Annotated in this window: 53 protein-coding genes (1 of these 53 only partly in view); 26 read left to right on the forward strand and 27 right to left on the reverse strand. The window is 38.7% G+C overall.

Features of this window, described 5'->3' with window-relative positions:
- Positions 1-25: 25 nt before the first annotated feature.
- Both B4Z90_RS00280 and B4Z90_RS00285 read right to left on the reverse strand, forming a co-directional pair.
- On the reverse strand, positions 26-1945 hold the full coding sequence (locus B4Z90_RS00280) for a sensor histidine kinase (RefSeq protein ID WP_070566968.1): 1920 nt from the start codon (positions 1943-1945) through the stop codon (positions 26-28).
- On the reverse strand, positions 1942-2685 hold the full coding sequence (locus tag B4Z90_RS00285; RefSeq protein ID WP_083295993.1) for a LytR/AlgR family response regulator transcription factor: 744 nt from the start codon (positions 2683-2685) through the stop codon (positions 1942-1944). The genes B4Z90_RS00280 and B4Z90_RS00285 overlap by 4 nt, the downstream gene beginning before the upstream one ends.
- Before the next feature lie 187 nt (positions 2686-2872).
- Between B4Z90_RS00285 and B4Z90_RS00290 the strand changes: the two genes are divergently transcribed.
- The 4 genes from B4Z90_RS00290 to B4Z90_RS00305 all read left to right on the forward strand — a co-directional run bounded on the left by B4Z90_RS00290 (position 2873) and on the right by B4Z90_RS00305 (position 5175).
- Complete coding sequence (locus B4Z90_RS00290) at positions 2873-3526, forward strand: Pr6Pr family membrane protein (protein ID WP_070566966.1); 654 nt, start codon at positions 2873-2875, stop codon at positions 3524-3526.
- A 72-nt stretch (positions 3527-3598) separates the two neighbouring features.
- On the forward strand, positions 3599-4120 hold the full coding sequence (locus tag B4Z90_RS00295) for a hypothetical protein (RefSeq protein ID WP_070566963.1): 522 nt from the start codon (positions 3599-3601) through the stop codon (positions 4118-4120).
- Between the two features lie 128 nt (positions 4121-4248).
- On the forward strand, positions 4249-4656 hold the full coding sequence (locus B4Z90_RS00300) for a VOC family protein (protein ID WP_046675059.1): 408 nt from the start codon (positions 4249-4251) through the stop codon (positions 4654-4656).
- Between the two features lie 255 nt (positions 4657-4911).
- On the forward strand, positions 4912-5175 hold the full coding sequence (locus B4Z90_RS00305) for a hypothetical protein (protein WP_070566961.1): 264 nt from the start codon (positions 4912-4914) through the stop codon (positions 5173-5175).
- Positions 5176-5256: 81 nt separating this feature from the next.
- On the opposite strand, the gene B4Z90_RS00310 is transcribed toward B4Z90_RS00305, so the two are convergent.
- A complete protein-coding gene (locus tag B4Z90_RS00310) occupies positions 5257-5880 on the reverse strand; it encodes an HPP family protein (protein WP_070566959.1) in 624 nt (207 codons plus the stop codon).
- A gap of 382 nt (positions 5881-6262) precedes the next feature.
- Here B4Z90_RS00310 and B4Z90_RS00315 point away from each other — a divergent pair, with 382 nt between their 5' ends.
- Complete coding sequence (locus B4Z90_RS00315) at positions 6263-6721, forward strand: VOC family protein (RefSeq protein ID WP_159333218.1); 459 nt, start codon at positions 6263-6265, stop codon at positions 6719-6721.
- A gap of 2 nt (positions 6722-6723) precedes the next feature.
- On the opposite strand, the gene B4Z90_RS00320 is transcribed toward B4Z90_RS00315, so the two are convergent.
- From B4Z90_RS00320 to B4Z90_RS00335, 4 genes are all read right to left on the reverse strand, one after another.
- Positions 6724-7056 carry a winged helix-turn-helix transcriptional regulator gene (locus tag B4Z90_RS00320; protein ID WP_046675064.1) on the reverse strand — a complete coding sequence of 111 codons (333 nt, stop codon included), beginning with the start codon at positions 7054-7056 and terminating at the stop codon, positions 6724-6726.
- Between the two features lie 93 nt (positions 7057-7149).
- Positions 7150-8313, reverse strand: a complete 1164-nt coding sequence (locus B4Z90_RS00325) for a PepSY-associated TM helix domain-containing protein (protein WP_070566953.1) — start codon at positions 8311-8313, stop codon at positions 7150-7152.
- 85 nt (positions 8314-8398) lie between these two features.
- On the reverse strand, positions 8399-8878 hold the full coding sequence (locus B4Z90_RS00330) for a hypothetical protein (RefSeq protein WP_070566950.1): 480 nt from the start codon (positions 8876-8878) through the stop codon (positions 8399-8401).
- Between the two features lie 279 nt (positions 8879-9157).
- The gene (locus tag B4Z90_RS00335; protein WP_236560263.1) at positions 9158-9622 is read right to left on the reverse strand and encodes a GNAT family N-acetyltransferase; all 465 of its coding nucleotides are present in this window, start codon (positions 9620-9622) and stop codon (positions 9158-9160) included.
- A gap of 363 nt (positions 9623-9985) precedes the next feature.
- On the opposite strand from B4Z90_RS00335, the gene B4Z90_RS00340 reads away from it, so the two are divergent.
- Entirely contained in the window at positions 9986-11434 is a 1449-nt protein-coding gene (locus B4Z90_RS00340; RefSeq protein WP_070566948.1) for a DUF2931 family protein, read from the forward strand.
- Between the two features lie 95 nt (positions 11435-11529).
- On the opposite strand, the gene B4Z90_RS00345 is transcribed toward B4Z90_RS00340, so the two are convergent.
- A complete protein-coding gene (locus tag B4Z90_RS00345; RefSeq protein WP_070566947.1) occupies positions 11530-12021 on the reverse strand; it encodes a GNAT family N-acetyltransferase in 492 nt (163 codons plus the stop codon).
- A 278-nt stretch (positions 12022-12299) separates the two neighbouring features.
- On the opposite strand from B4Z90_RS00345, the gene B4Z90_RS00350 reads away from it, so the two are divergent.
- Both B4Z90_RS00350 and B4Z90_RS00355 read left to right on the forward strand, forming a co-directional pair.
- Positions 12300-12905 carry a hypothetical protein gene (locus B4Z90_RS00350; RefSeq protein ID WP_070566945.1) on the forward strand — a complete coding sequence of 202 codons (606 nt, stop codon included), beginning with the start codon at positions 12300-12302 and terminating at the stop codon, positions 12903-12905.
- Positions 12906-12964: 59 nt separating this feature from the next.
- Positions 12965-14020, forward strand: a complete 1056-nt coding sequence (locus B4Z90_RS00355) for a hypothetical protein (RefSeq protein ID WP_286801156.1) — start codon at positions 12965-12967, stop codon at positions 14018-14020.
- A 141-nt stretch (positions 14021-14161) separates the two neighbouring features.
- Here the strand turns inward: B4Z90_RS00355 and B4Z90_RS00360 are convergent, their stop codons facing one another.
- Positions 14162-14845, reverse strand: a complete 684-nt coding sequence (locus tag B4Z90_RS00360; RefSeq protein ID WP_070566941.1) for a YceI family protein — start codon at positions 14843-14845, stop codon at positions 14162-14164.
- 311 nt (positions 14846-15156) lie between these two features.
- Between B4Z90_RS00360 and B4Z90_RS00365 the strand changes: the two genes are divergently transcribed.
- The 3 genes from B4Z90_RS00365 (at position 15157) to B4Z90_RS00375 (ending at position 18912) form a co-directional block, all read left to right on the forward strand.
- Positions 15157-15540, forward strand: a complete 384-nt coding sequence (locus B4Z90_RS00365; RefSeq protein WP_070566939.1) for a winged helix-turn-helix transcriptional regulator — start codon at positions 15157-15159, stop codon at positions 15538-15540.
- A 158-nt stretch (positions 15541-15698) separates the two neighbouring features.
- The gene (gene acpA / locus B4Z90_RS00370; RefSeq protein WP_070566937.1) at positions 15699-17045 is read left to right on the forward strand and encodes an acid phosphatase; all 1347 of its coding nucleotides are present in this window, start codon (positions 15699-15701) and stop codon (positions 17043-17045) included.
- 34 nt (positions 17046-17079) lie between these two features.
- Positions 17080-18912 carry a cytochrome-c peroxidase gene (locus B4Z90_RS00375; protein WP_083295992.1) on the forward strand — a complete coding sequence of 611 codons (1833 nt, stop codon included), beginning with the start codon at positions 17080-17082 and terminating at the stop codon, positions 18910-18912.
- Between the two features lie 105 nt (positions 18913-19017).
- Here the strand turns inward: B4Z90_RS00375 and B4Z90_RS00380 are convergent, their stop codons facing one another.
- Both B4Z90_RS00380 and B4Z90_RS00385 read right to left on the reverse strand, forming a co-directional pair.
- The gene (locus B4Z90_RS00380) at positions 19018-19530 is read right to left on the reverse strand and encodes a GNAT family N-acetyltransferase (protein WP_159333217.1); all 513 of its coding nucleotides are present in this window, start codon (positions 19528-19530) and stop codon (positions 19018-19020) included.
- A gap of 306 nt (positions 19531-19836) precedes the next feature.
- A complete protein-coding gene (locus tag B4Z90_RS00385; protein ID WP_046675074.1) occupies positions 19837-20196 on the reverse strand; it encodes a response regulator in 360 nt (119 codons plus the stop codon).
- Positions 20197-20406: 210 nt separating this feature from the next.
- On the opposite strand from B4Z90_RS00385, the gene B4Z90_RS00390 reads away from it, so the two are divergent.
- The gene (locus B4Z90_RS00390) at positions 20407-21198 is read left to right on the forward strand and encodes an NIPSNAP family protein (RefSeq protein WP_070566935.1); all 792 of its coding nucleotides are present in this window, start codon (positions 20407-20409) and stop codon (positions 21196-21198) included.
- A 13-nt stretch (positions 21199-21211) separates the two neighbouring features.
- Here the strand turns inward: B4Z90_RS00390 and B4Z90_RS00395 are convergent, their stop codons facing one another.
- From B4Z90_RS00395 to B4Z90_RS00410, 4 genes are all read right to left on the reverse strand, one after another.
- Positions 21212-21613, reverse strand: a complete 402-nt coding sequence (locus B4Z90_RS00395; protein ID WP_070566934.1) for a hypothetical protein — start codon at positions 21611-21613, stop codon at positions 21212-21214.
- A 190-nt stretch (positions 21614-21803) separates the two neighbouring features.
- Positions 21804-22670, reverse strand: a complete 867-nt coding sequence (locus tag B4Z90_RS00400) for an AraC family transcriptional regulator (protein ID WP_236560262.1) — start codon at positions 22668-22670, stop codon at positions 21804-21806.
- 8 nt (positions 22671-22678) lie between these two features.
- The gene (locus tag B4Z90_RS00405; protein ID WP_046675076.1) at positions 22679-23236 is read right to left on the reverse strand and encodes a hypothetical protein; all 558 of its coding nucleotides are present in this window, start codon (positions 23234-23236) and stop codon (positions 22679-22681) included.
- A 168-nt stretch (positions 23237-23404) separates the two neighbouring features.
- Positions 23405-24943: an ArnT family glycosyltransferase gene (locus B4Z90_RS00410; protein WP_159333216.1), complete on the reverse strand. Its 1539-nt coding sequence runs from the start codon at positions 24941-24943 to the stop codon at positions 23405-23407.
- A 232-nt stretch (positions 24944-25175) separates the two neighbouring features.
- Here B4Z90_RS00410 and B4Z90_RS00415 point away from each other — a divergent pair, with 232 nt between their 5' ends.
- The 3 genes from B4Z90_RS00415 to B4Z90_RS00425 all read left to right on the forward strand — a co-directional run bounded on the left by B4Z90_RS00415 (position 25176) and on the right by B4Z90_RS00425 (position 29032).
- Positions 25176-26102 carry a 2-hydroxyacid dehydrogenase gene (locus B4Z90_RS00415; protein WP_159333215.1) on the forward strand — a complete coding sequence of 309 codons (927 nt, stop codon included), beginning with the start codon at positions 25176-25178 and terminating at the stop codon, positions 26100-26102.
- Positions 26103-26253: 151 nt separating this feature from the next.
- Positions 26254-28323, forward strand: a complete 2070-nt coding sequence (locus tag B4Z90_RS00420) for a M48 family metalloprotease (RefSeq protein WP_159333214.1) — start codon at positions 26254-26256, stop codon at positions 28321-28323.
- Positions 28324-28441: 118 nt separating this feature from the next.
- Positions 28442-29032 carry a dihydrofolate reductase family protein gene (locus B4Z90_RS00425; protein WP_286801158.1) on the forward strand — a complete coding sequence of 197 codons (591 nt, stop codon included), beginning with the start codon at positions 28442-28444 and terminating at the stop codon, positions 29030-29032.
- 51 nt (positions 29033-29083) lie between these two features.
- Here B4Z90_RS00425 and B4Z90_RS00430 read toward each other — a convergent pair whose 3' ends face one another.
- Positions 29084-29467, reverse strand: a complete 384-nt coding sequence (locus B4Z90_RS00430) for a DinB family protein (RefSeq protein ID WP_201638860.1) — start codon at positions 29465-29467, stop codon at positions 29084-29086.
- Between the two features lie 478 nt (positions 29468-29945).
- Here B4Z90_RS00430 and B4Z90_RS00435 point away from each other — a divergent pair, with 478 nt between their 5' ends.
- Together B4Z90_RS00435 and B4Z90_RS00440 are read left to right on the forward strand one after the other, a co-directional pair.
- Entirely contained in the window at positions 29946-30518 is a 573-nt protein-coding gene (locus B4Z90_RS00435) for a hypothetical protein (RefSeq protein WP_070566921.1), read from the forward strand.
- A 136-nt stretch (positions 30519-30654) separates the two neighbouring features.
- Complete coding sequence (locus B4Z90_RS00440) at positions 30655-36654, forward strand: alpha-2-macroglobulin family protein (RefSeq protein ID WP_159333212.1); 6000 nt, start codon at positions 30655-30657, stop codon at positions 36652-36654.
- Positions 36655-36731: 77 nt separating this feature from the next.
- On the opposite strand, the gene B4Z90_RS00445 is transcribed toward B4Z90_RS00440, so the two are convergent.
- From B4Z90_RS00445 to B4Z90_RS00465, 5 genes are all read right to left on the reverse strand, one after another.
- The gene (locus B4Z90_RS00445; protein WP_115050124.1) at positions 36732-38168 is read right to left on the reverse strand and encodes a TolC family protein; all 1437 of its coding nucleotides are present in this window, start codon (positions 38166-38168) and stop codon (positions 36732-36734) included.
- Positions 38161-41322 carry an efflux RND transporter permease subunit gene (locus tag B4Z90_RS00450; protein WP_115050126.1) on the reverse strand — a complete coding sequence of 1054 codons (3162 nt, stop codon included), beginning with the start codon at positions 41320-41322 and terminating at the stop codon, positions 38161-38163. Before B4Z90_RS00450 ends, B4Z90_RS00445 begins: the two co-directional genes overlap by 8 nt.
- Positions 41323-41338: 16 nt before the next feature.
- Positions 41339-42424, reverse strand: coding sequence for an efflux RND transporter periplasmic adaptor subunit (locus B4Z90_RS00455; protein WP_046675087.1), 1086 nt, complete (start codon positions 42422-42424; stop codon positions 41339-41341).
- A gap of 105 nt (positions 42425-42529) precedes the next feature.
- A complete protein-coding gene (locus B4Z90_RS00460; protein WP_046675088.1) occupies positions 42530-42952 on the reverse strand; it encodes a hypothetical protein in 423 nt (140 codons plus the stop codon).
- Positions 42953-43161: 209 nt separating this feature from the next.
- Positions 43162-43386 (reverse strand): YdeI/OmpD-associated family protein, encoded by a 225-nt coding sequence (locus tag B4Z90_RS00465; RefSeq protein WP_112375855.1) that lies wholly within the window; start codon positions 43384-43386, stop codon positions 43162-43164.
- Positions 43387-43604: 218 nt separating this feature from the next.
- Between B4Z90_RS00465 and B4Z90_RS00470 the strand changes: the two genes are divergently transcribed.
- The 7 genes from B4Z90_RS00470 (at position 43605) to B4Z90_RS00500 (ending at position 49630) form a co-directional block, all read left to right on the forward strand.
- Positions 43605-44630: an NAD(P)-dependent alcohol dehydrogenase gene (locus tag B4Z90_RS00470; protein ID WP_070566904.1), complete on the forward strand. Its 1026-nt coding sequence runs from the start codon at positions 43605-43607 to the stop codon at positions 44628-44630.
- Between the two features lie 226 nt (positions 44631-44856).
- Positions 44857-45708: a universal stress protein gene (locus B4Z90_RS00475; RefSeq protein ID WP_115050128.1), complete on the forward strand. Its 852-nt coding sequence runs from the start codon at positions 44857-44859 to the stop codon at positions 45706-45708.
- 197 nt (positions 45709-45905) lie between these two features.
- On the forward strand, positions 45906-46718 hold the full coding sequence (locus tag B4Z90_RS00480; protein ID WP_112375860.1) for a glycoside hydrolase family 16 protein: 813 nt from the start codon (positions 45906-45908) through the stop codon (positions 46716-46718).
- Positions 46719-46767: 49 nt separating this feature from the next.
- Positions 46768-47502 (forward strand): YoaK family protein, encoded by a 735-nt coding sequence (locus tag B4Z90_RS00485; RefSeq protein WP_070566898.1) that lies wholly within the window; start codon positions 46768-46770, stop codon positions 47500-47502.
- A gap of 32 nt (positions 47503-47534) precedes the next feature.
- Complete coding sequence (locus tag B4Z90_RS00490) at positions 47535-48374, forward strand: helix-turn-helix domain-containing protein (RefSeq protein ID WP_115050130.1); 840 nt, start codon at positions 47535-47537, stop codon at positions 48372-48374.
- Positions 48375-48441: 67 nt separating this feature from the next.
- Positions 48442-49056 carry a DUF417 family protein gene (locus tag B4Z90_RS00495; protein WP_046675093.1) on the forward strand — a complete coding sequence of 205 codons (615 nt, stop codon included), beginning with the start codon at positions 48442-48444 and terminating at the stop codon, positions 49054-49056.
- A 166-nt stretch (positions 49057-49222) separates the two neighbouring features.
- Positions 49223-49630 (forward strand): hypothetical protein, encoded by a 408-nt coding sequence (locus tag B4Z90_RS00500; RefSeq protein ID WP_139145018.1) that lies wholly within the window; start codon positions 49223-49225, stop codon positions 49628-49630.
- Positions 49631-49688: 58 nt separating this feature from the next.
- Here the strand turns inward: B4Z90_RS00500 and B4Z90_RS00505 are convergent, their stop codons facing one another.
- The 5 genes from B4Z90_RS00505 to folE form a co-directional block, all read right to left on the reverse strand.
- Positions 49689-49865: a DUF6496 domain-containing protein gene (locus tag B4Z90_RS00505; RefSeq protein ID WP_167450483.1), complete on the reverse strand. Its 177-nt coding sequence runs from the start codon at positions 49863-49865 to the stop codon at positions 49689-49691.
- A 110-nt stretch (positions 49866-49975) separates the two neighbouring features.
- Positions 49976-51784, reverse strand: coding sequence for a glycoside hydrolase family 2 protein (locus B4Z90_RS00510; RefSeq protein WP_083295991.1), 1809 nt, complete (start codon positions 51782-51784; stop codon positions 49976-49978).
- A gap of 221 nt (positions 51785-52005) precedes the next feature.
- Positions 52006-54045: a M13 family metallopeptidase gene (locus B4Z90_RS00515; protein ID WP_112375862.1), complete on the reverse strand. Its 2040-nt coding sequence runs from the start codon at positions 54043-54045 to the stop codon at positions 52006-52008.
- A gap of 492 nt (positions 54046-54537) precedes the next feature.
- Positions 54538-55545: a CobW family GTP-binding protein gene (locus B4Z90_RS00520; RefSeq protein WP_070566891.1), complete on the reverse strand. Its 1008-nt coding sequence runs from the start codon at positions 55543-55545 to the stop codon at positions 54538-54540.
- Positions 55546-55611: 66 nt separating this feature from the next.
- Positions 55612-56283, reverse strand: coding sequence for a GTP cyclohydrolase I FolE (gene folE, locus B4Z90_RS00525; protein WP_115050134.1), 672 nt, complete (start codon positions 56281-56283; stop codon positions 55612-55614).
- A gap of 161 nt (positions 56284-56444) precedes the next feature.
- Here folE and B4Z90_RS00530 point away from each other — a divergent pair, with 161 nt between their 5' ends.
- Positions 56445-56933 (forward strand): hypothetical protein, encoded by a 489-nt coding sequence (locus B4Z90_RS00530; protein ID WP_112375864.1) that lies wholly within the window; start codon positions 56445-56447, stop codon positions 56931-56933.
- Positions 56934-56940: 7 nt separating this feature from the next.
- Here B4Z90_RS00530 and B4Z90_RS00535 read toward each other — a convergent pair whose 3' ends face one another.
- Positions 56941-57378, reverse strand: a complete 438-nt coding sequence (locus B4Z90_RS00535; RefSeq protein ID WP_070566885.1) for a helix-turn-helix domain-containing protein — start codon at positions 57376-57378, stop codon at positions 56941-56943.
- 75 nt (positions 57379-57453) lie between these two features.
- On the opposite strand from B4Z90_RS00535, the gene B4Z90_RS00540 reads away from it, so the two are divergent.
- Positions 57454-57671 carry the 5' portion of a CPBP family intramembrane glutamic endopeptidase gene (locus B4Z90_RS00540; protein ID WP_112375865.1) on the forward strand. Its footprint extends 475 nt past the window's final position, so the window shows 218 of its 693 coding nt (coding positions 1-218); it begins with the start codon at positions 57454-57456; its stop codon lies beyond the right edge, outside the window.

The following is a 57671-nucleotide window of genomic DNA, read 5'->3' on the forward strand; positions in this document are numbered from 1 at the left end:
ACGTTAAATATTCCTTTGTTTGCCATTAATATGTCACTGGTATATGAAGGATGACTGTGGTACCAGCAGTTGGGTTTTTGGTGATCTGTACACTTGCTTTCTTGCCCAACAGCTGCATGCGTTCACGACTGATGGTCCCAGAGAGTGAACGATGGGTAATTACAGGAATGTCTGGATTTACTTTACCACTATCTTTAATCGTCACCTGTAGGATATCTTCAGATAACGTAAACTGGATGTCGATACTGCCATCGCCCGTTTCGAGGTTTATGCCATGCAGAATTGCATTTTCAACATAGGGTTGTATGAGCATTGGTGGTAGCATGACCGCACTTAAATCTTGATCTTCAGGTTGTGTGATATGGTAATGAAAGGCATCTTCAAAACGCATTTGCTGCAAGATCAAATAGTTTTCTAAGGTTTCCAGTTCCTCATTTAATGGAACAAGGTTTTCACGGCTTAATTCGAGATTGCTGCGTAGTAGTCGACTGAAACGATTTAAATATTTGATGGCATTTTCCTTCTTATCCAGGCGCATGAAGCTCTGTACAGCGGAAAGGGTATTGAAAATAAAGTGCGGTTCCATCTGTGTGCGCAACAACTGCTGCTGCAACAAGACCTTTTCTTTCTCTTGTATGGAACGGCGCTGGCGAAAACTGTAATATAGGAAGAAAAGTATGATGATCAATAAAATAACCGCGAGCGAGGATATGATCAGCCCTAAACGATTTTGTTGTAGCTGGAGTTTATTGATCTTGATATTTTCGTTCAGTATTCGAATAGATTGATCCTTCGCCTGGAGTTGATATAGGGCATTCATTTCTGCGATCGCTTGTGTATTCTCCGATTGGTAAATACCCCTTTGTAATTGCACAAGATGATTCAATACGTCTATTGCGGCTTTATTTTTTCCTTGCAAGCGATAGACGGCTGCTAGACTGTTTTGAAATGTAATTTCGTTGTTGGGAAAGATTAATTTTGGAAACTGCGCTTTAAGTTTGCTGGCTTTTTGGATGAATTTTTCTCCCAAGGCCGGCTTATTTAATGAAACATAGATTGCGGCAACATTACTGTAGTCTACGAATAAATTGTTCATCAATATAGAGGACGCTGTTTGTTGGTGCAAACGTTCATCTATCGCTATTTTTAGCAACTCATAATGTAAAATGGAGTCCGGTTTTTTAGCCGTTTCATAGTATTGGATCTTCGAATCATATAGAAAACTAATGTTGTATTTGTCTGGATTTTTGGCATGTAATTCTTCGAGTTGATGAAGGAAGGGGGCAATATCTTTTGCTGGCCGCTGTAAAGTATTCAGCGTCTGGATCATTTGTACCAATACGCGTTGTCGGTTAATGTGTCCTTCAGGCAGCGAATCAATTAGGGGGAGTACCGAACGATTCATTTTTTCTGCAAGGTTATACTGAAAGGAGCTCAAGTTGTTTTGGGCAGCGGACAGTAATATCGCTGATTTCGCTTCGGTTGACAATCCTGATGCGGTATCCGACAAAACAATCGTGGCGGCTTTGTTGTAATAATAGCCCGCTTCGCGTTGTTTTGCTTCTATGCTGCGGATATTTCCTATGCCATTGTAAATAAGAGCTTTGTATTTAGCGTTTCCGGTGGTGAGTTCAATGAGTTCGAGCGCCTGTTGAACAAAAAAAAGAGCCGAATCTTGGCCACTCATAGCATAGAGTCGTGCTAGATAATATTTTACACGGGCAGCGAGTACCGTGTCTTTTTTTACGGTGGCATGCTGGTCTAACTTTAACCAGGCAAGTTTGATGGAATCCCCATTTGCTGCATTTAATCTTTGGTCCTCCAGCGTTTTAATCTCTGCGGCAATAGCATCATGATCGGGCGACAGTGCGTCATTCTTTCGAGCGCAAGCGATCGAAAACAAAGACAGTAGCAGCCAAGGGAAAATGCGGTTCAATAGGCTCATTTTTCAGGGAACAGCTGATTTAAGATCGAGTTTTTTCTGCGTGATGAAATCGGAATTTCCTCTTTGTTCTTTAAGACAATATACTCGGAACGATTGACACCAGAAATATGTGACCTATTAACAAGATACGATTGATGGGTGCGTAAGAAATAGGGCGGTGGCAATAATTCTTCATAATATTTGAGGGGTTTAGAAATTAACTCCTTTGTACCATCATTTAAAAAGAAAAAAGTATAGGGACCGTCTCCTTTGCAGTACACGATGTTGTGAACGGGGACGATACGTACATGGTGTATGGAAGACAAGGCGATGCTTTCGGGAAGTTCGCTGGCGTGTAAAGCTTCCTGCACCATTGATAAACGCTGCATCCATTGGGGATTGTTTTCGCTTTTACGCCGGTAACGTTCTAATGCCTCGTTTAATTCGGTTTGATCGACCGGTTTCAAAAGATAATCCAAAGCACCATATTTGATGGCTTTGATTGCAAAATGATTGTAGGCCGTAATGAAAATAATATTCTGTGGAATAGCGATTAGCTTTTTTAGGATGTCAAATGCTGTACCATCACGGAGTTGAATATCCATGAGTATAACGTCTGGTTGTTTCTCTTCAATCAATTTTACAGCATTTGTCACCGTATCACTCCAGCCAACAAGTTCAACATCAGTTTCCTGTTGGATTAAATAGCTGATTTCTTTGCGTACCGCGGGTTCATCCTCGATAATGGCTACTCTGATCATTTATCAATACTTTATACCCTATAAAAATAATAATTGTAAGTAAGGAAACTGAATCCATTTACAATTCGTTGCAATTATTTACAATCTGGATTTAAGATTCGAGTAGGGGTGAATTGGATTTGATCATTTAAAATTCCAAATAGCAGTTGAAATTTTTATATTTAGTATTGTATAGACCACTAGAAATATGGAGGCTCAGAAGTCATTAAAATCGGTTTTTGCTGGTAGCATTGGTATAATTACCTTGTTTGCAATTGTTGGACAGTTTATCTTAAGTGCTCATACCTCCAAGCTTGACAGGATCGACTATATTATTCAGTTTTTTAGTTATTTTACAATTCTGAGTAATGTAATGGTTATGTTATGCTGTTTTTTTACTATTTGCTGGTCAAAGAGTCGAATGGGCCTATTTTTTACTAGACCCGAAACAATTACTGCCGTAACATTATATATTCTTATTGTCGGAATTATCTATAATACCATACTTCGCTTTCTGTCGCATCCTCAGGGTTTATCAATGGTGGTTGACGAATTATTGCATGTGCTCGCTCCTGTGAGTTTTTTCCTTTTTTGGTGGCGTTTTTTGGACAAGGGAACAATCCGGTGGAGTCATATTTTTTATTGGTTGATCTTCCCATTAGTCTATCTTTTTTATACGTTGTGGCATGGTTCGTTTTCTGGATTTTATCCCTATCCTTTTGTCAATGTTTCCGAATTGGGGATGGACAGGGTTATTTTGAACAGCTTTGGAGTAACGTTGGTTTTCATCGTCATTGGTACATTGCTCATTGTATTGGGAAAGTGGCAAAACAAACGGCGTTCTCAACGGATTAAAAAATAAGAAAACTCAAAGCTCTTCGATATTGTTATATCACAAAACGGCGTTTATTTTTTACTTTAATTGAATTGAAAAATGGTTATACGATTTTTTATCTGTGTCTCTTTGGTATTATGTGCGATTTGTTGTTTTGGTCAAGTGGATGTTGATAAAATGAGAGCCGAGTACGCGACTGCTGTTCAAAACAAAAAGCTCTGTGAAACGAATCTGAAACTATTGGAAAAAGCTGCCAATTCCGCCACAGAAAAGGGTTATCTCGCGGCTTATGAGATATTATGGGCAAAACATATGGGCAACCCGTTTACAAAATTGGGGCAATTCAAGAAAGGAAAAAAGCTCCTCGAAGAAATGATCATGAAATACCCTGACAATATCGATTTACGTTTTATTCGTTGGAGCGTGCAGACGCACGCACCATCTTTTTTAAGCTATGGTAAAGATAGATTGCGTGATAAAGATTTCTTGGTCAAAAATTTACATAAATTGCCCAATCCAAAGGGCCGAGAAGTAATATATACCTATCTGAAAGAAGCGAATGGTTATCTAAAAGGCGAGCATGTGTTTTCGCAGGCTGAATTGAATGAGCTCTCCAAGTAACGAGCTTTCCAAACAAGATTTAGCTATTCCACCAGTTCATTGATGCTAAATAAAAATCTTCGCATAGGCCAAGTTTTTTTTGGACGGAAATTTTCATCTTTGTTAGATCAGTAGCAATTAAACTTTAAATGATGAAACAGATATTTATAAATCTCGCGGTAGCAGATGTGAATAAGTCAATGGATTTTTATACACAATTGGGCTTTACGAACAATCCTCAGTTTTCGGATGAGCAAGGTAAATGTATGGTTTGGAGTGAGCATATTTTTGTTATGCTTTTATCTCCGGATAAGTTTAAAACATTTACGGAAAAACCGCTTGCAGATACAAAAAAACAGATCGCAGGACTATTTTCACTTGCTGTCTCTGGTCTGGATCGTGTGAACGAAATTGTTGATAAAGGACTGAAAGCTGGCGGTATAGAACCCACGCCAATGAAAGACTATGGTTTTATGCAACAGCGAAGTATTGAAGATTTTGATGGGCATACCTGGGAGATATTTTACATGGATATGAGCAAATTTCCAACCGCATAAAAATCACAACGGAATAATCGGTGGAAGCAAGGTCCCTGCAGTAATGTAAGGGACTTTTTCTTTTGATTTTAACGTAGCGAAGCAAGTGTATGCCGACCATTGCCGCGGGCGATTTTTTATAGGAAGTACGAATATTAAATCAGGGTAAGCGAATTATAGTTATGGCTTGTCAAAAACGGATGTGCACCCTACATTTGACGAAATGCTCGTTCGTGTTAGATAAGCGGATCAGTATTAGATCATAAAACTTGACATATGTTTAAAAATAGAAAGCTCAGCAAAAATCCGCTTCATTATGTTTATGCGATAATATGGATTCTTATATTTGGTTCCATCGCTTATTACGTTTATTCAGGTGCCGCATTTAAACCGGAGAATGGTAAAATCCATTTGGTCGCCATACTTATTGCTTGGGTGGTGGAGTATTTGGGGCTTACAATTACGAGTTTACTATTCCTTCTGTATGGAATTTATCGGGCTATAATAACTGTTTTAGATGACGGAAAGAAGCGATCATAAAAGGATAGCGTTTGGGCGTCTACCCAAAACGCTATCCTTTATTAGTTTTAGATCGTGTTATTCAATAGACCATAAAGACTTTTAATCAAGACTCGATGGGCTCCTGCTTGCTTCAAAACGGGTTTTTAAATGCTGTCTTCTTGAGCGGCGCAAACGTGATTTTTTTACAGGATAATGTCTCTTTTTCGTGATATTGTTAAAGATCAGAGCCACCAGGAATAAAATTATGCAACCCGATAGTACTGGACTTAATACATACCAATATCCCATCGCTGAAATTTTTGTTCCGCTGCTGACGGCAATGAGTGCTGTTGCTCCACCAGGAGGGTGTAGCGTGCGTGTATGCTGCATACAAACAATGGACAAGGCCACGGCGAAGGGAGCGGTCAGCCAGATAATATCGGGAAGGAGCTGTGCAACGGTAACCCCGGCGATTGCAGAAACAACATGCCCACCAATTAAGTTGCGGGGTTGGGCAAGTGGACTTTGTATGGCACCATAAACCAAAACCGAGGAAGCTCCGAAGGAGCCTATCAAAAAGATATTTTCCAGCGAAGGTAAATGAAGAGATTGGATATAAGCGATAATAAATATTCCTACAAAGGCGCCAATAAATGACCAAAAATGTTCCCAAGGATCGACTAACGTCTCTCTATAGATCACATATCTATAGATCCGTAATTGTCGGTGAAGATGCTGTTTCATTTTATTTGCAAATATATATAGACTAAGGGCTTTAAACTTTGCGTATTCTATCTCGATTTTTGAAGAATTTATAACATCCGATTTCTTATGTTGGATGTCACCATACTTTGGACAGTAAAGTCCATCGAAATGATGTCTAATGAATACCTCATATTTATAGACTCATGGTAGTTACAAAGCTTTTATTCCTTGTTCAGATCGAGAAATTTAATGGGCAAAAGTACATTAAAATAATAAAATCTATCTGCTATAATTTAAAATCTCCCTCTAATACTGCTAGTTTTAACGTATACTCTTTTATGGCCACCAGCCCAACTTACAATTTTGTAAGTTGTTCCAGTCTCCAGAAAAACACATTAGTTTTGTTCAAAAAATATACTTTATGGAATTGAAAGATAATATTTTGGGTTTTCACCACCTGTCGATTAAGGCTCAGGATTTTGATAAGACAATTGGATTTTATGAAAATCTCGGTTTTATTATTGTGCATGAATGGTCATTACCCGAGTTTAATTTAGAACGTTGTGCTATGCTTTTTAATGCCTCTATTGGCTATTATTTGGAAATTTGTGATAAGAATGCTACTATTCCAACGCAGGGAATAAGGCGTATAGAAGGGGAGGAATATGTCGAGAATGCGCTACTTCATCTGTGTTTTACGGTAGAAGACGCCGAAGATGCCCGAATACAGGCTATCGCCCATGGTGCTCAAGATTTGAGTGATGGAGTATTTCAACTCATACTCAGCCAAGGTAAAAAAGATGTTTTTGTGCGAAATAGCCTCGTTTACAGTCCGAATGGGGAAGTGATTGAGTTTTTGGAGCGTGTTGATTTTAGTTAAGGTTAGTCGTTGTTAAACCCGGAAAGCGCCGCCAATAGGGGTTTTAGTTTACGACTTTTATCGGTCAGCGAATAGATTGATGCTGTTTTACTTCGGTCTTTTTGAATGAGTCCGTCCAGTTGTAATTCTTTCAATTGTTTTGCGAGTGTACGATCGCTGACTTGGGGCAGGAGAATTTTGAATTCCGAGTAGTTCGTATCCTGCTCCAGGAGTTTGAATAGAATCGAAAGCTTCCATCGGCCACTGAATAATGCCAGCGTCTTGGAGGCGTTACAGAACTGTTGTAATGCTTTTTCATTGATTGCATTCGTCGAATTTTCTTTGCGGTCTTTCATAGCAGCTAATATCGATCATTTCTTCTATTATTATCTAGTCGTGTGTCTGATATAAGAATTCATTTGAATAAGTTTAAAAATAAGGATAATACGCTATGCTATGGTTTGAAGTTGAATTGCTTTCTTCTTTTGGCTTTTTGACGGTTTCTTCTTTCTTCTTTTGTTCAACCATATCCATATTCCTGTGATGGGGAGAGAAGCGGCTAGTGTAACGGCTAAGAATACAATAATCTTAGAAGGTAATCCAAATATCGACCCCATATGAATAGATTTCATCATACGTTGAGCCTGTTGCGCCAAAGGTAATTTTTCTAAAGGGTTATTTTTAAGTAGTTGTCCGGATTTGCTGTCAAAGAAAGCCTGGTTGATCTGTAAAGTTGCATTTGAAAAATTTTCCTTAGTTAGTGCAAAAGCTAAGTCCTTCTTTTCAGGAAACGTGATAATTATATTTCCAGAGCTGGGATATAGGCTGTTTAGCTGCTGATAGATCGTATCCAGCACGAGGTAATCTGAAAAAGCCTGATTGTTGATGTTGCTGATCTTCTCTTTTGTTGATTTTTGCGTTGAACCCAATACTTTATAGAATTGTTTATTGTACCAATCGAAACTCCAGGTCAATCCCGTCAAGGTAAAAATAATTAAAAACAAAGATGCGTAAAAACCGCCCACTGCGTGAAAATCCCAGATTTTTCTTCTGAGAGAGGCTGCCATTTTTATCGTTACACGTTGTTTGAGCATGGATTTATTTTTTGGCCACCACAGGTAAATACCACTTAGGGCAAGAAAGAAAGCCGCTAGAGCTGAGATTCCAGTTAGGGTACTTCCGATTTTTTCGACGAGAAGAAAACGATGGATATCCAAAGTCTTTTGAAAAAAACGGTCACTCTGCCGACCTTTGGATAATAGTGCTCCTGTATAAGGATTTATATATGCATACCAGTATCCGGTCTTTTTTTGTCCATACTGAATACGGAAACTACGGGAAGGATCTGCTGGAATTTCGATGCGAAACAACTTCTTGTCCGGAAAGATAGCTTCGGCTTTTTGGGAAATATGTGCAAGGGAAAGACGATTGCTTTGTACAGTTACCTGCTGTTCTTTCGGCCATAAAAGTGGGGTAAGCTCTTTTTCAAAGCTCAATAACATCCCTGTCACGCAAACAGTAAAAAAGATTATACCAAATAATAAGCCCAAATAAAGATGCAATTTTCTAAGTATATTTTTTAGGCTTTTTTGTTTAGCTCTTTTATGTGTCATAGATGCGCTGTCAATCGGATGAACAGCGCAAAAATATAGTATTATCAGTAATTATTCTAAATAAACGTAAAGTTTAATCGTACCGTTAATCGTCCCAATCCTCATTATCGTCGTAATACTCTTCTGGTCTTCTGTCAAGAGGTACATCTTTGACCACACGAATCGCAGCATTTCCTAAGTTGACATTCACTAGAAAAGAAGGGACATTCACAGAAAAGTTCCATCGGCCATTGGTCATATAGACATATCCGCCCCGATAAGGATCATAGAATGTTTTGTAATCGCTAAAGTACACATGATGTCTCATGTCGTAGTGATGTGCGCTAGCCCATCTTGGACGGCCATGATCATGTTCGTATGCATGTTTCCAGTATTTGCGATCTTGCTTATCGCGTTCGCGCACATATTTGTCGTACTCTTTTTCCCGTTTTCGAATGTATTTTTCACGGTCCTTGTTGCCATGCCAGCCATGGTCGTCATGTCCTCTGTGTTGTGCTTGTGTTAAAGCTGGCGTCACCAGAACTAGGCTTAGACAGCCCACCGCAATTGAAATTAGCTTTTTCATTATTCCCAAATTTTCATAGTTATTTTCTAGAATACAAAATCCTTGCCAATTGATCAGTGGTTATGTCTGATCTAATTGGTGTTGTCTGCCAGAGCTGCTTGGACTTCTTCTCAAAAGATACTGATTAGCGGGATAAGGCCTGAAATGGCGATAAATTAGATAAAAGCCGTATCTAATCAAGTTGAATATACATGTGATAATATTCGCCCCCTACTAAAGGAGTTTTTTTGCCGAGTTTGAAACCAATCCTTTCATAGAGTTTTTGTGCATTGGGATTCTCTAGGTCGACGAGCAAACTTTCTTAAAACCATTTTGCTTGGCATGTGTAATTGCATAATTTAAAAGTTCTGTTCCGATACCTTTGCCCCGTGCCATGGGAGCAACCGCAATTGAATCGATATAAAATTCGTCGCCAGCTGTTTCGGCTTCTGGAATCAAATTATTATTGTACAGTTCCTTCATATGATCCAAAATAGGCTGTCTTAATTCAATAAATCGATCACCATCGTAACCGGTTAATGAGCCTAAAATATGTCCATTGTCGTCAATTGCGACAAACGTATGCTCATAACTATAGAGATTACCTTTTTGCTTGAAGAGCTGCGTTAAGAAATTTACAGCCTCGCTTCGATCTTCTTTTTTGATAAAGCGAAATATAATGTCTTCCATTGCCTGGAGCATAATTTCAGGGACATAATGTGCGTCACTTTCTTGGGCACTTCTAATGTTATGATGTATATCCATTTTTTTGAAGAATAAAAGCGAAGTTAGTAAACTTAAATGATTTTCGTTAAAGGGCTTTTGATCGGATTTTTTTTCGAAGAAATTTTACTATAACGAGCGATATCTCGCTGAGGGGATAAAGTCGACCGTTTATTGAATGTAATATGAAATGGCTCAATGTATCGATCCTGACGAAAACGAATAACAGTTAATTAAATCCTTCTTGTGAAAAAAATATATTGTCCACGTTGGATCGAATAGTTGATCAATGTATTTGAATATTGATCGGCTTATATTCATAAGACATTTCTTGTTATTTTTGAATCGTGTTGTTGTCAGTTATACGGCTTTCGGCAGCTTTTTTTGGATTAAAAACAAATTACAATGATTATAAGAGCGACAGTTTCTGCTTTTTTGGTTGCTATCATCAGCCTAATTGCGACCTTACTTGTACAGAATGCAGATCTAAATATGGTTTATGCTGCATTTTGCTGTTCGCCTTATTTTATTGTTATCGCTTTGATTTATTTCTATTTTAATTTCTTTCGGAAGAAGTTAAAGGTCTTAGAGAAACCAAAATTCGCTTTTGAACTTGGCTATGGTTTTCTTTTTTATTGCTTATTTTCTTTATTGCTTCCGGTACTTCTTTTTTTATCAACCTGGGGTGATGAATACGAGCATCGGCTTTATGCAGATTTAGGGGGAGTGATTAAGGAAATGTTTCCTTTGATTTTAACACTCAGTATCTTCCTGACATTCTTTAGTAGCGTGATTATCACATGGGCAATAAAATCCTGGAAATATTTGGTTCCGACTTTGCTTGGATATCTTATTTTACTACCGATTATATTCGCGTTCTCAACGACAATACGTGAGTTTAATGACCTCAGGGAAGAACGCCTAACACAAGAAGATAATATCAGAGAAGGGCGCTATAAATGGTTCTGTGCGATGAGTAATCCAGCAGCTTATCCCGTCCAGTTATATAGTGGCCGTTTTATCTTTCCGAAAGATGAAGATTATGAATTTACATTTAGTGAAGGCAATATCGTAAACTATAACGCCGTGTGGGGACAAGCTGGAGGCGGTACATATGAGCAGGTGATGTCATTGCCTAAGGCATTAGACGTTACTTGGTATTCCTTTGCTGAAGATGTTTTTTATCGCATGAACGGTCCGATTGATTATAGTAAATTGCGGAGGTTGTTCAGTACACCATACCAAGAAAAAGGAGCGATCAAAACTAATGATGAACATTATAATAAGATTATTTTGGGTTTTGCTCCTGGCGGTGTACTTGTAGTATGGGCCAGTGGGACAGGACGTCGTCAGGTCGAAATCGGTCGTTATCAAGCCGAAAAAGTAGTGATCCATGCTACGGATACATCCAAAGATAATGGAGCGTACGGTAATGTCTTTAATCAGGAATGGCGCGATCAAGTATTGTCCGATTATCGATTATTCCTTCGGATGTTCAACAAGCCATTGCAAATAAATCTATTCCCTATGGCTACTGGGATAAATTACGGCAACGTTATCCTGTACAGCCTAAATTTGTATTGTCTTCTGACAGAAAAGCATTTGATGCGGACTTGGAGTTTTATAATTCCGAACGATTTGTCTTTGATGAGCGTCTTCGGGATATGGACATGGCATCTCGAGGTATTCCCAAAGATGTGTACATTAAATGGTATGATCAACATAATAACCGATGTGCTGCGCGGTTTTTGTTTGATGAAACTGAGACATTTAAGAATTTCGCTTCATTTTTTAATGACAAAAAGGACGTTGGGGCTATGCTGGAGTTCAGTGTTGACACAAAGACTAACATAGCAACAGCGACATTAAGAACCGATAGTGAAAGTAAGCTGCTTTTGAAAACTGAAGTAATCGACTATGGGGAGCATTTCTAAAATTTGGAAGTGAATCTACAGATCTTTTTTCATGTTATAATTTGGTATTTCGACTTCAGTTCTTATTTGTATCTGCTCAGCGATAACTTTAAATCCATTTGCCTCAAAAAAGGGTTTCGCGGTTTTACTTACATCAGCAGTCACGAAAGTTCTTTCTAGTCTTCTTGCTTCATCTTCCAATGTAGTATAAAGTTTTTGAGCAATCCCTTGGCGTTGAAAATCTTTATGGACATACATGACATCGACATAGTTTCCATGATTGAGGGAAGCGAACCCAACCATTTTCTGATTTAGCATAGCTACAATAAAATACTGATCTTCGATTAGCCGATGCCAACGGCCATGATTATTGACGGACGATACCCATGCTGCAATTTGCTCGTTATTATAATTATCTGCGCATACAGTCGCAATAGTTTCAGAAAATAGGATTAACATTTCTTGCAGATCTTGCAATACTCCTTTTCGGAGAATCAATCCCATTGTTTTTGTTTGAATTTTGGTCATCTTTTGGAAAAAGTGTTGAATAAAAGGCTTGATATGCCAAACCTAATGGGTTGCAGTGGTATCAAAAGAAGGCGAAATTTTAATGAAAACGTGTAATTATGTTAAAGTTATAAATATTATATTTATAACCGCAAGTCGGCGATCCGATTTACGAACAATAAGTCAGTATTAACCATTTTCTCGGAGGATTTTGCGTATTAATTTCACAGAATTGTTGAAATTAATTTATCGGTTATGCCAATAGGCAGACAGAGCGTTGAAATTGACCTTTTTCAAGCATGAAGACCATATTTTATTTTTTTGTATTCGTTTCTTTGGTATTGTCAAGCAACTTTAATCATGTATGTGGGCAATCTGTAGTGGAAATAGCTGCAATTAAAAACCCTGTTGTCCAACTGGAGGCTGCTCTTCAGTTGCCTATTAGGTTTGATGGTGATACGATAAAATTGAAAAATGCCTTGGCGCCGTTTTTGGAATTGGCAGACAAAAAAAGAAGTGTTGCTTTAAAATGGGCTTATTATATGCGTATGGCTGACGGTTTCTCAATTGCGTTTGATCGCATAAATTCATCATCTGAGCGCTATTATCGTTTGGCTGAGCAGTTGCTCCGTGTACATCCAGATCCTGAATTAGAAATGTTGGGTTGTGCCCGTGAAGGATATTACAACTTTATCTATAGACGGGTAAAGGAAGCATTTCCGTTCTTTTTACGAGCGAATGATTTAAAATCTAAAGTTACTATCAAAAAAATCCCCATGGTAGTCAAGCATTACCAATTTATGGCGAGTTTCTACAGCTACATTGGTGAACAGGCAAATGCTGTTGCTTATTTAGAGGAAGCGCTACCTTTACCACGCCGGCTGCACGGGAACGTGTCGATCTGATCAATTCCATTGCTGTATATCTAGCAAAGGACTCGCTCGATCACCAAGCTTTTACCTATTTGAATCGCGCAATGGATGAAGCTAAATTGGCGAAAGATTCGGTTTGGATTGGTATCATTTCGGGTAATTTAGCAGATCATGCATGGCGAAAAGGTGAAAAGGAAAAAGCTATTGGGTTAGTTAAGAAAAATATTGAGCTTTCTATGCGTTATAATGAGCGGAAAGATGCGATGCGTGCAAATCTCAATTTAGCCAATTGGTATATCGAATTGAAAGAATGGAAATTGGCTGAGCAATATGTGATGACCTGTGAAAGTTTGATGGAAGATAAGCCCTATTTTTTAAAATATAAAGTAGAATTAGCAAAATCCAAGTCTAACATCATGCGTGGGTTAGGACGTGGAGGGGAGGAGCTTAAGCAATTGCATTTGTATCTGATGTTGAAAGATTCGTTGGAAAAAAGGATGAATGATAAAGAGATACAGAAAATGCTGTGGCAAAGGGAGTCTGAAAAATACAATCGGACTATACAGGCTACTGAAGAAAAACGGATTCGGACAAAACGCATGTATCAGTTTATAGGCATTGTTCTTCTCTTGATTTTTGCCATAATTGTATTGTTGGTCAATAAGTCGAAAATTAAAATTAAGATGCGGAATACTTTACTAGAAAAAGACCAACTTGCGCTTGCCGATGAAAAACAATTGCTAGATCAGGAGCTAATGATTTTACGAAACTCTTTGACTGAATTTACAGCCACCATCCGCCAGAATGATGTCGTTATCCAGCAACTTAGGCAGGAGGTGGCGAAGATCTCCGAATCTGATCCGGCGTACATCACGCAGGTTACGGATAATTTGAATGCGCTTTTGCAGCAACACATTATGACAGATGAGCGGTGGCAAAAATTCAAACATGTTTTTAACAAAGTGTATCCCGCTTATCTGACACAAATGCGGCAAACTTATCCAAAGGTTACCGAGAATGATCTTAAGATATTAGCGCTGCTCAAATTGGATTTAAGTAATGCGAGTATGAGTGAATTGCTGTGTGTTTCGGTGGAAGCCGTTCGTAAGGCAAAACAGCGATTGAAAAAAAAAATTAGAGCACACTGAAAAGTAAGGGAGATTCACATTTGATCCATGTCTTGAATAAAGATGATCTCGTATTCGGAGGTTATTTAAATCAAATAGATTAATCAAGTAGAGTCTACCGGATTAATCTATTTGCTAAGAGCGACGAAGCGCTATCGAAATCTATTTCGCATTTTTTGCAGTGACATTAAGTTCAATGTCAACGTTTTGTGCGATCATCCAGTCTTGAGGGTTACCTTCTGTACCGTATGTAAGACCCCAATCTTGTCTTTGGATCGTAAATTTAGAATAGAATGTTACTTCATCACCATTGAAAGTAATTTTTGCAGGGAAAGTTACATTCACCGTTTTATCTTTGATGGTTAAGTTACCACTAACTGTATTTGTCGCATCAGCAACAACACTTTTTCCTTGCGCTGCATCAAATGGGCCAACTTTGGTGATTTCGAATTTTGCAGTTGGATATTTTGCTACGTCAAAGAAATCAGCACTTTTTAAATGTGCATCCAGATCTGATGATTTTTTGCCACCGGATGTCGCAGGATCTACAGAAGCTGTATCTGTCAGAATAGAATTGACATCGATAGTGAAAGTACCACCAGTAACTGCGTTATTTTCAGCTGAAAGTGTTCCTTCGCTTTTCAAAACACCATATCTTGGGTTTAAACCGCCTTTATGGTAACCAGTCCATTTTAATGAGCTTTTATCTGCTTCAACAGTGTAAGTCTGTCCTTTTTGTTCAGTTACTTCCTGAGCAGTTGTTGTTGTTGCTTTGTCGCCATTTGTATTTTGACAAGAAGCTAACAACAGGATAAGGGCTAAACCCGAGATTAATTGCTTTTTCATTTTTAATCGTTTTATTTTTTATATGTTTTTTACACTTTATATTTTGCCGCATCAACTGTGCCAATTTGCAACTGCTGATGTTGTCGATACAAAGGTAGATGATAGATAGTTTATTTTTGGTATCAGTTTCCTTAAAGAAACTACTTTCCAAAAAGATAGTGGTCTGTAACTTTATAAATGCGTATTTTTGTAAGAATAAAGAAATCATGTCAGTGGCACCAAGCTTTGCTTGTGTGTTCATTTATCGTTGATCGTATCGGGGATAAGGAAGCCTGTGAGGGTAGAGCGTACATGAATAAAAAAATAATGTAATGAAAAAGGAAGCAACTTTAACGTCGTCAGGTGCATGCAAAACACGTGTGTTGGCCATTAACGATACCATGGAGATTTTGGCCGGAAAATGGAAATTTCATATTATAGGTACCTTATTGTTGGTTGAGAAATTACGTTTTATGGAACTGCTGCGCGAAGTTGAGGGGATAGGTGCGAAGATGTTGTCTAAAGAACTGCAGGATTTAGAAATGAACCAGCTGATCAGAAGAACAGTATTAAATACCAAACCTCTGACGGTGGAGTATGAATTGACCGAATGCGGAAAAACTTTGGGCCCAATCATCGATGAGATTACTAAATGGGGTATAACTTACCGAAGTAAGCTTTATAACAAGAATGGGGAACTGGAAGCAACGACCTAGTATGTAAACACGCCTTTACTTTTAGTGATAAGAGGGAGGATGCCTGTAAAGAACCTGATACGTTGGTAGCAAATCCCTTTGATAATAGGTTATGAAAACGATAATAATTGTAAGTTTGTTCTAGAAATTACAGTCTAACCTACTAAAAAGAAGACAGGATGCGGTTACAACACTTACTTTATTTGTCTCTTGGAGTTTTGAGTATCAGCAGTTGCGGAGTTACCAAAAACGCCCGACACCAAGAGATTCCCTTTGATGAAGGTATCAAAAAAATTAACCATGTGGTTGTTATTTATATGGAAAACCATAGTTTTGACAATCTTTATGGCGAATTCAAGGGAGCCAATGGCATAGCGAATGTCAGAAAGGGTGATTTTTTACAGGTAGACGAGAATGGTGAAGCCTACCCATACCTCCCCGAAATTCCACGTAACAATTCCTTTCCAACCAATCTACCCAATCAATTTTTTAATATAGACCAATATGTACCTTCGGATAAGGCGACGCCCGATGTTACACATCGGTTTTATCATAATCAATTGCAGATCAATGGTGGAAAGATGGATAAATTTGCACTCTATAATGATTCCAAAGGTTTAGCGATGGGCTATTACAATACAGAGAAGCTACCTTTGTATCCGTTTGCCAAAGCCTATACATTATGTGATAATTTCTTTCAGAGTGTATTCGGCGGATCCTATTTAAATCATATTTATATGATTTCTGCGGCTATTCCTGTTTGGCCTGATGCACCAAGCTCAATGGTTGCTAAACTCGATGCAAATGGAAAGATGATTAAAGATGGTGTAGTTACGCCAGATGGTTATGCAATCAATCATGTGCTTTCTCGCAACAAACCTTATCCTGCGAAATCTGATACTTCCAAATTATTACCTTCTCAGACTATGCCGACCATTGGCGATCGCTTGACAGCGAAAAATGTAAGTTGGGCTTGGTATTCAGAAGGCTGGGATGACGCTGTTGCCGAACGTAAAAATAATTTTGCCTACAATCATGAGCCTTTTTTATATTTTGCTAATTATGAGGATGGTAAGGAAGGACGACAACACATGAAGGATCAAAACGATTTTATCAAGGCCGCAAAAGAAGGAACGCTTCCTAGTGTATCTTTTGTTAAACCAGGTGGGGGCAATGATGAGCATCCTGGAAGTTCGGCAGTCTATTCATCAGAACAACTTGCTGTTAATTTGATCAATGCTGTATTGGAGGGACCGAATGCAAAAGATGCGTTGGTGATTTTGACCTACGATGAATTTGGTGGCTTTTTTGACCATGTTAACCCACCCGTCGTTGACCGCTGGGGACCTGGTAGCCGAATCCCGGCAATTGTCATTGGACCATTTGCTAAGCGTGGTGTAGTGGATCATACGCCGTATGAGACAGTGAGCATCCTTTCATTTATAGAAAAACGCTGGGGAATAGAGCCTCTTGCTGAAAGGGATAAAAAAGCAAATCCCTTTAGAAATGCGCTCGTTTTCAAATAGTCGGTTTTTATATCGAGAGATAGGAAATTGAACTATGTGTAAAAAGGTTGTCGTTTGTATCTTATTGGTTGCAATAGTATTTACCCTCGGATTTACTACAGGGCAGCCTGTTTATACTAAACAAAAAGAGGGTAATGCCCGTGAGCATCTGATTCAGAAAGAATTACTGGATCAGATGCTTTCTTTTAAGACATATATCAAGGATACCCTGCAGGCCGAAGTACAGAAAGGTACGGTGGATACGCTACGTCTCAGAAGAGCCTTTTTGACGACAAGGCTACTTTTTAAAAAGTTTGAATGGGCTTCGGAGTATTTTACTGCAGATCTATCCAGAAGGTTAAATGGACCTCCGGTGGAGGAAGTTGAAAATGCGGATTTGTTGGATCCCTCTTTGGCTAGAGGGGTGGAGCCTATTGGATTGCAGGTGATTGAAGAGCTTATCTATCCCACTTACGATAATAGCAATAGGCAAAAGCTAATTCGTGAAATCGAACATTTGATAACCAATACGGATTATTTGATTTCCTATTTTGAAGATCATCAATTGGAGGATTGGCGCATTTTGGATGCTTCGAAACTTGAAGTATTTCGGATTATATCTTTGGGGATTACCGGATTTGATAATGCACTTTCTCGAAATAGTATGATCGAGTCTTCTATGGCGTTAGGCAGCCTACAGCAAATTCTTTTGCAATATGAAGGTAGAAAAGAAACGCTAACATTGATGCTTAAAGGGGCGATCAAATATTTGCAACAACACGCGGAATTTGAATCGTTCGATAGAGCGCAATTCATTACCCAATTTGCCAACAACATCAGTACAGAGATAGCACAGTTGGAACGTAATCTGCCTGGCCCTAAAATCAGATACAATCGAATGCTTCGGCAAGACGTCAATACGATGTTTGATCTGAATGCATTTAATGTAGATGCCTTTAGCCCGGGACCAAAATTTCACTTCAGCAATGAAAAGGCCGTACTGGGAGAGAAATTATTTTATGATGTTGCTTTGTCAGGAACACATACGAGAAGTTGCGCTTCATGCCATCATCCGGACCTTGCATTTACAGATGGGTTGAACTTGCAAGTGGACATTCATGGTTCGGGACGTTTGCTCAAACGTAATACGCCTACTTTGCTCAATGCGGCCTTACAGTCCAACTACTTCTATGATATGCGTTCGTTGACGCTGGAAGATCAGATACACGATGTCATTGGTAATAAGCAGGAAATGGACGGCTCGGTAACTGATATCGTTCAATATGTTTCTTCGGATAAAATCTATCGGTCATTATTTAATAAAGCATTCAATACAGTGGATGGCCCAATCTCAGCAGAGCAGGTAAGCAATGCACTTGCTTCTTACATTCGTGGCCTGACCAAAATCAATAGCCGATTTGATGATTATATGCGTGGGGATAAGAACGCATTGTCCAAATCGGAAGTGAATGGGTTTAATTTATTTATGGGCAAGGGAAAATGTGCGACCTGTCATTTCCTGCCTTTATTCAACGGTGTTACACCGCCCAAATTTATTCAGAGCGAAGTCGAAGTCCTAGGAGTTCCAAAATCCATGAAAGATTCTGTGCTGGATTCGGATTTAGGCTACTATGATATCATTGGTGTTGATTCTTATAAATATGCTTTTAAAATACCTTCTGTCCGGAATGTAAAGAAAACTGCTCCCTATATGCACAATGGGATCTATCGGACGTTGGATGAGGTCATGGAATTTTATAATAATGGGGGTGGGGCAGGACTGGGGATCAAATTATCCAATCAGACATTGTCAGATGAAAATTTGCATCTGAGTGAAAAGGAAATGAAAGATATTATTGCGTTTATGGAAAGTCTCGAAAGCCAATAAAATGACTACGATTCAATATACGCATTCAAGATGGAAAAGCTGTTATTTTTACCATATCTTGGTTTGCCGGGATTGATCAACAGTCAAGTTAGTTAGCCTTACTGACTATAGGAATAAACTATAATACATGGAGTAGCCAGTTGTTCCGTCGAGCCATTGCACAAGTTCTTTATGACTATAATGAAAACCGGCTTTTTGGATAGCGGCTTTCGAAATCATATTTATTTCACGATGGCTTATCGTCAGTTTTCTTAATTGATTCTCGGTGGCCCACGCCATTCTTATTTTATACAAAAGACTCGATAGACCTAATTTTCTGTACAGCGGCTGTATGAAGGACTGACCAAAGTAGGCCTCTTCTTTATTCAACAGCAGCATGCTGGTTATCCCAATCATTTTTTCATTTTCGAAAAGACCAAAAACAATGCGTGGGTATCTTATGCGTTCTGCCCAATCCAAGTCAGATAGTTCTATTTCAGGAGGAGTGCTCCGTCTAAAAAGTGTAGGTTCGGTTTGAATTGACTCGATACGCATCGCTTTGTAAAGTTGATATTCGTTCTCTGCAAGCTGACGGATATGGAATGAACCTGATTGAAATGCTAAAACGGGCTCTGACATAACGTAATTAATGCTGTCTTAATGATTATTTCTAATACTATAACGCGAAAGTATGTATTATTATTTATACTTCAAATGTGGTATAGCATTCCTTCTCAATTGCTGATTCCCGATGATTATGGCGCGACAACTACGACTATATATGCCTGCAATTGAGCAAGCCGCAATTGTATTAAAGCAACACATGATCCTATTCGTTTCAATGTGGCCTTATGCGCAATTAGGACATCAAAATATAAGTTTCAGGAGTAGCATTTCCGTAATGGTGCTAAAATATGTAAAGATGCTGAATTATAAGATTAGGAACTACAGTAGTTCGGCTATTCTATTTTCTAAGTCTTCTAAATCAAAGGGCTTGGCGAGATAGCTGTCTGCTCCGGCTTGCTGAGCTAGTGTTTCGATATCGGTATTAGCGGATAGATAGATGACAGGGATATTGCAATATAAGGGATGATTTTTGAGCAATCGTGTGGCTTCTACACCGCCTATTTTGGGTATCCAGTTGTCCATCAAAATTAAATCAGGATGTACCTCTTCTACTTTTTCGATAATATCATGAGACGTTTCAGAGACCGCCATATTATAGCCATTTGTTTCGAGGATTATAGTACATATTTCAAGGACATGTTTATCATCGTCCAACATAAGTATTGTTTTGTTTGACATGTTGCAGCTTTAAAAAAGGTGGAGCTAAATTAAATAAAAAGCTATTGCGAGAATAAGGTTAAAATACCGATTCTAATAAGTATAAACCCGTATTTTCGATATATAAAGATGAAAAAGGGAGTTAATTTGCTGGGTTAGTCTAATTTTGAACTTTCAAAAATAGTATTATCTTTATTTTTTAATTAATATCCAATGTTGTCCTGAATTCTAATGAAAAAATACATTTTTATTTCCAATTGGCATTTCATATTGCCGCTATTATTTATCATGGCAGGAAATTGCCTGTTCGCTTTTGAGAAATCGAAACAAGCGTATTTTCAATTGAAAGTATATCATTATGAGAACGATGAGCAGGAGAAAGTCATTGATCAGTATCTTGAATCGGCGTATTTGCCGGCATTGCATAAATTGGGATTTAAAGAGGTCGGGGTATTTAAGCCCTTAGAAAATGCTGCTGGTCAAGATAGATTGGTTTATGTGTTCATCAGTGCTGCAGACTTCAGTTTGCTGGTTAATTTGGATCAGCGGCTTGCCAAAGATCAAAAATACCTGGAGGCTGGAAAGGCTTATATTGAGGCAGGTTATAGTAATCCTCCTTTCAAAAGGTTGGAGACAATATGGATGAAAGCATTTGAAGGAATGCCCAAATCGGCGCTTCCTAAATTATCTGCTGAAAAAAATAAACGCATTTATGAACTACGCAGTTATGAAGCCGCAACCGAGCAGCTTTCTGCAAATAAGATAGCGATGTTTAACAATGGAGAGATCGATATTTTCAAAAAACTGAATTTTAATGCTGTTTTTTATGGACAGGTGATTGCTGGTAGCACAATGCCCAACCTGATGTATCTGACGGCATTTGAGAACATGGAAGATCGGAATATACATTGGAAAGATTTTGGACCTTTATACAAACCAATGCAGGATTTACCGCAATATCAGAATAACGTTTCCAAAAGTATAAAAGTACTGTTATATCCCACTGCATATTCTGATATTTAGTGGTTGAACTTGTTTATCTTCTCCTAACAAACAAATTGAATTTTTTGCACCAGTCAAAAAAGCTGGCTAACGCCTGTTTGTCCAATTTTTCAAAACTGTAAATCTTATGGGGATAGGGAAGGGCATTCGTATAAATGCCGGTATTTGCTAATATTAGCATCGGATTGCTGTTATTAATTTTGTCAAAATATTTGCCTAGGATGGTGTAGTGTGTTTTAAATAAGGATTCAACAGTTTCGTTATTAGGGACTAATGAAATGGTGTAATCGTAGTCATCATGTTGCATTTTTTCACAGTCGCATATCCTGTTTTTTCCTAAAGCAACTTCATTTCCACTGTCCCAAAAAAAATTTGCGACTTCAAAAAATAAATCTTTTTTGATATGCCCGACGGGCTCAGCGATAAAATATCTCATTCCTTTTCTCTTTTATTTGTGGTGTTCTTCTTGATATTTAATGGACTACAATCTCCTTTCTGTCGGATTTAGATAATCATTAAAGACGCTGTTCGAGTTGTCGCTAACGACGGGCTGAACCAAGCTTTCTAACACAAAGAAATACCAATTCGCTCTAGTTTAAAAGAGATAAAAAGTGGTAAATATTGGACTATTCAAGGTTCCTATTTCGAAAGGTAAGAGCTGTCATACCGGTTACTTTTGAAAATAGACGTGAAAAATATGGATAGTCGTCATAACCTAGCTCTACTGCAATTTCTTTTACAGATTTATTTGAATGGTAGAGCAAACGTTTTGCTTCTAATACAACGCGTTGCTGAATATGATAAGTAACGGGTTTTCCGGTTGTTTTTTTGAGACATTCATTGAGATAGGCCGTTGATATTTTCATTTTCTCTGCATATGCTCTAGGCTGTTTAATGTCAATAAAATCTTTATCTAACAGTGAACTGAACTGTTTGCTGATCAGTTCGAATCTAGACTGTGCATCACTTTTAGTTGATTGGATTAAATACTGCGAGATAATAAGTGCCGCGATGGTATTGCAGCTATCTTTCATTAGTGCAGTATATAGTTTTTCATGTCTTCTTTCGTTGATTTTTAAACAGGTGTCTACAGTCTGGGATAAGACCGCCATTGTATCCTGATCGATTTCGATGGGAGCAATCGTCGTAATATCCTTTAGCGCGTTTACGTAGTCTGAGTTTAGGTTTTCTACACTGATCATTAAGACACTAAAAGCGCTGTAATCCATAGCTAAACCCCGATGTACTTGGTAAGGCTGGATGATCATTACGGCGGAGGAGCCTAATTGATAGCGCTGAAAATCTACTTCAAATATTCCATTTCCCTCTTCAAGAATAAAAAACAAGTAGAAATCATCACGATGTGCCTGACTTATCTTATCTAACTCTAAATTTCTGACAGCATTCCTTTTTATAGCCATTCCCGAATTAAACTCATTAGGAAATGAATTTAATGGGATGGTATTATTTTTTTTTGAGGCTGACGGATTCACGCTCAAATTTAAACATTTGTCAAGATACTAATGATGTTTTTTCTATATCCGGGGTCTTTTTCTCGAAGTTCGAGAATATTGTGTTTTAAATCGATGTTGACATACCATTCCGCGTAATGATGTTTTTCATTTCCGTCGTCAAAGAAAACTTTAGCTTTAATATATTCTTCATCAAAATATTCCGGGTGCCCACTGACGATAAAGGCGGTCGATCCAATATTATCGTGCATTTTAAAGGATGTACCATCAATTTTAAAGAGGCTATTTAAGGCTTTGGTAAAATTGTCACTTAATTTGCCAATCGAATAGAAATTGATCCCTTCGCGATAAAACCTTTGTTTATCGACTTCGGTATCGACAATGCCCAATTTCATGTCGGGACGAAAGGCGATTGCCAAACCAACTATCTCTCTACCCCAAAGCCCCTTAGCTTGGACAATATGATGTTCGTCGTCATCTTTCCAGTATTTTGTGACGGTCAGCTGTAAATCTACAAAATCATCGTCTTCACTAACGTCAATCTGTCTCAAATTACTTTGTCCTTTCAAGAAATTCAAAAAGCGCATAATTATCCTGTTAATTTGGTGTTAAGCTCCATGGCGTAGTTATGATACCAGAAGATATACGATAAGTATCATTTGCGCTGGAAGCCTTTGGCTATTGAATTAAATATACTATTTTTTTTAATAAAAAAATAGACTGGAATTAGCTTAATCGCTTAAAAAATGATTTATTTACAAAGGAAGTTTCTTCGCTGTTTTTTCTGATGCGATCTCTTTGGAGATACGTTCATTGATATTGATTTTTGCATGAATAAAAGTGAAGATTACTGTGCCATATTCCCTGGCGTAGCTATTTGTAATGGAGTCGGCCAATATTGATTTGCCGAAGAAAGGACTTGTTATTGCTAGTTCTCTTTCTCGTTCCCAGCGATCTTTAATTCGAATAACATTGCGGTATGGTTTATTCAAATCAAACCAATTGATGTAGTCAGCATTGAATGAAACAGCCTTAATTCCGCGTTTGGAATAGTAGTTTATGGCGCCGGCCTGCCCATAATTGTCGCAAAGTACCAGCGTATTTTCCGATCTAGGTATTTGGTCATAGAGACTATCGACTTTGCGTGCAAGTTCTTGCCATCCCAACATATCCGCAAAATCTTGCGGGAGCGGATGCTCTTTACCGTCCTCCCAGGTCAACATACCATACTTTCTGTATTTATCGGGATGGTTCACAAAATATGCCGGATTTCTATTGGGAAATGCAATATTATAGACCGGAAGAAATAGGATCGCAGTTAAAGCGATCAAAATAGGTTTTAAAATCTGACCGGTTTTATTTTCCAAAAGTGATGAAATATAAACTGCGCCAAAAGCAAAATATATAGGGTAAAGACCTATTGCATAATAATCTTTCGCTCTTAGAAATAAGAAGATTCCAAGGGTGATAAAGAATGAGTAGAAGAACAGACGATATGTTTTAAATGCAGGATGTTTCAGCAGTGCATATAATCCAAAAATGAGGACGGGAAAGGTCCCGAAAAAAAACAAAAATTGAGAACGTATGAAGCTCCATTGGTTAACATGGACAAGTTGCGTATCTTGAAGTTCTTTGAAATGAACAAATACAGGAAAGTTATTTTTGTATTGCCATATTATATTGGGAAGGATAATTAGTATGGCGATGAGTATTCCGTAATATAGCTTTTTTTCTGTAAATATTTTTCGCTCCGGAACCAATGCGACTGCGGGGATCAAACCCAAGATCAGAAATACGATGTTATATTTATTTAGAAATCCAAGCGCAAAAACAATAGCCATATAAAATAACCACTTGGATTGTCTGTTGTTTAAATATTTTATTATACAGGAATATATGGAGGTCCAACATAAGACATCAAATGAATTAGGTTGATATAAACCATTCAAACGGAATAGTACAGAAAACATAATACAACAGCTTCCAAAGAACTGTGCAAATAGATTTCCTTTCAGCGATTCTATTGTTTTCCAAACGATAAGAATCGTTAAGGCTCCGAAAAGTGCCGGGAAAAACTTGATCCAAAAGACAGAATTGCCAAGTATTTTGATGAGATAGGAAATCCACGATGTTAATGGTGGTACGGAAAGGTAGCCCCAAGCTAAATGGTTTGCTTGATCTATATGTAAGAATTCATCGCGCTGCAATTCGTAGGTTGGGCTAATCAACTGGTATTGCATAATGAATTTAAAAATGATTAGGCTTATTAGGATAATTCGGTTTTTGAGTGCCATCTGAATCTATGTTTATGGATGTCCTCCACCAATTTACGATTAAAATAGATTCTAAACTTTGTTTTTTAATAGAATCGATTGTTTCAGCTAATTTGGGCAGACAGCTAGCCCACTGTTTTGTCTAAATAAAGGAAATCATCACAAAATTTTTTGAAAACGTAAGACTAAGAATCCCCAAGAAAGCAAACGATAGATCGGCATAAAATGTTATTTTCGTGTAAACCAACAAAACATGAGTATAGCATTAATACTGAGTAGGGCCAGGGCCGAGGAGTGGAAGGTAGAAATCAATAAATATTTACCTGAAATAAAGGTGGAGATCTTCCCTGAGATTGAAAATTATGATGCGGTCGAATTTGCGCTTTGTTGGAAACCTGAAGCAGATTATTACACTCATTTTCCAAACTTAAAAGTTATCCAGTCTGGGGGCGCCGGAATAGATCACCTTTTTCCCAAAAGTATTTCATCCCATCTCCGCATTTGTAGGATTATCGATCCCATGTTGAAAAGCGATATGTTTGAACATGTTTTGACTTGCTTGATGCATTCGATGAAGAAGTTTTCGGCTTATATAAACGAAAAAGAAAAGAAACATTGGCAGCCCTTGCTATACAAATCAATTGGTGAAACCAGGGTTACTATCTTAGGATTAGGCGAAATTGGTGGTTATGTGGCTGAAAGGTTGGTCCAATTGGGATTCAACGTAAATGGGTGGGCTAATTCACCTAAAAATCTTAAGGGAGTGAATTCGTTTACTGGAATGAAAAGACTTCGTTCTGCCCTTGAAGACACGGATTTTATGGTTAATATCCTACCATTGACCGATGCAACAAAGGGAATTCTAAGTTGTGATTTGTTCAATTTGTGCCCAAAAGAAACTGTACTCGTGAACGTTGGTCGAGGGGAACATCTCGTGGAAAGTGATTTGTTGGATGCAATTGATGGAAAGAAAATTGCTGAAGCATATCTGGATGTATTTCATCAAGAACCATTACTGCAAGATCATCCCTTTTGGGATTGCCCATCCATTGTGATAACCCCGCATGTTGCGAGTAGGACAAATATTGGCTCTTCCGTCTTACAAGTGGTGGATAACTATCGAAGAATGGTTGACGGGCGACCTTTGCTCAATGAGGTTTCTTTACAAAAAGGTTATTAGCAATTTAAGATGTACGTGGGTTTGCGGCATAATGCATTGATTGGTATTTTATCGGATAAGTTTGCAAAGTTGGTTTGCTGTAAACTTATAGGCAAGTGGATTTTATTTTTTAGATTTATATAGTCAATTATCCTTGCTTTATAAACAATTTATGAAGGTACAAGTATCTACAAACTTTAGGAAACACGCGCGTAAAACAATTTTATCTATTGTTGTGTTTGCGATTACTTACGTTATTCTACTGCTCTTGGCAATAGGTATTACTGTTGGTTTTACCATACTTGGAATAATGATTTTCACCGCCAAGCCCATGTTTTACACTGCAATTTTATGTTTGGGCTTACTCGCTACAGGTCTGACTATACTGTTCTTTTTGTTAAAATTTGTTTTTGCGTCAACAAAAGTTGATACGGGACATCTTACGCAGATATATGAGCGCGACGAACCACAATTATTCGCACTTATTCATGAGGTCGTAAAAGAAGTTGATACCAGCTTTCCAAAGAAAGTTTTTCTATCGCATGAGGTCAATGCATCTGTATTCTATGACTCTAGTTTTTGGAGTATGTTTTTACCCATTAAGAAAAATCTTCAGATTGGTGTGGGGCTGGTGAATGCAGTTACTCAACAGGAATTAAAGGCTATTCTTGCACACGAGTTTGGACACTTCTCACAAAAGAGCATGAAAGTGGGTAGCTATGTTTACCATGTTAATCAGATTATCTACAATATGCTGTATAAGAATGAATCGCTGGATAATATGTTTGATAAATGGGGCAACATCAGTGGGTACACTGCGATTTTTATTGGCATATCAGTGTTTATTATCCAACAGATTCAGCATATTTTGAAGCATCTTTACGAATATGTAAATCTCAATTATTTGGCATTATCGAGAGAGATGGAATTTCATGCGGATGAGATTGCGGCACATGTTGCCGGTTCCCAGGCTTTGGCTGATTCGCTGCTGCGCTTGAGTTTTGCAAATCATGCACTAAATAATGTGCTTACCTTCTATGATAGCAAATTTTCTGAAAATATCCGCAGTCGCAATATTTATCCCGAGCATCGCTATGTCATGCTCCTGTTTGCGGAACGCAATAGATATCAAGTGCGAAATGGTTTTCCCCAGATCGAATTAGCGACTTTAAAAAAATATGATAAATCGAAATTAAATCTTGAAGATCAATGGTCGTCTCATCCGTCGGATGAAGATCGGGTAAAGGCATTACAGCAGCTTAATATTGTCAAGAAAGAAATCAACAACGCACCTGCTATTGAATTGCTAGCTAATCGTGCTGCGGTAACAAACCAGATTTCGGACAAGTTGTTTGCGCAGGTACAGTATCAACATCCTCCTTCGCTGTTAGAAATAGCATCTTTCAGTGCGGATTTTGAAAATCGGATGAACAAGTATGCTGTTGATCAAAGATTCAATGATTTCTATGACTACAATCATCCTGTGCGAAAAGGTGAAACGCCAATTTTTCAGGAACAGTCAAAGCCGACTTTTGATGAATTATTTGCCGATAGTAGAGTTGACGCATTATATGAACTTAATAGCCTGAAAAATGATAAGTATGTCGTTGAAGCAATCGGCAAAGGCGAATTAAAGTTAAAGTCGTTTGACTACGATGGTATAAAATATCGTGCTGCGGATGCCTTCGAATTACTGGGGAAAATTGAAAACAATATTGTAGCTACGGAGCATAAAATTACCCTCTATAACCAACAGATCCACTCTTATTTTGCACGCTTAGCGGATAACCAGGGGATGTGTGAAGAGTTTGAACGGAGATATTATGATTTTGCTTTTTTCGATAAAAATTATGAAGAGGCAGAAAAACTTTATGCTGACATGACGGAGAACACCCGGTTTATATTTCAGACTTTGCCTTTCGCAGATATTGAGGCTAGGTTGCGAGACGTCAAACCTATGGAAGGGGAGTTAAAAAAGAAACTGGCAACACTTATGGCACTTTCTGGAAGCAAAGACGAATTGGATGATACGTTGCTTACGTCATTGGACACATATATCAATAAGGAATTAATATATTTTAATGTAGATCGTTATAATGAGGATAATCTTCAAATTCTTTTTAATGCCATCTCGGTCTATAAAAAGTTATTGGATGATCAGCATTTCGCGAAGAAAAAGCACTATTTAGATTTTATGCTTACCCTTGAGGAGGGTAAGGGGCAGAAAAAAGGGCTGTCATAATTGCCCTTCTATATTGACGGTTTGTCCCCGCTGTACGTCGAATGAAATGGTTTAATTTTGAGAGACAGTAACCCAATTTTAAATTGGATTTGTTTTATTAAAAACTAAAGTTTTTGTTATGCGGAAATTAATAATGAAAATGTCTATTTCCATCGATGGATTTGTTGCGGGCATCCACGGTGAACTTGATTGGATGTTTAAAAGTGGCGACGATCATTCTAGCGCATGGGTTTTAAATATTTGTGAATCTGCCGGCATTCATCTAATGGGTCGAAAGACCTTTGAAGTAATGGCTTCCTATTGGCCTGCTTCGACAAATCCTTTTGCGGCAGCAATGAATGAAATCCCTAAAGCTGTCTTTACAAAAGAGGGCTATCATCCCAAAACAAAAGATTTCGCAAACAATACAAAGCTTCCTGCAAATTCCTCCTGGATGAATGCCCGGGTTTTTGATGCAGGTCTCATTGAAGGAATTAAAGCACTAAAAGCAGAATCTGGGAAGCCAATATTGGCGCATTGCGGAGCTGAATTTATGCGAAGTTTAATTGAAACCGGATTAATTGACGAGTATCATTTGATCACACATCCAATTGCATTGGGTACTGGGCTGCCCATCTTTGACGGTCTTTCCAAACCCTGTGAACTAAAGCTTATGCACGCGCAGGTTTTTCCAGGTGGTGTTGTCGCACATACCTATTGTCCGGCGTAGAATGAACATACGACATCTAGATGTCGTATGTTCATTCCAGCAGCTAGCTTTTTAGAAATTCAGTGAATCGGCAGAGGGGCCATAACTTGCTGGAAGGGGAATATCATTGAGTCTATAGTAAACACCTAATTGTGCCCTGTGATGTGTAATCTGGTTTAATGAGTGACGAATAGCACCGTATTTGCTCCAGCTTGCCAGTTCATGGCCGTCATTTTTAATGGTCCAGCTTGGAATTAAGTCTTCCTCCTTAGCTGTTTCTAAAGCCTTTTTTCCGGCTTCGTAATCTTCGTCTAATTTTTTTAAGAGATCATCCCGGGTCAATAGACTTGTTGGCACATAAGCACTTTTGGCAAAGTCAAGTTCTGAAGTCTTTAAAATGGTACTTGGCCATTCGAAAACTTCGACTAAGTGGGTTGCCAGACGCATCATTTTCATGCTTTTTTCATGTGGGACATATTCATTCTTGCCTTAAGGGAAAAGTGCGATAAAGTTTTTTGTAATTTGATATTCATTCGCTAATTCTTCTTTTAATTGTGGTAATGTTTCCATGTTTTTTACTGTAATAATTTAAAATTCGATTAGTTATCCTACTAATAGCCTTCGCACTGGAATTGTTTTTTCGTTTAATATTTTTCTTTTCCTACTAAGGTTAAACAAAGATATAATCACAGGGTGACAGCTATGTGTCAGTATGAATTATCGATTTATGATAAAAATAAAATAGTGGCAGTTCTTATTATCTCATGTTGTTGAAAACTTGGACTGCAGAGGTTCGAGTATTTGTTTTTTTTATAACGTTTATTTACGCAAGCGCAGCAAATAATAAAGCAGGTCAAGCGAATTGTAAAAAGGGTGAAAATGAGCATATAGACAAAGTATATTTGATTGGTAATTAATTAAATAAAATAGAACTATGGGAAATAAGAAAGCAATATTCACTTTTGTAGGCCTGGTATTGGTTGCAGCAATTGGTATCGGTATATGGGCTTATCGTCTTTTGGGAAATATGGAGGCGGATCAGGAAAAAACAGAACAATTATCTTCCCGAATTTTAGCAGGTTTTGGCGATCATACCGCTATTTATAAATATCCAGTACAATTGTCCACAGTAGACTGGGGGAAGAGCTGTCTAATTCTTGAAAATGGCGGTGCCGGTGATTTGGGAATAACTTATAAGGAAAAATGGAACGAGGCATTGGGAACAGTAGATAATTATCCCGGTGATGCTGTCAAAGGCATTGTTATGATAGCGATGGACATGCAGGAAAAAGGTGAGTATGTTAATAAAATCGGCCAAAGAGATAAAGCTTATCAGCGCAATTATATCATTAGCTATGTAGATCTCGACAAGAAGGTAGTCATTGCCCGCGATACCCTATATGGTGAGGAGCCGCCTTTGGTGAATCGTTCCTCCGGTTCGGGAGCTGGTGACTTCCCCTCGGAAACAGCAGTTGTAAATTCGGTCAAAAGTAGGTTGAAGTTATAATTTTTTTTTCTTCGTTTATGGAATTTTGATATTCTTCGCATCCCTGCACGAAAGTTGAAGTGCCGGATGAAAGAATCTAGTACTTGGCTTTAGGTAAATTTATCTATTTTAAAAGAATTTAGCCAGTATCTTAAACATGAAATGGAAATCAATTGTTGTATGCTTTTTAGCTGTTCTGTATTCCGTGGTCCTTTGTGGGCAATCGACCTTATTCAATAGTCCGCGTGGATCTTCTGACTATTATATTTATAAACTGAGCCCAGAAGTTTTAAGAAAAATTCACTTGGGAGAGAAGAAATTCGATGAAACTATGCTCAGCGATTTTTTTCTTAAGTATAAGGCCGGAAGTCCACAGCCGACTTTACCTCCTGGTAATTATGTCCAGGTCCGCGCCAGTGGAGCTGATCTCATCTATCAGGAATTGATTAGTGATAACCTATATGTCAAGATTATCCCAGCAGAAACTTTTGCGATTTGTCTATACGATTCTTTGGGAACGATTATAAAAGATGCGCAAGTAAAAGTGAAGGGACGTCGCATGTCATTTGATAAGAAGTTTCATTACTATAAAGTTGCCAATGCAAATAATGACGATATTGTCAGTATTGAACATAAGGGTGTCTATCATTACCTGAGTGTAGAGCGGAGTTGGCCTTACAAAGACAGGGTTCCATTATGGAAAGGGATCAAAAATAGCTTGCTTAGAACAAAGTTTAAGATTAAGAGGTTCTTTCATAAACAGGAAACTGAACAGACAGAAAGCTTTATGGTTTTTAACAAGTCAATGTATAAGCCAAATGAGCAGGTTAAATTTAAAGCTTATCTTGAGGAAGAAAAATGGAAACCTTACCGTGATTCTATTGCCGTACGTCTGACAGGTGGATATGGGTATGCCAAAGATACCGTTTTGGCCCGACTTGCTCCCTATCGTCCGGGAATGTACAACTTTGCATTTGATTTGAAGGGTCTTGGCCTTATCCTTGATAAAGATTACGGGATCTCTTTGGAATCTACAAAAACCAAAGTCGTCTTGCATCAACAGTCTTTCCGATATGAAGATTATGAGTTAAAAAGCCTAAGTTTTAATATGACGTCCGAAAAGACGAAATATGCTAAAGGGGACAGTGTGCGACTGAAACTAAAAGCTTTAAATGAAAATGAAATGCCCATATATGATGGGAAAGTAGATTTGCGTGTTGTGACAAGTCCACTTTATACGCTTGATGTAAAAGCCAATAAGGCTAATTTTATTCCAGATACTTTATGGCAAACGAGCGTTTCGCTCGCAGATGTGGCGGAAAAGGAAATTGTATTACCCGATTCAATTTTTCCGGCTGACATTGGTCTTACATTTCGGGCTATTGGCACTTATCTAAGTTCAGATAATGAAAGAATTGAACGAAGTCTCGACCTCAATATACTCAACAGCGAAAAAGAAATTCGTATTGCTGTAAAAGACGGGCATGCAGAGCTGAAGTATTTCGAAAAAGGTGTTGCGATGCCAACAACTGCTCAGCTAATGATATTAGGTGAACATCGCGAAATGCTGAAGACTGAAAATTTGAGTTTACCTAATTTGGTTTCTATACCCTGGCAGGCTGAAGAAATTGTTGTCAAGTCGAATGGATTGAGTAAAAGTGTATATTTAGAGGATCAAGAACAGGCACAACTGAATTATCGGTTTTATCGAACTGCGGATTCGGTGATATTGCATGTCAATAATCCCGCTATGATTCCATTTTGGTATCGTGTCCATCGTGCTGGTCGTACGATTGCTTCGGGTTATCATACCACGTTAAATAGTAAATTTTTAGCCCGTGGAAAAGACGGGTATAGCATGGAAATCACCTATCTTTTTGGAGGAAAATCAAAAGTTATCCAGGAAGAATTACCCTATGTGGAGAAGAATTTAAATTTGGCAGTCAACACGGCGACGACAGTTTATCCGGGGCAGAAGGCTGACGTGGAACTTTCGGTTACGGATAAGAATGGTAAACCTTTGAAGGATGTTGATATTACGGCCTATGGTTTTACCTCAAAATTTAGGTCAGCAACCGCTCCAAATATTACTATGGGTGGTCTGATGCGAAGGGCAAGAGTCTCAAAAAATCTTAATTTTAGTTTGGATGATGATGAGAGGGCACATCAGGGAGCTCTTCAAAATTGGGCAAAATGGTCTAAAGACATGCAGTTGGATACGATGGCTTTTTATCGGTTTTTATATCCCAAAGATTATTATCAGGAGTCTCTTCCTTTAGATGCTGTCAAGAGCCAGATTTCCCCTTATGTCGTTGTAAATGGTGTAGTGCAGGGGATACATTTAGTCTGGATAGACGGTGTACTGACTTATGCTAAACAAGACCAACAAAATAACAATACTATTTTTGAAGTTTCTGCGGGGCAGCATGATTTTAGATTTAGGACCAAGGATCGCGACATTCGTGTAAGTGGCTTTTATCTTGAAAAGGGGAAAAAGGTCATTGTTTCCTTTAATGCCTCACGGGATACGATTGGTTTTACCTACCCCGAAAAAGCATTCAGCAAAGGCCAGATTTTGGTTTACCAATTACCTAAAGAAGAACGTGGTAAGCTCTACACTAATGAATTGACTGAATTGAAGCGCCAGTTGATTACAGTAACCAACAATTTTGGAGCCTGGCAATTACCCAATAATAATGTGTTGATTGAGAGACCAGCATATATCCAGACAGCTGGAGATCTCTATTACCTCAATCCCCTAAGAAAAACCGTTTACGATAGTCGTTTGCGTACACAGGTTCCTGTACCACTGATGGTGGGACCATTTCCAAGGACAGAAATGTATAATGGTGTGTCCAAAATAGGTACGCTCATGGTTGACACAGCGAAAATTGGACGTTTTGAAATTGAGGGGGGCTATCAATATAGCATCTATAAAAATTATCAAAAGCAAAAAAGCTGGGATGGCAATCCTATGCGGATTGATCTGTATGATTTCAAGCCAAATTTAGATTTTCAGGAGAAGATATGGTCATTGGAGGATATCAAGTCAAACGTAGAACGTACTTTCAAAGAGATCATGCAAAATAGCACGGGACTAGCACAATTTGCTACGGTGAAGAAAGGAAAAAATGAGGCTATTTTTAAATTGAATTTAACTTTGGGCAATGATGTTGAACAGAAAGGCATTCGTCCTACATTGATCTTTATTGAACCGACGAATGTCGAAGAGAGAATTTATTTTCGACTATTTTACGGTGGACATCGAACTTTTGGAGATCTTCCAGTCGGCGATGTTACTTTGCATATTGTAAAGGATGATTCAACTTCTTTTAGTTTGCCAATCAAACTCAAAGCCAATGGGATGAATTATCTCCGGCTGGATTCTATTCAATGGAGCAATGCATCCCAAGCGGCAAGATTGGCTTACAAACTTGTACGTGATGAAATTATTGTGCGTACCGTAGAAAATCCATTGCGGGATTCTATAAGCCATGGGCAAGAGATTGTTCCGCAGCTCTTAAAAATAGACCGGGAAGATTTTAGAACGAAGAGAAAGAATAATAAGGTCGCCAGGGTCTTAGTTTATGATGGGGATACGCCATTAATTGGGGCTAAGGTGAGTGTTCCGGATACCAAAAAACGATATTTCACAAGCTTTGATGGTAGTGTGGAACTTGAGCTCTCCGATGACAAAAATACGGTACTTGAGATTGCTGCTTTAGGGTACAATACCGCTACGGTCAAAGTCTCCAGTGGCAAAGATTATTTTGTGGAATTAAAGCCAAGCGAAAATCAATTGGATGAAGTTGTTGTTGTGGGGTATGGCGTCCAAAAAAGGCAATCATTGACTGCGGCAGTGAAATCGATCAATGCTAGGATGGATGGGGTGACTACAGCTATGCTGCCGGGGGCTGTAGCAGGGATTCGTATTCGTGGCGCTGCTAGTCCGGCCCCCAATGAAAAACCATTGATTTTAGTGGACGGAGTCCCTTTTGAAGGTGATATTTCAAGTCTTGATCCATCGACTATCGCGTCATTGAATGTGATTAAAGATCAATCTATGCTGGGATTGTACGGTGCGCGGGCCGCCAATGGCGTGGTGATGGTTCAGATGAAAGCTGGAGCATCTGCGACATCGACAGGTGCTGTGGATATGCCCTATTTGGAATCTGGAAATACGATGCGCGTGAACTTCCGCGATGATGCATTCTGGCAGCCAAAGCTAACTACCGATGCTCAGGGAAAAGTTAATTTTGAAGCGACCTATCCGGATGATATTACCAATTGGCGAACATTCTTTATCGCTAAAGGAAGTAAAAATTTCGCCGACATAAAAGAGCTAAATGTCAAATCCTTTAAAGCTGTTTCGGCACATTTGGCGACTCCCCGATTTGCCATCAGAAGTGATCAGTTTACAGCCATGGGAAGGGTTGTTAATTATCTTAGCCACAGCTTGCAGCTCTTGCGTACCATCAACAATGGGCTGACAACGCAGGAGGCAACGTTGAAAATTGCGAAGTCCTATCGGGATCCTATATCAGTTATTGCCGCTCAGGGGGACAGCGTCCAACTTGCTTATTCGATCGAATTGTCAAATGGATATTTTGATGGTGAAAAACGTAGCATTCCGATTTTTGAAAAGGGGCTTGAACAACATGAAGGAGATTTTAAAGTACTCAACAGTACCGCAGAATATTTACTAAAAACTTCTCCAGCACTAGGCGAAATCACCTTGCATGCCGAAGCAAATTCGCTGGAATTTTTACAACGGGAAATTGAATCGATCGATCGTTATAAATTTCTATGCAATGAACAGATGGCTTCCAAATTGAGCGCGTTACTTTCTAAAAAAGAGCTGACAAAATTGATCGGAAAACCCTTTACAGAGGATAAGAAAATAAAGGATCTTTTGAAGGAGTTACAGAAAAACAAAAATTCCAATCAGGGCTGGGGTTGGTGGAACAAAAGTGAAACTGTGACCTGGATCAGCAACTATGTGATCGGGGTACTGTTGGATGCCCGAGAAGCCGGCTACCAGGTTGAGATCGATACGGAGATTTATGCAGAACGTGAAAAGACCATGTTGAAAAGCAGCTTGGCTTCGCTGGATGTTCTATTGGATAAAGATAAGCTTCACGGGGCCAAGGAGAATTTGTTTAGCTCCTTGATATATCTACTCCGGTTGGATCCTAAAGCTGATTACAAAGATTATTTCTTCGAAATCGACACAAAACTGAAAAGTAAAACCATCAAGGATAAACTGTTGAAATATCTGTTGATTTCAAAACTGGGTCTTAAGGATTCACATGCTGCAGATACCGTTCTTAAATACGCGTCAAAGGCTGTCTTAGGTGGGCTCTATTGGACTTCTGGAACTACAACAGATCAGAAAGGCGGATTTTTTATGCGCCCAACGGAAACCAATACCGAGAATACATTGTTGGCTTATGGTGTCTTAAAATCAATTGGTGGTCATGATTCAGATTTAGAAAATATCCGTAATTACTTTTTCGCGCAGCGGCAGCAAAACCAATGGTATAATATCTACGAATCTTCCCGTATCATACGAAGTATTCTTCCTGATGTACTGAAAGAGGGTGAATCTTTCCAGGCACCGGTAATGGTCATCAATGGCAAACGCGTCACTGCATTTCCGTATACGCAAAGCTTTAAGTCGGATGAGCAGATTAAAGTGAGGAAAGAAGGGACGGGGCCGGCTTTTGTGACGGCTTATCAAAATTTTTGGAATCCCAATCCAGCTGTAGAAAAAGAAAAGGGCTTTGCCGTGGCAACGCGATTTAAGGACAATGGTGCTACGGTAGCGGCACTCAAGGAAGGGAAGCCTGTAAAACTTGAAGCAAGCGTAACATTAACTGGTGAAGCTGAGTATGTGCAGATTGAAGTTCCGATACCGGCGGGATGTTCTTATGAAACCAAAACCAATGGATACTATAGAATCGAGGCGCACCGAGAGCATTTCAAAGATCGTGTTGTCATTTTTTGCAACAAACTGGGGAAAGGTACACATACCTTTGAGATCGAACTTTTACCTCGTTATACCGGGACTTATACTGTCAACCCCGCGAAGGCTGAATTAATGTATTTCCCGACATATTATGGAAACGAGAAAATGAAAGAAATCGTGGTGGAGTAAGTGTATTGTTAAAATAAAAAGGGACTTATCACATGATAAGTCCCCAACATATAAAAACTAAAATTACAAGTGCGCTATTAATGATCCCATCCGCCTCCTAGGGATCTGTATATCGCTACGCTTGCTTTGAGTTGGTTGACCTTCTTCTCAACGAGCTCAAATTTAGATTCCAGGGCATCGCGTTGCGTTAGCAGAACTTCCATATAATCTGCGCGAGCGTATTTAAAGAGGTCGTTGGAAATACCGATAGACTCATTTAATGCATCAACTTCCTTGGTCTTAATTTGTAGGCCATTCTCCAGATTTTTAATTTTGGAGAGCTGGTTTGCAACTTCAATATAAGCAGCCAATATGGTCTGTTCATAATGGTAAACAGCCTGAACCTGTCGTGCATTGGCATTATAGTAAGCCGCCTTGATCGCTCGTTTGTTAATCAGGGGCGCAGTAAGTTCTCCAACGAGCGAAGCCAGAAATGATTCCGGCTTAACGAGATAAGTTGGATCAAAGGCCTGAAACCCTACACCAGCAGCAATATCCAAGGATGGGTAAAAGCGGGCTTTAGCCGATTTTATATCCAGTTTGGAAGCTGCAAGTTCATACTCCGCCTGCTTAATATCGGGTCTGTTTTCTAATAGCTCCGAGGGAATACCTGTGTAGACGGTTTGAGGAACAAGCTTGTCAAAAGAGGCTTGGTCTCTTTGAACCGGCTGCGGGAATCTTCCAACAAGGTAGTTTATTCTATTTTCTGTTTCTGTGATCTTCTGCTTGATATCATATTGCATACCTTGGGTTTTCAATATCTGGGCTTCGAATCTTTTGACCGCTAATTTATTGGATCGCGCATTTTTCTTCAGGTCATTCACGACGACAAGGGCGTCGTTTTGAATCTTTACATTCTCATTGATAACCAGGAGTTCGTTGTCCAGCGCTAGGAGTTCATAATAAGAATCTGCAATTTCGGATATTAGGTGAGTTACCATAAAGTTTTTGCCTTCCACGCTGGCAAAATACCGTTGCAGCTGCGCTTTGGTCGCATTGTGAAGTTTACCCCAGATATCTGTTTCCCATTGTGCCTGTACACCAACTCCAAAATCAAATAGCGGTTCAGGCATTTCACGTCCGGGTTCGATTTCTGTATTCTTTTCCATCGCTCCAATGTTTGTGTAGCGACTTACTTTGTCGACCCCCGCGCCAACTTTTACGCCTACGGAAGGTAGATATTCACCTTTTTTGGCGCTTACCTCATTTTTGGCTATTTCAATTTCCTGAAGCATAATATGTAGCTCCTGGTTGTTTGCTAGTGCCTGACCGATCAGTCCTTGTAAATTGGGATCGCTGAAATAGCTGTTCCATTTGATTTTTCCTGTATTCACGGTGTCGCTGTCAGCATCCCCATATTTTCCGGGAACGGTTTTATTTTCGGCACGTTGTTTTATTTCCAGTGGTTTGCAGGCTGCAAGACTAAGCAAGAAAAGTGCGAAACCTGTATAGTGATATAATCTGTTCTTATTCATAATGTATCATGTCTTCGCTTAATGGTGATTCGTCTTCGGCTTGGATCATTTTTCTTCCGTCAGCCAATTTTGCAAAAATGTAGTAGAGTCCGGGAATGACAATAACGCCAAAGATAGTTCCGACGAGCATACCGCCCAGCGCTGAGGCACCTATGGTGTGGTTACCGATAGCTCCCGCGCCGCTGGCAAAGACAAGTGGTACAAGTCCCGCGATAAATGCAAATGAGGTCATGAGAATTGGTCTGAAACGCGCTCTTGAGCCCTCAATAGCTGCTTCCAATATGCTATCGCCAGCTTGACGCCTTTTCACGGCATATTCTACGATAAGCACCGCATTTTTACCCAATAAACCAATAATCATGATCAGCCCGACCTGTGCGTAGATGTCATTTTCAAGACCCATTGCCTTTAATAAAAAGAATGATCCAAATACACCCACGGGTAGCGACAACAATACTGCAAATGGAATAATGAAGCTTTCGTACTGTGCCGCAAGTACAAGATATACGAAGACTAAGACGACTAAAAAGACATAAACGGCTTCGTTTCCGCGTTGAGCCTCATCATAGGACAAGCCCTCCCAGGCAACTTTATAGCCGTGCGGTAATGTTTGAACTGCGGTTTCGTTGATTGCCTGAATGGCGTCGGCTGTTGTATACCCATTTGTCGGAAGTCCACGGATGGCGGCCGAATTGTACATGTTGTAGCGCGTGATTTCATTTGGTCCCTGTGTTTTTTTTAAGGTCATAAAGGCCGAATAAGGAACCATCTGGTCATGATCGTTTTTGACGTAAAGGTTCATGATATCGGAAGGTAGCCTTCTAAATTCTGGTGAAGATTGTACATAGACCTTGAAGAATTGACCGAAACGGATAAAACCCTGCTCATAGGTACTACCGATAAGGATATTGAGGTTGTCCATGGCTTTACCAATGGAAACGCCTTTTTGCATGGCGGCGTTATTGTCAAATACCAATTCGTATTGCGGGTAATTAGCAGCGAAGAAAGTGAATACACCAGTTAACTCTTTGCGCTTTTTGAGATTAGCAATAAAAGCTTTATTGACTTTATCGAAATCTTGGTAATCGGTGGTCCTATTGAGGTCCAGCAGGCGCATGGAGAAACCTCCTGAAGAACCAAAACCCGGAACAGCCGGAGGTTCGAAGAATTCAACTGTTGCACCTAGATTTTTTGATTTTTCTTCAAGTTCTTCCATGATCTCTTTGACGGAGTGTTCACGTTCACCCCAGGTTTTGAGGTTGATAAGACAGGTTCCTGCATTCGATCCACGGCCTTCCGTCATGATTTCATAACCTGCCAGTGATGAGACAGATTCTACGCCATCTACCCCTTGACAGATCTTTTGGAGCTCTCTGGAAAGCTTATTGGTCTGTTCCAATGTTGATCCTGGAGGAGTCTGAATAATGGCATATATTGTGCCTTGGTCCTCGCTCGGTATAAAACCTCCTGGAAGCGTTTTGTTAATGACGAAAATGCCGACACAGAATGCTATTAAGATACCCCATGTAATTACTTTTCGGCTGGCAATTTTACGAAGTAAGGAGGCATACTTGCCCGTTATTTTATCAAAAGTACGGTTAAAAAGGTCGAGCGATTTGGTGAATACGTTTGATTTTTTTGGTTTACCATGGTTATTTTTCAGGAGCATCGCGGCAAGCACAGGAGTAAGGGTTAATGCGACTACTGCAGATATCACGATGGAACTCGCCATGGTAATTGAAAACTGACGGTAAAATGTTCCGACAGGGCCTGTCATAAATGAAATGGGGATAAAAACGGCCACCATAACAGCTGTAATAGCGATAATAGCACCTGCGATTTCGCCCATGACTTCTTTTACAGCGCTGTATGGCGATATGGCACTTTCTTCCATTTTGGCATGTACTGCTTCAATGACCACAATGGCATTGTCTACGACAATCCCGATGGCAAGCACCAATGCAAACAAGGTCACTAAGTTGATCGACATACCGAACCATTGGATGACGAAGAATGTACCTATCAGCGAAACGGGCACGGCGATGATTGGAATCAAAGTCGAACGCCAATCGCCAAGGAAAATAAACACAACAATGGCAACTAAAATAAAAGCATCGCGTAGGGTATGCATGACCTGTTCGATAGAAGCATCCAAGAATTGGGATACGTCATAACTGATTTTATAGTCTATACCTGGAGGAAAGTTACCTTTCATCTCAGCAAGTTTTGCCTTCACATCTTTAATAACGTCATTAGCATTACTGCCATAATTCTGTTTCAACACAATTGAAGCCGAGGGATGCCCGTCTAAATTGGAATAGATGTCAAAGAATTCACTTCCCAGTTCGACTTTAGCCACGTCTTTTAACTTGATGTTTTCACCGTCGCCGTTTGCGCGAACGATAATATTGTCGTATTCTTCAGGTGTATTGTATTGTCCTTTATAAGTTAGGACATATTCGAGGGATTGCGCTGCAATACCCGAGCTTTGTCCCAGTCGACCGGGACGGCCGATGATACTTTGTTCTCCTATCGCTTTCATCACTTCATCAACTGATAAGCTATAGGCACGCATACGATCGGGATTTAACCAGACGCGCATGGCATATCTACGGCTACCTAAGATTTGTGATTTGGCGATACCATGAATACGATTGATTTCAGGAATGATGTTTACCGTTGCATAGTTGTACAAGAACTTTTCATCCATGCTTTTATTTGTACTGTAAAGATTCACGTACATCAGCATACTGGGCTGAATGGGATTGACGACGACTCCTTCCTTTTGAACAAGTTCAGGCAATAGTGGCATAACTTGATCCACCCGGGTTTTGACCAGTACTACGGCATCGTTGGGATCCGTTCCGGGGTCAAATACGACGTTTACGGTCGCTTCACCGGCGCTGGTTGCATCGGTAGCGATATAGCGCATTCCCTGTACACCATTGATTGCATTCTCCAGTGTAATCAGGGAGGATTTTACAAGTACATCGGCACTTGCACCAGGATAGGCAATGGAGACCGCCACTGTAGTCGGTGCGATTTTTGGAAATTGCTCTGTAGGAAGCTGCTTTATGGCCAAACCTCCGATAAATAGGATGACAACCGATATGACAATAGCAAATACCGGTCGATGTATTACTTTTTTAAACATAATGCTGCTTTTTTAATTACTCTGCATATAAATCTAAGTTTGACATGACTTTCTCCGGAGTCTGATATTTGGATTCAATGGTCTGGTTTTCCTGTACCATGCGAAGTCCATTGAGCAGAATCTTTTCATCCTTGCCCAATCCGGAAGAAACAACATAGATATGCGGCAGTTCGGCAGCAACTTTTATTTCTCTTGCTTTTACTTTATTATCTTTTGTAATAACGTAAACATATTTTTTTTCAAGCTCCTCAAATGTTGCTTTCTGCGGTATCATAAGCGCATTGTTATAGGGCGATGTAATGACGATATTGCCTGTCTCACCATAACGCAGTAATCCCTTTGGATTCGGAAAAGTCGCTCTGTAGGCAATATTTCCAGTTTCATTATTGAAGTCTGATTCAATTGTTTCAACAATACCCTCATGACCGAATTCTTTTCCATTGGCCATGTTTAACCGTACATGCAGCGGGCCATTGTCTTGTTTTGCGTCCATTTGATTGAGGTATTCCACTTCGGGTACATTGAAATAAACCCACATTTTACTGTTATCGGACAATTCCGTGATCAACTCGCCTTCGTCGACAAGACTTCCTTTACGGACGTGAAGCTTACCAACGATTCCGGAAAACGGTGCTACGATGTCCGTAAATTTGAGATGAGTATTCATCGCGGCTAGCTCAGCTTTGGCTTTTTCATATTTTGCTTTTGCCATTTCAGTTTCCTGCGGAGCGACAATATCTTTTTCGGACAGATTTTTGGTGTTCTGATATTCGATTTCAGCATATTTTACCTCTGCTTTAGCACGATTAACATCGGACTCATAGAGGTTGGGCATGATTTTAAAGAGGGGTTGTCCTTTTTGTACAAATTGACCTTCATCGACAAATATCGATTGAATGTAGCCTTTTTCCTGCGCGCGCAATTCAATATGGTTGATCGAACGGATTTGGGCGACATAGTCTTTATTGACGATTGTATCCTTGACCAAAGGAGTAGTGACGTTGAAAACTGCAGCTTCTTTTTTGTCTTTTTTTTCTGACTGGCAGCTTGTAGATAGAATAATAAGGCACAGGCTTATATACATAAAGCTTCTCATGACCATGATAATAGTTTTTTAATTATTTCCGAAAAATTGAACAATAGTGTGACCTGCTTCCAAGTGATTTTGAAAGCTATTTTGATGTTTTTTTAAGAAATTATTAAAAAATCACAGCCTGAATACACTGTAATGGATATAGAGAGCGTTTTTTCTAGAAGTAAGCTGGTTGGAATTTGCAAGCGAAACTGCTGTGCGTGTATTTTGAAATTGAGGATGGATATACGATATTATATTCCCAAAATCATCCCCGGTAAGTGCAAATAAGTTAGGGCTATTGGAATCACTTCCCGCGTCATCATTTTCATTGTCATTTTCTGAAAAATATGCCCTTAATTTTTCATGCCGAGGACGTTTAGTTTTGCGAATAACTTTAGTGTCATAATCTTCGCTTTTTACTTGCTTGTTGAAGTGGTTGACAGCGTGAAGATTGCAGGAGGGGATATTATTTGGTGTTGGCACATGATACCAGCCAAAACTGATAAGTATTGCGCAAACTACGCCGAATAGATATTGATGGAATTTTCCTTGCATCCTTGAAAGCAAATGTAATTAAACTTTAAAAATGATACAAGTGATTTGGGTATCGAAATTTTAAAGTTTATCTAGTATTGTTACAATTATTGAAAATTGACATTGCTGAAATGTAAAAAGGTCTGCGATGTTATTCTGAATACCTTTGCCTATCAAATTTATTCTTGCCGTTAATTTATAACTCTTTTTTAGGAGTTAATGCCTCTTTTTTAAACGGTTTTAAGCGTTTTTTGATTATTTCTTAGCATCTGAATTGCTTTTTCTGCCCTTGTTTTTCTAGTTTGTTCCTGTTTAGCTGAGCCTACCCAATCACAATATCCCTGTTTGTATGATTTGGAGAGTGTTTCAAAAAAAACATTGGCTTTTTCGTCCATATCCAACAATTGTTGGAGTTCCATAGGAACGCCTTCAATATGTTCACCTTTTTTTAGCATGTATTTTTATCATTTGATTCCCGATAAAAATACATAAATATCTTCGAGTTGCCGGTCTTTATTGCATGAATACTTTTGACTTGCCGTTAGGTAATACGATCAGGGGATTGCAATACTTTTTCTTGAAATAAGACTTACATGTTGCCGCTGTCTTTATATGTGTTGAAACATATATCGTTCTTATTTGTTCTTCTATTAGTCAACAAAAAAAATTCAATATGAAAGCAGTACGTTTTTTTGGGCATAAAGATGTCCGCGTTGTGAATGATCTTGTGAAGCCCGTTCCTAAGGGCGATGAAGTATTACTAAAAATTGGTGGTGCAGGTGTTTGTCATTCTGATCTCCACATTATAGATGAGGGGACCGTTGTAGGTACGGTATTTACCTTGGGACACGAAAATGCGGGCTGGATTGAAGAAGTTGGATCGGATGTAAAAGACTATAAAAAAGGAGACGCGGTACTGGTCTATGGCCCTTGGGGTTGTGGGCACTGTAAGCCCTGTCAGCAATCAAAGGAAAATTATTGTGATCACCAGTCTGAAATGGCCTATGGTGGTGGGCTAGGCCTTGATGGTGGGATGGCGGAATATATGCTTGTCCCTTCTTCGCGTTTACTGGTCCCAATTTATGACTTAGATCCAGTCATTGCTGCGCCATTAACGGATGCGGCACTTACTCCTTATTCGGCGATAAAACGTTCGATAGGCAAATTGACAGCGGATGAGTATGTGGTTGTGATCGGAGTTGGAGGTTTGGGCCATGTTGCCTTACAAATACTAAATGAAGTAAGCGCGAGTTCAATTATTGCCTGTGATGTCACCGAAGAAAAACTAGCCTTTGCTAAAGAACTGGGCGCAGCCTATGTGGTTAATTCGAAGGATGCAAATGCAGCCGAACAAATCAATAAGATTACGGGCATTAAAAAAGCTAAAGTAGTGATTGACTTTGTAGGCGCGACATCGACTATAGATCTAGGAACAAAGGTTGTTGGTTTGGATGGTGACCTGACAATTGTTGGATTAGGTGGGGGACACTACCAGTACAATATGTCGGGGCTTCCTTTTGGTGTGAGTATGACAAACCCATATTGGGGCTCGCGGGTTGAGCTTATGGAAGTTGTAGGTTTAGCTAGGCAAAGGAAGATTCATATTGAAATTGAGCAGTTTAAGCTTGATCAGGCTAACGAAGTTTATGATCGAATGCGCAATGGTAAGATCAAAGGAAGGGCTGTACTGATTCCTTAATAAAAAAAAGTCTATCTTTTTAGTAGTTTATTTTGGTTTTTATCTTTTTGATGTTTATCTTTGTTGTATCATAATTTAGGTTTATAATTGGTTATTTAAGGTTTTCATTCTCCCCGTTTGAAAACCTTTTTTTTAAAGTCTCTCTTTTGATTGATTATTAAAAACCTTCTGCCTTCTTTACTGTTGTAATACTAATAATCCGCGCTGATTTGTCTGCAAAATATTTATGGACAAAACAATTCTCGTACTCACCGATTTTTCTGAAAACTCATGGACTGCTATTCGATATGCGGCGAATCTGGCTAAAAAATTTAATTGGACAGTAGAACTTCTGCATACTTATACCATCCCAATAAAAGACAGTGTCCATGCGAAAATGGAGAATATGTTTTTGAAGCCTCAGAAGGAAGAGGCTGAAAGCATGCTCAAGGACTGGCAGATACGTATCGACGATGAATTTCCTGATCTCCGCTGTAAAACCGTAAGTTTGGCCGGCAACTTGGAAAAAACGGTACTAAACTTACTACAAGAAAAGGAATATCATTTTATCGTCATGGGAGCTAAAGGTAAAGGTATGATACAGAAAGCTGTCTTGGGAAGCAATACCTTCGCCCTGATAAAAAAGAGTCCAATCGGTGTCTTGGCAGTACCCATCACTTTCCAAAAATTTGGGTTGCAAAATATCGCATTACTGAGCAATTTTAAAGCGTCCGAATATGATCTACTCGACAGTTTCACCTTACGTGTACCGGAGAAATTTAATCTCAGCCTGTTGCACGTAACACAAAAGTATATCTCTCCAAAACAAGAAGATATTGAAGACTGGAAACAAAAGCTATCCGCCCAATTTTCGTTTAATAAAATTGATTATGTGGAAAAAAATGCGGTCAATAGTTTAGATTACAATATGCCTATACCACGTTGTATCGACTACATGGTGGAAATCGAAGCTATTGATCTTTTACTTGTGTCGTACAGTCCTAAAAGTTTTTTCAAAAGTATATTTTCCCGAAATCTTACGAAAGCAATTTATCGCAACCTGACTGTACCTACCTTTTTTAAGCGTAATTTATATTAATTGCGGGTAATCTCCTCCTGCTTATCACTTTCCATTGGTTGATAGTACACGTTTTAGTAAAGGGAAAATGATTAAACTAAAGTTAGTAGCCGCGATTTTATAATTACTAACGGAGCTTTAAATTGCGTCTCCGATGTGAGGTAATCTATTCATATTTTTCATTAGCTTTATCAATAATTGTATAAAATATAAACATAATGAGCCTTTGGATACTTCCTTTGATCGCAATACTTTCCGTAAGTCCCGATAGTACACATGTAGGAGAATATAAGTTTGCTGAAATGCCCAGTTGGAGTGATGAGTTCGATTACGATGGTCTTCCGGACGCAAAAAAATGGGGATATGATGTAGGCTCCTTGCATAATGGTTGGGGAAATCATGAACTTCAATACTATACAGATGCAAACAGGAAAAATGCAAGTGTTGCAAATGGTGTTTTACGTATTACTGCAATAAAAGAACAATATGAAGGGTTGAACTATACTTCTGCCAGGCTGGTGAGTAAAAACAAGGGCGATTTTCTATATGGTCGATTTGTAGTCCGAGCCAAGGTGCCGAAAGGGAAAGGTACGTGGGCAGCCGCTTGGATGTTACCGACAGATTGGGTTTACGGAGGATGGCCACATTCGGGAGAAATAGATATCATGGAGCATGTCGGTTATGACGAGAATGCAATACATATTACCGTTCATACAAAGGATTATAATCATTCTATCGGAACTCAAAAAGGAGTGATGAAACGAATTGATCAGGCAACATCGGAGTTTCATAATTATCGGATAGACTGGACCCCCGAGTATATTCGTGGTTTCGTGGATGATGTACAGATCTACAGTTTTCCAAATGAAGGAAAAGGCAATGGCGTGTGGCCATTTGATAAAAGATTTCATTTACTATTGAATCTGGCCGTTGGTGGAGATTGGGGCGGTGTGCAAGGCGTCGATAGCAGCGCATTTCCTGCAGAGATGGAGGTGGATTATGTCAGGGTATATGATTTACTGAAACCTTAAATGAATCTTGTTTTCATCTATTTTCTCTAATTTATAAAGATTAATTCAAATGTTTAGGCATCAAGGGAGAGGAAGGAATTATATTCATAATTTAAAGTTAGCCTCTATTTTATCTTGTGTGGCGGGTTTGGTCAATATTACAGGTGTTCTTGCCGTTAGCACTTTAACAACGAATGTCACAGGTCACTTCGCATTTTTTTCAGAACAGTTGATTTTAATGAATTATAAGATGGCTTTGATTTATCTGTTATACATTGCTTTTTTTTTAATGGGAGCTACCGTTTCAGGTTTTATTGTAGAATTAGCTTCAAAAAAGAAATCACATAACGCTTATATCATTCCAATTTGTATGGAGTCTATTATCTTAATTAATGTAGGACTGCTCCCAGCTTTATTTAAAGCAGGGCCAACGTTACCAACCATAATTTCATTTGCCCTGCTTTTTGCTATGGGACTTCAGAATGCCCTGGTAACGAAGGTGTCACAATCAGTTGTCAGAACGACGCATTTGACGGGATTGTTTACTGATCTTGGTATTGAAATCTCGCAGTTACTTTTTTATAGAGAAATTGCTGAAAAAGTGAAATTACACAAAAGTATTTTTCTTAAGTTGATGATTATTGGAGGCTTTTTTATTGGGGGAGTTGTAGGCGGCTTTATGTTTCAATATTTTAAACTGAAAACATTATTGTTACCGGCTAGTATGCTTTTATTTGCCTTATGGTATGACCATATTCTACTTAAGTTTTATCATTTGAAGCGAAGCTTAAGACCGGATGAATAGGTTCGATTAAATTCATATTTTAGCTTAATAACATGAACTATTCCCATATCCTGTTTGAAAAATTAGTATTATCTGCCGGTAGATTCAACATTAGTGAACCATTGTACTGCATTCTTTTATTTGAGAAAGCGACGAGTTTTTCGGTTGATTTGGTGACATACCATGCGGATCCTAAAAGTGTTTTGTTTTTGTCTCCCTATCAGTTGTTTACGATGGATGTGGTGCAGAAAAGTACCTTTAGTGTGCTAAAATTTCACGGCGATTTCTATTGTATAGAATATCATAAAGATGAAGTTGCCTGTAATGGAATTCTATTCAACAACATCTACCAGCAACCTCATGTGTTGCTCTCAACAGCTATTTATCATGAGATATCAACTATCATGGAAAAAATAGATCAGCTCAAAATGTCGTCGGAATCCTATGATCAGTCATTGAGCAGAACCTATTTACAGCTGATTTTAGCGCTGGCGAGTAGACAAAAGCTACTTTTTAACGACCTACAAAAACCGTATTGGGCTCATAGAGATATTATTGATGACTTTGAGCAGTTTTTGGAAAAGAATTATAAAGCGCATAAAGAAGTTACCTTTTATGCAGCGAACTATGGTTTAAGTCCAGCCGTTTTTACGAAAAAAATAAAATTGAAATGGGGAAAATCCCCTTCAAAGTTGATCCAGGAACGCCTCGTATTGGAAAGTAAAAGACAGCTCCATTTGACGGCCAAAAGTATTAAAGAAATAGCAGCCAATTTGCAGTACAAAGACGAGTTTTATTTCAGTAGATTTTTTAAGAAGATGGTAGGCGTATCTCCTAAGGTATTTCGGAAGCGGGTCCGTTTATCAATTGTTGCCGAAAAGTCTATGTTATAGATCTATTTGTCCATGTTGTGGATTTAAGCCATTGTTTAGTTTTGCATGGTATTAAACAAACTACGTTATGGAGAAAATAATAAAGCTATTGGCAAAGTCACAATATATCTTTACAAACTTTGCTAGAATTTCAATTTTTATTGTGATGGCATGGATTGGAGGATTAAAAGCATTTCAATATGAAGCTGATGGTATAGTTCCTTTTGTTATTAATAGTCCGGCAATGCGTTTTTTTTATCATAATACGGAAAAACGGGTGTTGGATAAAAACGGAGAGCTAATACCGGAATACCAGTTGTTTAAAAATCCGGAGGGTCGTGTCGTAAAGAAAAATATTGCATGGCACCAAGAAAATGGAACTTATATTTTTTCTTATATACTTGGCTTTGTAATTGTTTCAATTGGTCTGATGATATTTTTAGGTATCTGGTATCCTAAAATCGGAATTTTTGGGGCATTGTGTACCGTGCTTATGTCATTGGTTACACTTTCTTTCCTGATAACAACTCCAGAGGCGTTTGTGCCAAAGCTAGATGGAGATTTCCCGTCACCTAATTATGGTTTTCCTTATTTATCCGCGGCCGGTAGATTAGTCCTGAAAGATGTAATTATGCTTGCAGCAGCATTGATCATTGCAGCAGAAAGTGCCAGCCGTCTGATAAAAAAAACGAATATAAAATAGAGACAGATAGTTTTTGTATGTGAATTAGCAGCAGGTTGTTTGCTGGAGGCGATCACTACTCGGGGTAAATCCACCAACTTTTGGAAGGTATCTTTCATGCCAGCTGTATTTTGGCAGCATCTTTGTGTCTCGTCGTTAAACTATATTGAGTTATACCACGAACGATATGAAAATAATACGAACGACCCTTCCATTTCTTCTGTTTAGTTTCATCCTTTTAGTTGGATGCAACAATAATCAACAGATCAGGATGATTGATAAAGATGGTAACACACATTTGTTGACAAGAGAAGGTGATCGAAAAGGAGAATTGGGACTGCAGCGTATCATCGCTCGTGGCAATGATACAGTAATAACGATTGATGGTGCAGGTCATAAAATGATATGGACAGCTTCAGATGTGACCAATATTGATACAACAAAGATTCAATATTATCTCAAAAAAAGAAATGGAAGCAGTGTTCATATTTATACACCCGTAGATGTAAATCAAAATTTTATAGATGTCGAGGATAGTCAAAATGTTTTGTCAGATCCTTATGATGGTACAGACAAGAAAAAATCCCTACTGTAGATTGCCGCATGAAAAAGCATAATTTGGGCTAAAGAGAAAATCCTAGCAAGTTTACTTGCTAGGATTTTTTTTTGGGTACTTTGGCACCTTCTTTTTTTGCTTCGGAGAGGCCGATAGCAATCGCCTGTTTTCGTGATGTTACCTTTTTCCCGCTACCAGATTTTAATTTTCCTTCTTTCATTTCGTGCATCGTCTTTTCAACTTTCTCAGATGCTTTTTCTGAATATTTTGCCATAATAGTGTTACCCGTTGATCTGTTATTAAACACTTCTGCAAAAAGAACAGCTGTTTCAGTTGAATCGTTTGAAAATTCTTTGAGAGCGAAATAGCGAACATCTGTATCCGCTAATTCAATTCATTTCCAGCTTTAATCACGGCTTGGTTGACTGCTTTTATTCTTTCAAGATCCATTTTTTGTATTTTACGGTCGTAAGTCAATAGGCCATTGACTTCATGTTCCACATCGGTAGTTTGCGTATAAATAGCAACACTCAATCCTTTGTATCGGAGCAATTGTTCGACATTATCCATTAGGAATATATAACGGTCTGTGAGTGCCTCTATAGTGGGTTCGTAGGCATAGGCATTGTTTTCGACAGGCCACATGTGACCGCGGACAAATAAGCCTACGCCACCAAACTCTCCGAGGGAAGCTGCCCTTTTCGAATCAGGTTCTGAGGCACCCTTTGGGCCAACATAGATATGGGTGTCAACAAAATCTCCATTTCCGGGGTCACCATAAGCTTTTTGGTAAGATGGATTGTTGTTAAATCCCGAATTACCGTTCACTAAACGTGAAGGGTCATATTGTTTGGTCCAGTCGGTAATATTGCGTACATCGAAAGCGCCCCAATTTTCGTTAAAAGGAACCCAGGCGATAATGGATGGCGAGTTGTAGTGGTCGTCAACGATGGCCTTGTATTCATCACGAAATGCTTTTCGATAAATCGTAGTATCTTCTTCGGGATACCAAAGGCAGGGCATATCTTGCCACACAAGCAGTCCCATTTTATCTGCCCAATAATAGAACCGTTGGGGTTCGGTTTTCATATGCTTACGAATAAGGTTATAACCAGCATTTTTGGTAAACTCGATATCATATTTGAGAGCTTCTTCCGTAGGTGCTGTTAGAATACCATCGGGCCAATACCCCTGATCCAGGAGACCGAGCTGCATCACAAATTTGTCATTCAAGAGCGGCCTTACAATTCCGTTTACCTTACCAAGTTTAATATCACGCATACCAAAATAGCTCTTAACCTCGTCAATGATTTCTCCATTCTTCCCATGTATACTTAATTTTAAATCGTATAAAAAGGGGGAGTCAGGAGACCAAAGTTTTGGATTTTCTACCGGGATATTAAATTCCATGCCCGACTGAATTACCGTTTTTGAAATTTCTTTTCCCTCTGAAGAAACGATGGCCGTAACTTTTGCCTTCGCTGTGCTAGTGACCTGTATTTTTAGTTGTTTTTCTGCTACTTGAGGCAACAATTTGATTCCCTGTATATGGTTTTTGCTTACTGGTTCCATCCACACAGTTTGCCATATGCCAGAAGAAAATGTATAGTCGCCTCGAGGTCCATTTTTGCCCGAAGGATACTTACCGTCGTTCTTGTCATGCACTGCGACGACAATGTTATTTGGACCGGCCTTTAAAAACTCAGTGATGTTGATCCAGAAGGAGTCGTAGCCACCTGAATGAGTACCAGCTTTTCTACCATTTACAAATATGGTCGCATCGTGATCCACTGCACCAAAATGGAGTATAATATCTTTCCCTTTCCAATGATTAGGTAGCTCGAAATTTTTACGATACCACAGATTAATTTCTTGTTTGCGTTGTATTCCGGATAAATAGGACTCTGGACAATAGGGGACAAGAATGCTTTCTCGGCTGTGGTCAAAGGAAATGGGGACAGCAGGATTTAGTGCGTTCGGAGCATCCTTTCCACCTATATAATCCCATTTACCGTTGAGACATAGCCATTCATTCCTTTCCATTTGGGGACGTGGATATTCGGAAAGTGGGATTTCTGTTTGCTTGGCTATTGCTGTCCATGGGGTTGAAAGCTGTGGCTGTTGTGCCAAAGCATTAAGCCAACCGAAGAACGATAGTGCCAGCACAAAAATTGAGGTTTTGGTTTTTATCATGGTATACTTCTTGGTTTTTCAGAATATGAATATAAGTATACTAAAATGATTTAGTGAATTATAAACGAAATGTTACTAGTGCGGTTTTCGATATTGGGCTTGGTTGGTTGGTTGGTTGGTTGGTTGGTTGGTTGGTTGGTTGGTTCACAACAGAAATAGAGACTGGATTAAACAAAACTACAGGAGCTGCTTTGTTGAGACAGCTCCTGTAGTTTTGCTTATTACCAAATTTTGATTCTTTCTTCCGGTGACTTGTACAGTTTGTCTCCTTGTTTAACATCAAAAGCTTTGTAAAAAGCATCAACATTGATCAATGGACCAAAACTTCTAAAATATCCTGGAGAGTGTGGATCCGTTTTAACTTGGTTGACCATATATTTTTCACTGGATAGGGTTCTCCACACAGTTGCCCAGCTTAGGAAAAAACGTTGGTCTTGTGTGTATCCACTTATTTCACCTGGGTTTCCCTTATCTTTCAGATACATTTGAAGTGCGTCGTATGCAATGTTTACACCGCCTAAATCCGCGATATTTTCGCCGTTTGTAAATGTGCCGTTAACGAAAGTGCCTTTTACAGGTTCATATTTATCGTATTGAGCTGCGAGTGTTTTTGTTGCTTTTTCAAAATTGGCCTTATCTTCTGGTGTCCACCAGTCTACCAAGTTTCCGTCCGCATCAAATTGTGCACCTGAATCGTCAAATCCGTGGCTCATTTCGTGGCCAATTACGGCACCTATACCACCGAAATTGACAGCTGCGTCGGCTTGCGGGTTGAAAAATGGTGGTTGAAGAATAGCTGCCGGAAACACGATCTCATTGTTTACGGGATTGTAATAGGCATTTACTGTTTGTGGAGTCATTCCCCATTCTGATTTGTCTACAGCTTTGCCAATTTTAGCCAGATCCTTTTCATATCGCCATGTGGTGATATTTTGGAGGTTAGCATACAGATTCCCGCCTTTATTTTCAGATAGAATATTCAATTTGGAATAATCTTTCCATTTGTCCGGATAGGCAACTTTTACAGTGAATTTGTTTAATTTTTCAAGCGCTTTTCCTTTTGTAGCCGAAGACATCCAGCTCAAATCGTTGATATGGACTGCAAAACTTTTCTTTAAATAGTCGATCAATTCGACCATTTGTGCTTTAGCCTCAGCTGGAAAATATTTTTCGACATATAATTTTCCGAAAGCTTCGCCTAATGTAGAATTGATCAGTTCAAAACCTCTTTTATTTAACGCTCTTTGTTCTTGTTGACCTCTTAAATACTTACCATAAAAAGCAAATCGCATGTCTCCTAATTTTTCGCTTAAATAAGAGGCACTACCGTTGATCATATGGAATTTTAAGTAATCTTTAATAACAGGAAGGTTTTGTGCACTGACCAATTTATCGAAGTTCTTGTAATAACCTAATTCCCCAATGATTACTTTTTCTGTATTGACACCTACTTTTTTAAGGTACTCAGGTAGATTTACATTTTTAACCAAGGCGGTTAACTCTGCCATGGTCTGTGGATTGTACTGTAACGTATTATCACGGCTTTGTTCATTGGTCAAGTAGGTCTTCGCAATGCTTTTTTCGTAGTCAACGATTCCTTTTGCGGCAGCATCAGCATTTTTATAGCCTAATTCTGTTAACATGGAAGCTACATATTTTTGATACTCGGCAATAGCTTCGGTATTTTTTTCATTTTCTTTTTGATAATAATCTCTTCCTAGTCCTAATGAGGCATCTCCTAAGTAGACCGCGTTCATTTTTGAATCTTTTAAATCAGCGTAGACCCCCCAGCCATAGAAATTATTCTCACCTTCTTTCGTTACGGAAGTTAAATAATTCTGAAGATCTTTTAGGTTTTTAATCGCGTCGATTCTGTTTAAATTTCCCTGGATCGGTTTAATACCGTCTGCATTTCTTTTCTGTAAGTTCATATAAGAAGCATACAGGTCCTGTATTTTTTTGCCCTCACTTCCTTCAGGAAATTTATCTTTTAAAAGTGAGTTCAGAATTTTCATCGAATTGTTGTCCGTATCTTCTGCCAATTTATTGAAGCTTCCCCATGTGGGTTTGTCGGAAGGAATTTTAGCCGTTTTCATCCAGGTTCCGCTTACGTAGTTGTAAAAGTCATCCTGTGGACGTACAGATTTGTCCATTAAGCTCAGATCAAGTCCTTTGTCGGGTCCTGTACCTGCTGTCTGTGCTTCAGCATGCTGTGTGTAGACTCCAGCCAAGAAAATTAGGGCAAGTGTTAATTTTTTCATTGTTGTTTTAATGTTGTATGATTTTCAATAATTCAATCTGGGAGTACGCACAAATTAGGAGTAAAATAGGTCATGTTATTTGCTCCGTGTAATTCGATTTGTATCAGCCATGTCAATAATAATTAGCTGTGGTTTTTTTTAAGCTAAAAAAATCATTTACACAAATGACGGAAAATTCTAATTCAGCAACAAGTAAATCTGTGCATAATCTATAATTTTATTATACATTGACCTATGATTTTTAATGCGATCTGTTAACTGCTACCTCAATAGAATCAAAATTTCTTTCCGAATGCAAGTATCGTATGCTGGTTCGGCAGGAAATGATTGCATTTCTTTGGAGCGCGGCTGAAATATAAATCTACATAAATTGATAGATTAATTAATCACCTTAAAGCTTCCACAGTGGAATTTAGAAAAGCCGTGCGCGAATTCACTATCGAGCGCAGCAATTCTAAGACATCGTACATCGATGATGGTATTTACCTCTTATTAATTGGAATGATTTTCCAGTAGTCTTGTGAGAAGGCGCTCTATATACAGACTGTCCAGTTCTTTCCCGATAAAAACCATCGTATTCAACTTTTTATCCTCCTGTTTCCATTGGCTGCCATAACTCATTTCGATACGAGAACCTACAGCTTGAATAATGATTTTTTTGTCGCTATTTTTTTTAAATGCGATTCCTTTTACCCTGTAGATTCTGTTTGTATATTTTCCGACAAGCTTGCTCAAACCAAGGAATAAATTGACGAAATTAAACTCTTCGGCAAAGGTGTAGATTCGTGTCGAAATATCTTTGAGATGTGATTTTCCGAAACTCGATTGACCTAATATTGTCGTCTTATTGGGGGACAGGTTTTTGAGAAAAGAAAACGTTTCTATTTTCTTTGTGTACACTATATCTTCAATTATTTCAAAAGGAAATTCCATTGTTCCTTTCGAATATAAAGTTTTTGCAAGTGGATTTAGGTTCGCTAAATAATTGTACAGCGAATCTAGATAAGTTGGGTGTACATCGTTGGTTTTATTAATGATGATGGCGTCAGCCGCCATAATTTGTCTGAGTACTTCATCTCTTTCCTTGATCTGATCTTCGACAAGAGCGGCATCTACGAGACAAATAATTTTTTTTAAAGGGAAGTAGTTATGGAATATCGGGTGCGTCGTAAAGGGCTCTATAATTGCAGTCGGTATGGCTAAACCAGTACATTCGATAACCAACTCGTCAAAACTATCTTGTTTTTTATAAAGTAATTCAAGCGAACTATAGAGCTCGTCATTTAGCGTACAGCAGAGACAGCCTTCCTGAAGTGGAACAAGTTGTCCGTAATTTTCAGTCAGTAACATGCTGTCAACGTTGAGTTGGCCGATTTCATTTTCGATAATAGCAAAACGTTTGTTCGGATATGATTTCATTAGGGCGTTTAGATAAGTAGTCTTTCCGGCACCTAAAAAGCCTGTCAGTATCGTGACAGGGCGAGCATGACTTTTATTCATTTTTTATGATTAAATATGCGATATATAATTATCAGAAGTACATGGAAAATTATTCCATATGGTATCTTATTTCAATAAATTAAAGAAGTCATTTCTTTGACTTTCCGATGCGAATATCCCACTATACTCCATGGTAGTTGTACTACTGGTCGTATCTTTAACTCCCCGTGCTGATACACAGAGATGATCTGCGTCAATGAGCACAATAATATCATCCGTTTCTAAGGTCGATTTAAGTTCATTAAAAATCTGTAACGTAAGCCGTTCCTGTACCTGTGGGCGGTGTGCGTAATAATCTACTACACGATTTATCTTTGATAATCCGATTACTTTTTTCTTTGCTATATAACCAATGTGCGCTCGTCCCACAATTGGCAGAAAATGATGCTCGCAGGCTGAATTTACACGTATATTTTTCTCAACCAATAGTTTGTTGTAACCATATCGATTTTCGAATGTGGAAAGTTGGGGCTTATTGGCTGGATTGAGGCCATAGAACAATTCATTGATATACATTTTAGCCACACGATAGGGGGTTCCACTGAGACTATCATCCTGGAGGTCAAGGCCTAGTTCATGCATGATATCCTGAAAAAGCTGCGCGATCTTTTTAATTTTCTCGCTGTCGGTTCGTGTAAATGCATCATGTCGCATAGGTGTATCAATCGAAGTCATGATATGAAGATCGCCTAGATTTTCGATAGGGGAGGAGATGTCTCTTTTTAATGATGTGTTCATAAATAATTCCTTTGTTAGTGTACGCTGATTAGATATACGAAGGCTCCTGCAATTAGGAGTTGTTAACTTATTTTTATAAATATAGTGAAAAAGTAGTAAATGCAATTTAGTTGCATGTAATGTTTTTTCACTATATTTGATTGTCACATCTTTAATAGGCTATGTTTAAGAAATTTACTCTTGTTTTTTTATTCATTTTTTTAGGTGGAGAGTGTTATTCAGTCTTGGCACAAACGGGGTTGGAATCTCAGCATCTAGCAGACCATAAGCCACTCATGAATGAAGTTTGGAAAACCTTTGATACCATGTTGTATAAAGTGAACAAGAAAAATGGGAAAACGATATACACGCCATTTTTTCCCAGTAAGCTTGCAAAAATGGATGGCATGAAGGTGGAACTTCAGGGGTATATGGTGCCGCTCAAGGCAGGTCTTCGACATAACAGGTTCCTATTGTCCGTTTTACCTGTTTTACAATGCATGTTTTGTGGGCAAAATGGAATTCCACCGATGGTAGAGATTACGTTGGCTAACAACGATAAAATTTGGTTGAAGGAGAACCCTATTACTTTAAAAGGATATGTCAAGCTTAACGAAAAAGACAGGACTCGGGTTGAAATTTTTATACAAGATGCATCTATCGTAAAGTAGTAGATTGTTAACTACGCCAAATGGTCCAAAGTATGATCCCATAAACCACAACAACCAAAGCAAGCAACAAAAACAGTTCAAAGCTCGTTTCCGGGAAACCACTTGATTGTGATAGAAAGGCGGCTATTAATAAAATACCAATCAATCCGATACCGATACTTAGTATGAGTTTTCGAGGTTTATTAAATGTATTATTGATTTGGTCAGGTTCTGCTGTATCTGAAATATTGCTTTCCTCTTTCAGTACTGCTATATCCAGCTCAAGTTCCCTTGCTATAAGATTTAGGTTATAGGCCCTTGGAAGGACTTCAGCATTTTCAATACGCTGTACGGATCGCAGATTAAGCTTGACCAGATCAGCAAGTTGCTGTTGTGAGTAGCCTCGGTTTATACGTGCATTTTTGATCAGAAGTGCAATTTTTTCTTTACTTGATTTATTGGTCATCTTACGGCATTTTGCGACGTATTCAAATGTCGTAAAATTAAATGATTTAAGGCCATAGCTTTGTAGAAAAAAAGTATGATTGCTATTGTTATTGAATTGTTGGTTTCTTGGTTTTTACTAAAACACTTCTGTCACCAGGATCTTAGGGTGTTGGGCTTTTATGCGAAAGGCAAACCGTTATTTTTAAGTTTGGTTGTACCAATGTTTTATTTGGTTATCCTCTATTTAGGAATAGCCTATTTGGTAGAAAATCCTTATAAGTTTAACCCAGAGTATACACTTGGAGATTTTTT

The organism is Sphingobacterium sp. UBA5639, assembly GCF_002421245.1.
Lineage (GTDB): Bacteria > Bacteroidota > Bacteroidia > Sphingobacteriales > Sphingobacteriaceae > Sphingobacterium > Sphingobacterium multivorum.

Coding starts and splice junctions, on each gene's coding strand:
- B4Z90_RS00360 (WP_070566941.1), bottom strand. CDS start 14,845: ATGAAAAAGCAATTAATCTCGGGTTTAGCCCTTATCCTGTTGTTAGCT.
- B4Z90_RS00440 (WP_159333212.1), top strand. CDS start 30,655: ATGAAATGGAAATCAATTGTTGTATGCTTTTTAGCTGTTCTGTATTCC.
- folE (WP_115050134.1), bottom strand. CDS start 56,283: ATGAACACATCATTAAAAAGAGACATCTCCTCCCCTATCGAAAATCTA.
- B4Z90_RS00520 (WP_070566891.1), bottom strand. CDS start 55,545: ATGAATAAAAGTCATGCTCGCCCTGTCACGATACTGACAGGCTTTTTA.
- B4Z90_RS00330 (WP_070566950.1), bottom strand. CDS start 8,878: ATGAAAAAGCTAATTTCAATTGCGGTGGGCTGTCTAAGCCTAGTTCTG.
- B4Z90_RS00285 (WP_083295993.1), bottom strand. CDS start 2,685: ATGATCAGAGTAGCCATTATCGAGGATGAACCCGCGGTACGCAAAGAA.
- B4Z90_RS00515 (WP_112375862.1), bottom strand. CDS start 54,045: ATGAAAAAATTAACACTTGCCCTAATTTTCTTGGCTGGAGTCTACACA.
- B4Z90_RS00390 (WP_070566935.1), top strand. CDS start 20,407: ATGAAAAAATACATTTTTATTTCCAATTGGCATTTCATATTGCCGCTA.
- B4Z90_RS00430 (WP_201638860.1), bottom strand. CDS start 29,467: ATGAAAATGATGCGTCTGGCAACCCACTTAGTCGAAGTTTTCGAATGG.
- B4Z90_RS00455 (WP_046675087.1), bottom strand. CDS start 42,424: ATGGTCATGAGAAGCTTTATGTATATAAGCCTGTGCCTTATTATTCTA.
- B4Z90_RS00405 (WP_046675076.1), bottom strand. CDS start 23,236: ATGCGCTTTTTGAATTTCTTGAAAGGACAAAGTAATTTGAGACAGATT.
- B4Z90_RS00310 (WP_070566959.1), bottom strand. CDS start 5,880: ATGAAACAGCATCTTCACCGACAATTACGGATCTATAGATATGTGATC.
- B4Z90_RS00470 (WP_070566904.1), top strand. CDS start 43,605: ATGAAAGCAGTACGTTTTTTTGGGCATAAAGATGTCCGCGTTGTGAAT.
- B4Z90_RS00300 (WP_046675059.1), top strand. CDS start 4,249: ATGATGAAACAGATATTTATAAATCTCGCGGTAGCAGATGTGAATAAG.
- B4Z90_RS00500 (WP_139145018.1), top strand. CDS start 49,223: ATGAAAATAATACGAACGACCCTTCCATTTCTTCTGTTTAGTTTCATC.
- B4Z90_RS00380 (WP_159333217.1), bottom strand. CDS start 19,530: ATGTCAGAGCCCGTTTTAGCATTTCAATCAGGTTCATTCCATATCCGT.
- B4Z90_RS00480 (WP_112375860.1), top strand. CDS start 45,906: ATGAGCCTTTGGATACTTCCTTTGATCGCAATACTTTCCGTAAGTCCC.
- B4Z90_RS00305 (WP_070566961.1), top strand. CDS start 4,912: ATGTTTAAAAATAGAAAGCTCAGCAAAAATCCGCTTCATTATGTTTAT.
- B4Z90_RS00465 (WP_112375855.1), bottom strand. CDS start 43,386: ATGCTAAAAAAAGGTGAACATATTGAAGGCGTTCCTATGGAACTCCAA.
- B4Z90_RS00425 (WP_286801158.1), top strand. CDS start 28,442: ATGCGGAAATTAATAATGAAAATGTCTATTTCCATCGATGGATTTGTT.
- B4Z90_RS00535 (WP_070566885.1), bottom strand. CDS start 57,378: ATGACCAATAAATCAAGTAAAGAAAAAATTGCACTTCTGATCAAAAAT.
- B4Z90_RS00315 (WP_159333218.1), top strand. CDS start 6,263: ATGGAATTGAAAGATAATATTTTGGGTTTTCACCACCTGTCGATTAAG.
- B4Z90_RS00445 (WP_115050124.1), bottom strand. CDS start 38,168: ATGAATAAGAACAGATTATATCACTATACAGGTTTCGCACTTTTCTTG.
- B4Z90_RS00280 (WP_070566968.1), bottom strand. CDS start 1,945: ATGAGCCTATTGAACCGCATTTTCCCTTGGCTGCTACTGTCTTTGTTT.
- B4Z90_RS00475 (WP_115050128.1), top strand. CDS start 44,857: ATGGACAAAACAATTCTCGTACTCACCGATTTTTCTGAAAACTCATGG.
- B4Z90_RS00530 (WP_112375864.1), top strand. CDS start 56,445: ATGTTTAAGAAATTTACTCTTGTTTTTTTATTCATTTTTTTAGGTGGA.
- B4Z90_RS00510 (WP_083295991.1), bottom strand. CDS start 51,784: ATGATAAAAACCAAAACCTCAATTTTTGTGCTGGCACTATCGTTCTTC.
- acpA (WP_070566937.1), top strand. CDS start 15,699: ATGCGGTTACAACACTTACTTTATTTGTCTCTTGGAGTTTTGAGTATC.
- B4Z90_RS00320 (WP_046675064.1), bottom strand. CDS start 7,056: ATGAAAGACCGCAAAGAAAATTCGACGAATGCAATCAATGAAAAAGCA.
- B4Z90_RS00340 (WP_070566948.1), top strand. CDS start 9,986: ATGATTATAAGAGCGACAGTTTCTGCTTTTTTGGTTGCTATCATCAGC.
- B4Z90_RS00395 (WP_070566934.1), bottom strand. CDS start 21,613: ATGAGATATTTTATCGCTGAGCCCGTCGGGCATATCAAAAAAGATTTA.
- B4Z90_RS00410 (WP_159333216.1), bottom strand. CDS start 24,943: ATGGCACTCAAAAACCGAATTATCCTAATAAGCCTAATCATTTTTAAA.
- B4Z90_RS00365 (WP_070566939.1), top strand. CDS start 15,157: ATGAAAAAGGAAGCAACTTTAACGTCGTCAGGTGCATGCAAAACACGT.
- B4Z90_RS00435 (WP_070566921.1), top strand. CDS start 29,946: ATGGGAAATAAGAAAGCAATATTCACTTTTGTAGGCCTGGTATTGGTT.
- B4Z90_RS00490 (WP_115050130.1), top strand. CDS start 47,535: ATGAACTATTCCCATATCCTGTTTGAAAAATTAGTATTATCTGCCGGT.
- B4Z90_RS00385 (WP_046675074.1), bottom strand. CDS start 20,196: ATGTCAAACAAAACAATACTTATGTTGGACGATGATAAACATGTCCTT.
- B4Z90_RS00325 (WP_070566953.1), bottom strand. CDS start 8,313: ATGACACATAAAAGAGCTAAACAAAAAAGCCTAAAAAATATACTTAGA.
- B4Z90_RS00290 (WP_070566966.1), top strand. CDS start 2,873: ATGGAGGCTCAGAAGTCATTAAAATCGGTTTTTGCTGGTAGCATTGGT.
- B4Z90_RS00420 (WP_159333214.1), top strand. CDS start 26,254: ATGAAGGTACAAGTATCTACAAACTTTAGGAAACACGCGCGTAAAACA.
- B4Z90_RS00505 (WP_167450483.1), bottom strand. CDS start 49,865: ATGGCAAAATATTCAGAAAAAGCATCTGAGAAAGTTGAAAAGACGATG.
- B4Z90_RS00350 (WP_070566945.1), top strand. CDS start 12,300: ATGAAGACCATATTTTATTTTTTTGTATTCGTTTCTTTGGTATTGTCA.
- B4Z90_RS00485 (WP_070566898.1), top strand. CDS start 46,768: ATGTTTAGGCATCAAGGGAGAGGAAGGAATTATATTCATAATTTAAAG.
- B4Z90_RS00495 (WP_046675093.1), top strand. CDS start 48,442: ATGGAGAAAATAATAAAGCTATTGGCAAAGTCACAATATATCTTTACA.
- B4Z90_RS00345 (WP_070566947.1), bottom strand. CDS start 12,021: ATGACCAAAATTCAAACAAAAACAATGGGATTGATTCTCCGAAAAGGA.
- B4Z90_RS00415 (WP_159333215.1), top strand. CDS start 25,176: ATGAGTATAGCATTAATACTGAGTAGGGCCAGGGCCGAGGAGTGGAAG.
- B4Z90_RS00450 (WP_115050126.1), bottom strand. CDS start 41,322: ATGTTTAAAAAAGTAATACATCGACCGGTATTTGCTATTGTCATATCG.
- B4Z90_RS00460 (WP_046675088.1), bottom strand. CDS start 42,952: ATGCAAGGAAAATTCCATCAATATCTATTCGGCGTAGTTTGCGCAATA.
- B4Z90_RS00335 (WP_236560263.1), bottom strand. CDS start 9,622: ATGGATATACATCATAACATTAGAAGTGCCCAAGAAAGTGACGCACAT.
- B4Z90_RS00295 (WP_070566963.1), top strand. CDS start 3,599: ATGGTTATACGATTTTTTATCTGTGTCTCTTTGGTATTATGTGCGATT.
- B4Z90_RS00375 (WP_083295992.1), top strand. CDS start 17,080: ATGTGTAAAAAGGTTGTCGTTTGTATCTTATTGGTTGCAATAGTATTT.